This is a genomic window from Pontibacillus litoralis JSM 072002 (assembly GCF_000775615.1).
GTDB classification, from domain to species: Bacteria; Bacillota; Bacilli; order Bacillales; family BH030062; genus Pontibacillus; species Pontibacillus litoralis.
Map to the genome: position 1 here is coordinate 1 of NZ_AVPG01000005.1, position 57,671 is coordinate 57,671.

60 protein-coding genes, 1 pseudogene and 2 other annotated features (1 of these 63 running past the window's edge) are annotated in these 57,671 nt (G+C 38.3%); of the genes and pseudogenes, 17 read left to right on the plus strand and 44 right to left on the minus strand.

Features of this window, described 5'->3' with window-relative positions; all coding sequences use genetic code 11:
• Positions 1–365: PepSY domain-containing protein (locus N784_RS05075; RefSeq protein WP_198134399.1), on the plus strand; the 365-nt coding region annotated here is incomplete at its 5' end.
• Positions 366–561: 196 nt separating this feature from the next.
• Positions 562–812: a binding site (T-box leader), on the plus strand.
• Positions 813–862: 50 nt separating this feature from the next.
• Positions 863–3,955, plus strand: a complete 3,093-nt coding sequence (gene ileS / locus N784_RS05080; RefSeq protein ID WP_036833036.1) for an isoleucine--tRNA ligase — start codon at positions 863–865, stop codon at positions 3,953–3,955.
• Between the two features lie 134 nt (positions 3,956–4,089).
• Here ileS and N784_RS05085 read toward each other — a convergent pair whose 3' ends face one another.
• The 7 genes from N784_RS05085 to N784_RS05115 form a co-directional block, all read right to left on the minus strand.
• A complete protein-coding gene (locus N784_RS05085; protein ID WP_036833038.1) occupies positions 4,090–6,186 on the minus strand; it encodes a TRAP transporter permease in 2,097 nt (698 codons plus the stop codon).
• Positions 6,183–6,689 carry a DUF1850 domain-containing protein gene (locus N784_RS05090; protein WP_036833039.1) on the minus strand — a complete coding sequence of 169 codons (507 nt, stop codon included), beginning with the start codon at positions 6,687–6,689 and terminating at the stop codon, positions 6,183–6,185. Before N784_RS05090 ends, N784_RS05085 begins: the two co-directional genes overlap by 4 nt.
• Positions 6,690–6,760: 71 nt before the next feature.
• Positions 6,761–7,738, minus strand: coding sequence for a TAXI family TRAP transporter solute-binding subunit (locus N784_RS05095; protein WP_036833040.1), 978 nt, complete (start codon positions 7,736–7,738; stop codon positions 6,761–6,763).
• Between the two features lie 196 nt (positions 7,739–7,934).
• Complete coding sequence (locus N784_RS05100; protein ID WP_036833041.1) at positions 7,935–8,642, minus strand: nitroreductase family protein; 708 nt, start codon at positions 8,640–8,642, stop codon at positions 7,935–7,937.
• Between the two features lie 143 nt (positions 8,643–8,785).
• Entirely contained in the window at positions 8,786–9,196 is a 411-nt protein-coding gene (locus tag N784_RS05105) for an RrF2 family transcriptional regulator (RefSeq protein WP_036833043.1), read from the minus strand.
• Between the two features lie 60 nt (positions 9,197–9,256).
• A complete protein-coding gene (locus N784_RS05110; RefSeq protein WP_036833044.1) occupies positions 9,257–10,102 on the minus strand; it encodes a DMT family transporter in 846 nt (281 codons plus the stop codon).
• Between the two features lie 71 nt (positions 10,103–10,173).
• On the minus strand, positions 10,174–11,076 hold the full coding sequence (locus N784_RS05115) for an RluA family pseudouridine synthase (RefSeq protein WP_036833045.1): 903 nt from the start codon (positions 11,074–11,076) through the stop codon (positions 10,174–10,176).
• A 165-nt stretch (positions 11,077–11,241) separates the two neighbouring features.
• Between N784_RS05115 and guaC the strand changes: the two genes are divergently transcribed.
• Positions 11,242–12,225, plus strand: a complete 984-nt coding sequence (gene guaC / locus N784_RS05120; protein WP_036833047.1) for a GMP reductase — start codon at positions 11,242–11,244, stop codon at positions 12,223–12,225.
• 77 nt (positions 12,226–12,302) lie between these two features.
• Here guaC and N784_RS05125 read toward each other — a convergent pair whose 3' ends face one another.
• The 7 genes and pseudogenes from N784_RS05125 to N784_RS05150 all read right to left on the minus strand — a co-directional run bounded on the left by N784_RS05125 (position 12,303) and on the right by N784_RS05150 (position 16,880).
• On the minus strand, positions 12,303–12,905 hold the full coding sequence (locus N784_RS05125) for a hypothetical protein (protein WP_036833048.1): 603 nt from the start codon (positions 12,903–12,905) through the stop codon (positions 12,303–12,305).
• Entirely contained in the window at positions 12,895–13,527 is a 633-nt protein-coding gene (locus tag N784_RS05130; RefSeq protein WP_036833050.1) for an ATP-binding cassette domain-containing protein, read from the minus strand. Before N784_RS05130 ends, N784_RS05125 begins: the two co-directional genes overlap by 11 nt.
• Positions 13,528–13,542: 15 nt before the next feature.
• Positions 13,543–14,244, minus strand: a complete 702-nt coding sequence (locus N784_RS05135) for a DUF2705 family protein (protein ID WP_036833054.1) — start codon at positions 14,242–14,244, stop codon at positions 13,543–13,545.
• Entirely contained in the window at positions 14,245–14,979 is a 735-nt protein-coding gene (locus N784_RS05140) for a WxPxxD family membrane protein (protein ID WP_036833055.1), read from the minus strand.
• Positions 14,966–15,739, minus strand: coding sequence for a hypothetical protein (locus tag N784_RS05145; protein WP_036833056.1), 774 nt, complete (start codon positions 15,737–15,739; stop codon positions 14,966–14,968). Before N784_RS05145 ends, N784_RS05140 begins: the two co-directional genes overlap by 14 nt.
• Positions 15,740–15,815: 76 nt before the next feature.
• Positions 15,816–16,067: pseudogene (locus N784_RS16215) on the minus strand (DUF2712 domain-containing protein); the annotation flags it as partial.
• 288 nt (positions 16,068–16,355) lie between these two features.
• Positions 16,356–16,880, minus strand: a complete 525-nt coding sequence (locus tag N784_RS05150; protein ID WP_036833057.1) for a phosphatidylglycerophosphatase A family protein — start codon at positions 16,878–16,880, stop codon at positions 16,356–16,358.
• Positions 16,881–17,057: 177 nt separating this feature from the next.
• On the opposite strand from N784_RS05150, the gene N784_RS05155 reads away from it, so the two are divergent.
• From N784_RS05155 to N784_RS05170, 4 genes are all read left to right on the plus strand, one after another.
• The gene (locus N784_RS05155) at positions 17,058–17,795 is read left to right on the plus strand and encodes an alpha/beta hydrolase (protein ID WP_036833058.1); all 738 of its coding nucleotides are present in this window, start codon (positions 17,058–17,060) and stop codon (positions 17,793–17,795) included.
• A 96-nt stretch (positions 17,796–17,891) separates the two neighbouring features.
• Positions 17,892–18,407 carry a YjcG family protein gene (locus N784_RS05160; protein ID WP_036833060.1) on the plus strand — a complete coding sequence of 172 codons (516 nt, stop codon included), beginning with the start codon at positions 17,892–17,894 and terminating at the stop codon, positions 18,405–18,407.
• A 5-nt stretch (positions 18,408–18,412) separates the two neighbouring features.
• A complete protein-coding gene (locus tag N784_RS05165) occupies positions 18,413–18,841 on the plus strand; it encodes a GNAT family N-acetyltransferase (RefSeq protein WP_036833062.1) in 429 nt (142 codons plus the stop codon).
• A 100-nt stretch (positions 18,842–18,941) separates the two neighbouring features.
• Positions 18,942–19,616 carry a DUF421 domain-containing protein gene (locus tag N784_RS05170; RefSeq protein ID WP_036833064.1) on the plus strand — a complete coding sequence of 225 codons (675 nt, stop codon included), beginning with the start codon at positions 18,942–18,944 and terminating at the stop codon, positions 19,614–19,616.
• On the opposite strand, the gene N784_RS05175 is transcribed toward N784_RS05170, so the two are convergent.
• The 5 genes from N784_RS05175 to N784_RS05195 form a co-directional block, all read right to left on the minus strand.
• Positions 19,613–20,515 carry an MBL fold metallo-hydrolase gene (locus tag N784_RS05175; RefSeq protein ID WP_036833065.1) on the minus strand — a complete coding sequence of 301 codons (903 nt, stop codon included), beginning with the start codon at positions 20,513–20,515 and terminating at the stop codon, positions 19,613–19,615. The two genes, N784_RS05170 and N784_RS05175, sit on opposite strands and share 4 nt — an antisense overlap.
• A 24-nt stretch (positions 20,516–20,539) precedes the next feature.
• A complete protein-coding gene (locus N784_RS05180) occupies positions 20,540–20,851 on the minus strand; it encodes a hypothetical protein (protein WP_036833068.1) in 312 nt (103 codons plus the stop codon).
• 173 nt (positions 20,852–21,024) lie between these two features.
• A complete protein-coding gene (locus tag N784_RS05185; RefSeq protein ID WP_036833069.1) occupies positions 21,025–21,249 on the minus strand; it encodes a hypothetical protein in 225 nt (74 codons plus the stop codon).
• A 167-nt stretch (positions 21,250–21,416) separates the two neighbouring features.
• On the minus strand, positions 21,417–21,746 hold the full coding sequence (locus N784_RS05190; protein ID WP_052127142.1) for a DUF1360 domain-containing protein: 330 nt from the start codon (positions 21,744–21,746) through the stop codon (positions 21,417–21,419).
• Positions 21,747–21,826: 80 nt separating this feature from the next.
• Positions 21,827–22,063, minus strand: a complete 237-nt coding sequence (locus N784_RS05195) for a hypothetical protein (RefSeq protein WP_036833070.1) — start codon at positions 22,061–22,063, stop codon at positions 21,827–21,829.
• Positions 22,064–22,254: 191 nt separating this feature from the next.
• Here N784_RS05195 and N784_RS05200 point away from each other — a divergent pair, with 191 nt between their 5' ends.
• Positions 22,255–22,707 carry a CotY/CotZ family spore coat protein gene (locus N784_RS05200; RefSeq protein ID WP_036833071.1) on the plus strand — a complete coding sequence of 151 codons (453 nt, stop codon included), beginning with the start codon at positions 22,255–22,257 and terminating at the stop codon, positions 22,705–22,707.
• Positions 22,708–22,807: 100 nt separating this feature from the next.
• On the opposite strand, the gene N784_RS05205 is transcribed toward N784_RS05200, so the two are convergent.
• A complete protein-coding gene (locus N784_RS05205) occupies positions 22,808–23,449 on the minus strand; it encodes a CotO family spore coat protein (RefSeq protein WP_036833072.1) in 642 nt (213 codons plus the stop codon).
• Between the two features lie 280 nt (positions 23,450–23,729).
• Between N784_RS05205 and N784_RS05210 the strand changes: the two genes are divergently transcribed.
• Entirely contained in the window at positions 23,730–24,752 is a 1,023-nt protein-coding gene (locus N784_RS05210) for an EAL domain-containing protein (protein ID WP_052127143.1), read from the plus strand.
• Positions 24,753–24,796: 44 nt separating this feature from the next.
• Here N784_RS05210 and fabI read toward each other — a convergent pair whose 3' ends face one another.
• Both fabI and mgtE read right to left on the minus strand, forming a co-directional pair.
• Positions 24,797–25,573 carry an enoyl-ACP reductase FabI gene (gene fabI / locus N784_RS05215; protein ID WP_036833073.1) on the minus strand — a complete coding sequence of 259 codons (777 nt, stop codon included), beginning with the start codon at positions 25,571–25,573 and terminating at the stop codon, positions 24,797–24,799.
• 229 nt (positions 25,574–25,802) lie between these two features.
• Positions 25,803–27,173, minus strand: a complete 1,371-nt coding sequence (gene mgtE / locus N784_RS05220) for a magnesium transporter (protein ID WP_036833074.1) — start codon at positions 27,171–27,173, stop codon at positions 25,803–25,805.
• A gap of 342 nt (positions 27,174–27,515) precedes the next feature.
• Between mgtE and N784_RS05225 the strand changes: the two genes are divergently transcribed.
• Positions 27,516–28,694 carry an FtsW/RodA/SpoVE family cell cycle protein gene (locus tag N784_RS05225; RefSeq protein ID WP_036833076.1) on the plus strand — a complete coding sequence of 393 codons (1,179 nt, stop codon included), beginning with the start codon at positions 27,516–27,518 and terminating at the stop codon, positions 28,692–28,694.
• 94 nt (positions 28,695–28,788) lie between these two features.
• On the plus strand, positions 28,789–29,532 hold the full coding sequence (prpE, locus tag N784_RS05230; protein WP_036833078.1) for a bis(5'-nucleosyl)-tetraphosphatase PrpE: 744 nt from the start codon (positions 28,789–28,791) through the stop codon (positions 29,530–29,532).
• Between the two features lie 34 nt (positions 29,533–29,566).
• On the opposite strand, the gene N784_RS05235 is transcribed toward prpE, so the two are convergent.
• Genes N784_RS05235 through N784_RS05245 form a run of 3 tightly spaced genes read right to left on the minus strand, consistent with a single transcriptional unit; the run spans position 29,567 to position 31,930 of the window.
• The gene (locus N784_RS05235) at positions 29,567–30,457 is read right to left on the minus strand and encodes an RluA family pseudouridine synthase (RefSeq protein WP_052127144.1); all 891 of its coding nucleotides are present in this window, start codon (positions 30,455–30,457) and stop codon (positions 29,567–29,569) included.
• A gap of 18 nt (positions 30,458–30,475) precedes the next feature.
• Entirely contained in the window at positions 30,476–31,273 is a 798-nt protein-coding gene (locus tag N784_RS05240) for an NAD kinase (RefSeq protein WP_036833081.1), read from the minus strand.
• A gap of 21 nt (positions 31,274–31,294) precedes the next feature.
• The gene (locus tag N784_RS05245) at positions 31,295–31,930 is read right to left on the minus strand and encodes a GTP pyrophosphokinase (protein WP_198134400.1); all 636 of its coding nucleotides are present in this window, start codon (positions 31,928–31,930) and stop codon (positions 31,295–31,297) included.
• A 231-nt stretch (positions 31,931–32,161) separates the two neighbouring features.
• On the opposite strand from N784_RS05245, the gene N784_RS05250 reads away from it, so the two are divergent.
• The 4 genes from N784_RS05250 to N784_RS16800 all read left to right on the plus strand — a co-directional run bounded on the left by N784_RS05250 (position 32,162) and on the right by N784_RS16800 (position 34,681).
• Complete coding sequence (locus N784_RS05250; protein WP_036833083.1) at positions 32,162–32,734, plus strand: CYTH domain-containing protein; 573 nt, start codon at positions 32,162–32,164, stop codon at positions 32,732–32,734.
• A gap of 147 nt (positions 32,735–32,881) precedes the next feature.
• Positions 32,882–33,286: a globin domain-containing protein gene (locus N784_RS05255; RefSeq protein WP_036833084.1), complete on the plus strand. Its 405-nt coding sequence runs from the start codon at positions 32,882–32,884 to the stop codon at positions 33,284–33,286.
• Positions 33,283–34,179 (plus strand): ClpXP adapter SpxH family protein, encoded by an 897-nt coding sequence (locus tag N784_RS05260; RefSeq protein ID WP_232305975.1) that lies wholly within the window; start codon positions 33,283–33,285, stop codon positions 34,177–34,179. Before N784_RS05255 ends, N784_RS05260 begins: the two co-directional genes overlap by 4 nt.
• A gap of 328 nt (positions 34,180–34,507) precedes the next feature.
• Positions 34,508–34,681 (plus strand): hypothetical protein, encoded by a 174-nt coding sequence (locus N784_RS16800; RefSeq protein ID WP_036833085.1) that lies wholly within the window; start codon positions 34,508–34,510, stop codon positions 34,679–34,681.
• Positions 34,682–34,820: 139 nt separating this feature from the next.
• Here the strand turns inward: N784_RS16800 and pepF are convergent, their stop codons facing one another.
• The 7 genes from pepF to N784_RS05300 form a co-directional block, all read right to left on the minus strand.
• On the minus strand, positions 34,821–36,629 hold the full coding sequence (gene pepF / locus N784_RS05270) for an oligoendopeptidase F (RefSeq protein ID WP_036833086.1): 1,809 nt from the start codon (positions 36,627–36,629) through the stop codon (positions 34,821–34,823).
• Between the two features lie 88 nt (positions 36,630–36,717).
• A complete protein-coding gene (locus N784_RS05275; RefSeq protein ID WP_036833087.1) occupies positions 36,718–37,872 on the minus strand; it encodes a competence protein CoiA in 1,155 nt (384 codons plus the stop codon).
• A gap of 106 nt (positions 37,873–37,978) precedes the next feature.
• Positions 37,979–39,490 (minus strand): cardiolipin synthase, encoded by a 1,512-nt coding sequence (cls, locus tag N784_RS05280; RefSeq protein WP_036833088.1) that lies wholly within the window; start codon positions 39,488–39,490, stop codon positions 37,979–37,981.
• Positions 39,491–39,636: 146 nt separating this feature from the next.
• The gene (gene mecA, locus N784_RS05285; RefSeq protein ID WP_036833089.1) at positions 39,637–40,335 is read right to left on the minus strand and encodes an adaptor protein MecA; all 699 of its coding nucleotides are present in this window, start codon (positions 40,333–40,335) and stop codon (positions 39,637–39,639) included.
• Between the two features lie 393 nt (positions 40,336–40,728).
• On the minus strand, positions 40,729–41,124 hold the full coding sequence (gene spxA, locus N784_RS05290; protein WP_036833091.1) for a transcriptional regulator SpxA: 396 nt from the start codon (positions 41,122–41,124) through the stop codon (positions 40,729–40,731).
• A gap of 377 nt (positions 41,125–41,501) precedes the next feature.
• Entirely contained in the window at positions 41,502–42,095 is a 594-nt protein-coding gene (locus N784_RS05295; protein ID WP_036833093.1) for a GNAT family N-acetyltransferase, read from the minus strand.
• 161 nt (positions 42,096–42,256) lie between these two features.
• Positions 42,257–43,462 (minus strand): putative glycoside hydrolase, encoded by a 1,206-nt coding sequence (locus tag N784_RS05300; RefSeq protein WP_232305976.1) that lies wholly within the window; start codon positions 43,460–43,462, stop codon positions 42,257–42,259.
• A 207-nt stretch (positions 43,463–43,669) separates the two neighbouring features.
• On the opposite strand from N784_RS05300, the gene N784_RS05305 reads away from it, so the two are divergent.
• Positions 43,670–44,035, plus strand: coding sequence for a DUF3899 domain-containing protein (locus N784_RS05305; protein WP_036833096.1), 366 nt, complete (start codon positions 43,670–43,672; stop codon positions 44,033–44,035).
• A gap of 303 nt (positions 44,036–44,338) precedes the next feature.
• Here the strand turns inward: N784_RS05305 and N784_RS05310 are convergent, their stop codons facing one another.
• From N784_RS05310 to N784_RS05330, 5 genes are all read right to left on the minus strand, one after another.
• Positions 44,339–45,268 (minus strand): ABC transporter ATP-binding protein, encoded by a 930-nt coding sequence (locus N784_RS05310; RefSeq protein WP_036833098.1) that lies wholly within the window; start codon positions 45,266–45,268, stop codon positions 44,339–44,341.
• Positions 45,268–46,320 (minus strand): ABC transporter ATP-binding protein, encoded by a 1,053-nt coding sequence (locus N784_RS05315; protein WP_036833100.1) that lies wholly within the window; start codon positions 46,318–46,320, stop codon positions 45,268–45,270. Before N784_RS05315 ends, N784_RS05310 begins: the two co-directional genes overlap by 1 nt.
• A gap of 19 nt (positions 46,321–46,339) precedes the next feature.
• Positions 46,340–47,503 carry an oligopeptide ABC transporter permease gene (opp3C, locus tag N784_RS05320; protein ID WP_036833102.1) on the minus strand — a complete coding sequence of 388 codons (1,164 nt, stop codon included), beginning with the start codon at positions 47,501–47,503 and terminating at the stop codon, positions 46,340–46,342.
• Positions 47,503–48,432 (minus strand): oligopeptide ABC transporter permease, encoded by a 930-nt coding sequence (gene opp3b, locus N784_RS05325; protein ID WP_036833103.1) that lies wholly within the window; start codon positions 48,430–48,432, stop codon positions 47,503–47,505. Before opp3b ends, opp3C begins: the two co-directional genes overlap by 1 nt.
• A gap of 151 nt (positions 48,433–48,583) precedes the next feature.
• A complete protein-coding gene (locus tag N784_RS05330; protein ID WP_036833105.1) occupies positions 48,584–50,278 on the minus strand; it encodes a peptide ABC transporter substrate-binding protein in 1,695 nt (564 codons plus the stop codon).
• 247 nt (positions 50,279–50,525) lie between these two features.
• Positions 50,526–50,742, plus strand: a binding site (T-box leader).
• Between the two features lie 58 nt (positions 50,743–50,800).
• On the opposite strand from N784_RS05330, the gene trpS reads away from it, so the two are divergent.
• Positions 50,801–51,796, plus strand: coding sequence for a tryptophan--tRNA ligase (trpS, locus tag N784_RS05335; protein ID WP_036833107.1), 996 nt, complete (start codon positions 50,801–50,803; stop codon positions 51,794–51,796).
• Positions 51,797–51,833: 37 nt separating this feature from the next.
• On the opposite strand, the gene N784_RS05340 is transcribed toward trpS, so the two are convergent.
• The 7 genes from N784_RS05340 to N784_RS05370 all read right to left on the minus strand — a co-directional run.
• A complete protein-coding gene (locus tag N784_RS05340; RefSeq protein WP_036833109.1) occupies positions 51,834–52,583 on the minus strand; it encodes a YjbA family protein in 750 nt (249 codons plus the stop codon).
• A gap of 85 nt (positions 52,584–52,668) precedes the next feature.
• Positions 52,669–52,881 (minus strand): hypothetical protein, encoded by a 213-nt coding sequence (locus N784_RS05345; RefSeq protein ID WP_036833111.1) that lies wholly within the window; start codon positions 52,879–52,881, stop codon positions 52,669–52,671.
• A gap of 132 nt (positions 52,882–53,013) precedes the next feature.
• Positions 53,014–54,252: a beta-ketoacyl-ACP synthase II gene (gene fabF / locus N784_RS05350; RefSeq protein WP_036833113.1), complete on the minus strand. Its 1,239-nt coding sequence runs from the start codon at positions 54,250–54,252 to the stop codon at positions 53,014–53,016.
• Between the two features lie 20 nt (positions 54,253–54,272).
• Entirely contained in the window at positions 54,273–55,217 is a 945-nt protein-coding gene (locus N784_RS05355; protein ID WP_036833114.1) for a beta-ketoacyl-ACP synthase III, read from the minus strand.
• Positions 55,218–55,385: 168 nt separating this feature from the next.
• Complete coding sequence (locus N784_RS05360; protein WP_232305977.1) at positions 55,386–56,357, minus strand: BMP family ABC transporter substrate-binding protein; 972 nt, start codon at positions 56,355–56,357, stop codon at positions 55,386–55,388.
• A gap of 86 nt (positions 56,358–56,443) precedes the next feature.
• The gene (locus N784_RS05365) at positions 56,444–57,010 is read right to left on the minus strand and encodes a hypothetical protein (protein ID WP_036833115.1); all 567 of its coding nucleotides are present in this window, start codon (positions 57,008–57,010) and stop codon (positions 56,444–56,446) included.
• Positions 57,011–57,080: 70 nt separating this feature from the next.
• Positions 57,081–57,671, minus strand: partial view of a hypothetical protein gene (locus N784_RS05370; protein ID WP_052127145.1) — the 3' portion only. It continues 165 nt past the right edge of the window; the window shows 591 of its 756 coding nt (coding positions 166–756); its start codon lies beyond the right edge, outside the window — the gene reads right to left on this strand; it ends in the stop codon at positions 57,081–57,083.

A 57,671-nucleotide genomic window follows, 5' to 3' on the forward strand; every position in this document is an offset into this window, starting at 1 on the left:
GAGTTCAAGCGAAAGGCGAGCGCGATGACGACGATGACGAGCGAGAAGAACGTACAACGCATCAACCATCTACTTCTAATGACAAACAGCAAGCTCCAAAACAAGAAACAAAGTCTGTCATTTCTCAAAGTAAAGCAACTTCTATCGCTTTAGCTAAATTTGGTGGAAAAGTGGTTGAAGTTGAATTAGATAATGATGACGGTAAAAAGCATTATGAAATAGAAATCATCACAGATAAAGAAGAAATTGATGTAGATGTTGATGCTTATACTGGTGCCATCACTTCTGTAGAGAGAGAAACGCTCGACCAAGACGACGACCGTGATGATGACGATGATGACGATGATGAGCGTGACGACGATTAATATATGTAACCGCTATTGGTGCGCAATAGACGGATTGCTATATAAAGTTCAGTCTTAATGAAAGATAATCCACTCAACGGGTGGGTTATCTTTTTGGTACAAACTATACTTGATAACACACGTTTTTTGCCCTCATTCCCTCATCACCATTGACATCAAGGGGAGATTGCTATATGTTAATATTAATCATAACCATTTAAATTCATTGATGAGAACGAGTAGGCGTGCCCCTGATCTAACAGAGAGTTGGTTGTTGCTGTGAGCCAATGTTCAGATCACGTTGAATATCCTCTCTGAGAAGGAAAACTGAACTTGTCAATAAGTTTTCCCGGTCGTTCCACCGTTACATGGATTGCGTATGAATATACGGCTAATGAGTGCCAGCAAATTGCTACATAAGTGAGTGCTGGAATCAGGGTGGTAACACGGGTTCAACTCGTCCCTTTTTATAGGGACGAGTTTTTTTGTTTTTTAATAGGAATAAAGGAGTGAAGCACGTGAAAAAGGTTGATGTGAATGAGAATGCGGTTCAACGGGAAAACCGTGTGAAAGATGTATGGAAAGAGCAAGCTGTTTTCCAGAAATCCATTGAGAATCGTGAAGGAAAAGAAACGTTTGTTTTTTATGAAGGACCTCCTACCGCAAATGGTCTTCCCCACGCTGGACACGTTCTAGGTCGCGTAATTAAAGATTTCGTTGCTCGTTATAAAACGATGAATGGCTATCAAGTGTATCGTAAGGCAGGTTGGGATACGCACGGTCTTCCCGTTGAGCTAGGCGTTGAGAAGAAAATCGGCATCTCTGGCAAACAAGATATCGAGAATTATGGTGTGGAGAATTTCATTAAAGAATGTAAAGAAAGTGTATTTGATTACGAGCGCCAGTGGAGCCGTTTTACAGACGCTATCGGCTACTGGGTGGACATGGATGATCCCTATGTGACGTTGGATAACAAATACATCGAAAGCGTTTGGCACATTCTTTCTAAAATTCATGAAAAAGGCTTATTGTACCAAGGACACCGAGTAGTACCATATTGCCCAAGCTGTCAAACATCATTAAGTTCTCATGAAGTGGCACAAGGCTATAAAGATGTTAAAGATTTATCTGTAACAGCGAAGTTCAAAATTGCCGATAAAGCGAATGAATTTTTCCTCGGTTGGACAACTACACCGTGGACATTGCCTGGAAACATCGCGCTATCAGTGAATGAAAACATTGATTACGTCAAAGCAGAAAAAGACGGTGAAGTGTACATCGTAGCTAAAAATTTAGTTACAAAAGTGCTTGGCGAAGAGCACACTATTGTTAGTGAACATAAAGGAAAAGAGTTCATCGGCTTAAAGTACGAGCCACCATTTAACTTCTTAACACCTAACCGCGGTCATGAAGTTATTCGAGGCGATTACGTAACAGATGATAGCGGTACTGGTGTCGTTCACATTGCTCCTGCTCATGGGGAAGATGACTACAATGCCGTAATGGATAGCGGTTTAGATTTTGTCAGTGTTGTGGACACAACTGGTTGCTATACAGCAGAAGTGACACCTCTTGTCGGGGAGTTTGCTAAGGACTGTGACGTAACAATTATTAAAATGCTTGCCGAACAAGGTCTCCTTTTCCATAAAGAGAAATATGAGCACAGTTATCCACATTGCTGGCGTTGTGATTCAGCGTTAATTTACTACGCAATGGAAGGCTGGTTCATTAAAACAACTGCAATCAAGGATCAGATTATTGAGAACAACCAAAGTGTGACATGGCACCCTGATCATATGCGTGATGGCCGCTTCGGAAAATTCCTTGAGAACATGGTCGACTGGAACTTAGGACGTAATCGTTTCTGGGGTACACCATTAAACGTCTGGATTTGTCAAAGTTGTGATCATCAATACGTTCCAAGTAGCATTCAAGACATGATCGACCATGCTAAAGGAGACGTTTCAGAAGATATCGAGTTGCACAAGCCGTATGTAGATGACGTAACACTTGAATGTCCTTGTTGTTCTGCAGATATGAAGCGTACGAGTGAAGTAATTGACGTATGGTTCGACAGTGGCTCTATGCCGTTTGCACAATACCATTATCCATTTGAGAATAAGGAAATGTTTGAGAAGCAATTCCCTGCTGATATTATTGCCGAAGGTGTGGACCAAACACGTGGATGGTTCTACAGCTTACTAACGGTATCTTCCTTATTTACAGGGAAAGCTCCGTATAAACGTGTCCTTTCTCTTGGTCATATTTTGGATGCTGATGGTCGTAAAATGTCGAAAAGTAAAGGAAATGTCCTTGACCCAATGGAACTTGTCGAACAGTTTGGTGCAGACGCATTGCGCTGGGCATTACTCGCTGACAGTGCGCCATGGAACAATAAACGCTTCTCCGCTAACATTGTAGGTCAAGCGAAGTCGAAGCTTGTAGATACGTTGCATAACGTACACTCATTCTATACACTATACGCTGACATTGACGGTTTTGATCCAGCAAAGCATGAAAAAGGAACACCATCCTTGATGGACAAATGGATGTTATCTCGCCTTCATACAGTAACGAAAAACGTAACCAAACATTTAGATGCATATGATTTCACAGCTGGTGCTCGTGAGTTAGGCGACTTTGTAGAGCAAGTAAGTAACTGGTACATCCGACGCTCCCGTGACCGATTCTGGAGTGAAGGGATGAATGATGATAAGTTAGCCGCTTACCATACGTTACATGGAGTATTAGTAGAAACAAGCAAACTATTAGCGCCATACACACCATTTATCGCAGAAGATATTCACATGAATTTAACCGGGGAAAGCGTGCATTTAGCAGACTTCCCACAAGCTGACGAAGCTGTAATTGATGCTACGTTAGAAAACGATATGGATCGCGTGCTTCAAGTAGTAGAGCTTGCCCGTCATAGCCGTAACGCAACAAGTATTAAAACGAAACAACCACTTGCTGAGTTAACCGTTGTAGGTACAGCGGAAAATACGAAATCTCTTGAAGCATATAAGCCAATTATTCAAGACGAAATTAACGTGAAAAACGTCGTATTAACCGAAACTGCTGGCGATGCCGTGCAATACGAAGTGAAACTGAACTTCCCTACAGCTGGCCCGAAACTCGGAAAACTTGTCGGCGTTGTACAAAAAGCTCTACAAGCCTTAACGACAGAGGAAGCAAAACAAGTCGTTGACCAAGGCTATTTCGAAACATCCACTCCAGATGGAGAAACCGTACGTGTAGAGCAAGATGACCTACTCGTAAAACAAACGACACAACAAGGATTCGAAATGGCTTCCAACCAAGATTACATGGTATTCTTGGATACAGACATTACCGAGGACTTACGCAAAGAAGGACTTGCCCGTGAACTAATCCGTGCCGTTCAACAGTATCGTAAAGAATGCGACCTCCCTGTTGAACAACGCGTTCACCTTTCCTTCGACGCATCCGATCGCATGAAAGAAGTAATCGAACAATTTGAAGCACTATTACAAAGCAATCTACTCGTACACAACTTGACGTTCCAAGCACACGATGGAATGAAATATGTCGAAATCGAAGAAGAAAAAATCGGATTGCACATTGAAGCATAATCGAAAAATCCCCAAGAAACCGCTAGTCGCGGTGCTTGGGGATTTCTTAATTTTGAACTTGGCAACAACATAGGATCGGCTACGTGAATCTGTTATCCGCATTAAATCTTGAATTCCACTCCATTTTCTATCTTCTACTTTGCTTCTTTGCTCATTTTTACGACAGGTTCGCCTATCCATTCTCGCTTCACGATGAACTGTACCGTTAATAGAGAGGCGAATAATACAAGCCCTATGATATCACTTAACGCATGAGGATAAAGGAGCGCTAAACCTCCAGCAACGGCAAGGACGCGTTCAATCCAGAACATTTTCCTGTACCAGTAGCCAATCATGCCAGCCCCGATTGCGAGCATGCCAGACACAGCGGTAAATAGCACCCACGCTAAGCTCGGTATTGTCGTGTCAATCATTAAGAGTTCAGGACTTAACACAAACATGTACGGAATGATAAAGGCTGCAATCGCTAGTTTTGCGGCGTTCGCTCCAGTTCGTATCGGTTCACCCCCAGATACTCCGGCAGCAGCAAAGGCAGCAAGAGCAACCGGTGGCGTAATGTCTGCTACAATACCGAAGTAAAATACGAACAAGTGAGCAGGTAAATCTGCTACACCTAGCAAAATAATCGCAGGTGCTGCAATCGTTGATGTGATGACATAGTTCGCTGTTGTTGGCGAGCCCATACCTAGGATGATAGCGGCAATCATCGTGAAGAATAAAGTTAATAAAAGCTGACCATTTGCTAGCTCTACTAAACTATTGGCAAGCTTTAAACCTAAGCCTGTTTTCGTTACTACCCCGACGATAATACCTGCTGCAGCTGTGGCAGCAACAACGCCAAGTGCTGTGCGTGCGCCATCCACAAGTGCTTCAACGGAATCCTTCCAGTTTTCATCAAATAAATAGCTGACAAGAATCGTAGCCATTGCTCCCCAGACTAAGCTATTTTGTATGATGTCGTTCGGGATACTTGCTGAAGCTAAGGCATGATACACTGGATACGCTACAGCTCCTGCTACAAAAACGTAAATATAAAGTTTACGAAACTTCTCCGGTCGCAATAATCCTACGATAATCGTCGTTAAAATTCCATAAAAAGCCGCTGTGATGACACTTAATCCAGATGCTAAAAAGAAAATAATAGCGATGATTGGTGCAAGTAAATATAATCGTTTGAATACTTCTTTACGATCCGGCAATTCTTCTTCTGCCATTCCTCTTAATCCTAATCGTTTCGCTTCAAAATGGGTCATCATCCAAATCCCTGTAAAATACAACACAGCCGGAATCGCCGCTGCTTTAGCAATAGTCCAATAGTCGATACCGATAAACTCAATCATTAGAAAAGCCGCTGCTCCCATAATTGGTGGCATTAGCTGACCACCTGTTGAGGCTGCTGCTTCGACCGCTCCGGCAAACTCTTTTCGATAACCGAGCTTTTTCATCATCGGTATAGTAAACGAGCCTGAGGTTACCACGTTCGCAACCGAGCTTCCACTAATCGTTCCTTGCAATGCACTAGAGAAGATAGCTACCTTTGCTGGGCCACCTGTTCTTTTTCCAGCTAATGTTACTGCCAAATCATTGAAATATTGTCCAACACCCGTTTTGACAAGAAAAGCTCCAAATAACAAAAATAAGAAAATAAACGTGGAAGACACAGCTAACGGAGTACCAAGAATACCTTCTGTTGTGAAATACATCGACTGTACAAGCGTGTCTAAATCAACCCCGCGATGCGCAAGAAAGCCAGGCATTTGCCTTCCCCAGTAAGCATAGACTAAGAACAACGTGGCAATAATCGTGATAGGCAAGCCTACCGCACGTCTCGTCGCTTCTAAAACGAGTAGAACGGCTAAAATGCCTACATAAAAGTCCATTTGTGAAATTTCCGCTGATTGAATCAATTGATTATACTGCAGTGGCCAATAAGCTCCCACTCCAATTCCGAGTATAGATAGAGCATAATCATACCAGCTTAATTTACCCTGTTTTCTCTTCGTCGCAGGATATAATAAAAAGATTAACCCTAATCCAAAACCGAGGTGAATTGGCCGATGCATTTGTACAGGAAGCTGGGCAAAAACGGTAAACCATACTTGATAAAGAGAGAAAGCTAATAAGCCAAAGAAGACAACTTTTGCTACCCACCCTGTTACATTGCGTGAAGCGGATTCACGATCATATTGATGCATTAACTGCTGTTGCTCCTCATGTGATAAACTGCTCATTTCATCTTCACTCCTTTTCTAAGCTGCCATCGATTGTAATGTTCTACTTCAATTGTGACGTCTGTTCCCGCTCCAACAAACCGCTTTAATACGAAAGTTTCGTCCCTATATTTTAACGTATGCTCCGCTCTAACTTGGCCTATTGATAAATGGAGTTCAGAAAACGGCTCCGTATGTTCGCTTTTTTCAATTACGTATTTTCCATCTTGCATATGGAACGTATCCTCACCCGTAGCATTGGCTGGCATTCCAATCGCTGTATCTTCATAGACAAGTTTCATCGGCATTATTGCCCCACTCTTTATTTGGTAATGCTCCTCTACCTCAGATAAGTGAACGGAATGGACAAATTGAATTACAAACGTGTCATACGCTTTGATAGGAAGATAAGCTAACAATTGGTCTGTGCCTTGTTTCTCCATCGAGAGTACATACTGATTCGGAACAAAAAAGTACCAAGCTATTATTAAACATAATACGCATATCCCTACAACTCGTTTCATGTCAAATCTCCCATCCTAGAGGAAAAAAAGATAGACCCAACTTTCGGCCTATCTTCTTCACGACAAAACCTTTACTTACTCATTCCCTTTTCATCAAAGTATTTCTTCGCTCCTGGATGAAGTTCAATGCCGACTCCCTCTAAAGCACTTTCCGCAGAAATGAACTCACCTTTCGTATGAGAAATAGCATCTGTATGATCAAAAATTGCTTTCGTCATTTCATAAACACGGTCTTCGCTTACATCAGAGCTTGTAATAAGCATCGCCTGTACGGCAACAGTAGGAACATCACTTTCTAGTCCATACGTGCCTTCCTTAATCGTATCTGTTGCATAGTACGGATATTTCTCAATCAAGGCATCAGCTTTATCCGCTTCTACAGGTACGATAATGACATCCGTAGTAGCAGCCAATCCTTCCACTGCACCTGTTGGCGTACCTGATGTGATGAAAGCAGCGTCAATTTTGCCATCTTGAATACCAGAAGTCGATTCACCAAAATCTAGATTCTGCGCATTCATATCATCTACAGTCATATCATGAACTTCCAAAATATTTTCCGCATTCGCCCTTGTACCAGATCCAGGCGCACCAATGGACACGGTTTTCCCTTTTAAATCCTCAACTGATTCAATCCCCGAGTCCTTCGTCGTAACAATTTGAATCGTTTCAGGATAAAGGGAACCCATTGCTTGAATAGTTTCTACCGCTCCATCCTCCTCAAACATAATCGTCCCTTCAGTTGCATAGGCCGCAATGTCTGTTTGAACGAAAGCAATTTCCCCTTCACCATCAGAAAGCTTCTGCACGTTCTCAACCGAAGCCCCCGTTGATGTAGCAGTCGCTTCTACATTCTCTACATTATCGTTAATCACCTTAGCAAACGTACCACCTAATGGATAATACGTCCCCTGGTTACCCCCAGTTAAAATACTAATATAATTCTTCTCACCTTCATCACTACCAGTAGTACCACCACCACCACAAGCAACCAACACTAAAGAAAGCGCTAACAATACAATAAATGAAAATAACCCTTTTCTACCCATGGAATAACCCCCAATTATTTACTTTATTCTTTATATAATATCAGTGTTTTCTGAATAATTCAACTATATTTAGGTTTAAAATGCATAGATCACTATGCATGAACCTTAATCCCATATTTCGAACATAAACCTTCCCTTTCCAATCCAGTTTAATTAAAAAAAGTTCACTCCCGCATGGTGAGTGAACCTTTTCTGTTTATTCGTATTTATTCCATGCTAGTATATCATCTAGTGGAAGACGGTTCTTTGGAAATCCTGCTACTTCTCCTTTTCCAAGAGCGATAAGCATCACAGGTTCGTAATTTTCAGGTACATTGAATGCTTCTACAAATGCTTTTTCATCGAATCCTCCCATTGGAACCGTATCAAGTCCTTTGGCTTTTGCAGCTAACATCAATTGCATGGAAATAAGCCCACCATCAATCATCGCGATTCTTGTTCGTTTATCTCTTGAAGCGCTACTGTACATATCTACAATGTTATTCACATATCCTTCTTTTGCTTCTTCTGGCAATGAACCATTTTCAACTAATTGTCCGTAAATTTTATTAGCATCCTTGTACGCATCCTCTTTACCTAAAACTGCAATGACCGCTGATGCTTCTACTACTTGTTGTTGGTTGAAAGCCATTGGTAATAATTTTTCTTTCGCTTCTTGATCTTCAATAACAAGAAATCTCCATGATTGCAAGTTAGAAGAAGAAGGGGCTAAAATAGCTGCTTCTAAAATGTCTCTAATTTCTTTCTCATCCATTTTATAATTTGTATCGTATTTACGAACAGATCGACGCTCTTCCGCTACAGTGAAAAAATCTGTAGTAGTTAGTACTTTTGGCTTCTCTCCTGTCGAAAACTCATTCCCTTTATTTAACATATCCTCTTTACTAGCTGTTTTATCTTGCATAACGATTTCTCCTTTTAAACTGTATTTAATACAAGAACAGTATATACTCCTAACTGTACGATTGTCAAGAACAGTTACTCACAAAAAAAACGAAACGAATGTCTCGTTTTTTGCTAGTTAAATGCATTTCAACTAATAGGCTATTATTCCATCAAATCAGCTAATGTTTTTTCCTTCAATCCTGTAACAATCCATTCTTCCATCTCTTCGCGAAGGTTGCAAAGGCTTGCTTGTGTATTTGGTAAAAAGCATTCTTTACTTTCTACATCAAGGAAACCTTTCGGAAACGTTTCGGCCTTCATGGCATCATACACTTCTGCTAAAGTGATTGTTTCTGGGCGTTTCTTTAAAGCATAGCCTCCATCTCTTCCTTCTTTTGCTTGAATTAATTCCGCCTTTACTAAATGGGTTAATATTTTTCTTAAAAAAGTTGATTTCGAATTTAATTTCTCTGCTAATTTTCCACTTGGACATAGGGTATCCTCGTTCGCTAACACTAGTAAGGCTTCCAATGCCAATCCAAACCATTTCATACTGGATACTTTTTCCGCCATCTTACCACCTCTTTTTCCAAAATCTATTGTCCTATATTGATTTAGAAAAGTCAAAGTGTGTTATCGCCTTAAGGCATAGGCCATACCGCAAAAGATTAACCCGATGCCTAACCATTGATACATATCAGGATAATAACTAATGAGCACGACATCTAAGAGAATTGCTACAGCAGGATCTAGAAAAACAAGTACCGCTATCGTTGCTGCTTTCAACTCTCTTATACTACTAAAGAATAAATAGAATACAAATCCTGTATGGACAAAACCGGTTATGAGTATGTACGTCCAATTTTCTACCGTTAATCCGTTAAAATAGGAGATATCTATAAACGGAATTAACAAAAAGATCCCGAGGGTTGTCTGGATAAAGGTTGTCGATACAGGATCTATCTCTTTTATAGCTTTGCCTGTTAAACTCGTAAGTGCATAAAATAAGGCTGCTCCAAACGCCCATAGCACTCCACTTGAGAAAAAATCGTGTAATGACGCTTGTTGATGAATACCGCCAACGAATAACGTGCCGATAAAACATAAAGTGATAGCAACAGTAGCCGTAAAAGGGATTCTTTCTCGATAGATGACTCCACCAAGCAGCAACACAAGTACAGGCGCTAAATGATAAATCGAAATAGCAACCGTAATCGGTATTCGTTCAAAGGACCGAAATAAAAATACCCAGTTAATCACCAAGAAAAAACCACATAACAACGCAAAGACGTATTCTTTCTTTGCTACCGCATTGCCTTGCTTCCCTCTTTTAATAAGCAATACCACTCCTAATAATAAGCTGGCACTAACGCAACGGACAAATACTAGCTCAATAGACGGTAGGTTCGTATGAATAGAAAAAAAACCAATAGAACCAAATATAATCATCGCCAAAGAAAACTTCACTTGTACATTCATTCCGAATCTCCTAACGAAGTGTAACCAGGAATAGTTTACCACCTTTTACAATTACGCTCCATATAAACAGACTATTTTCCCTTCACTTCCTTGCCAAATTGGGAAGGTACAGACGATTCAAACTGGAGTACCTTGCCTGTACGTGGATGTTTAAACGTCAGTTCCTTCGCATGGAGACCTAGTCGTTTCAAAGGATTAGTGCTTGCTCCATATTTTTTGTCCCCGGCGATTGGATGACCGATTTGTTGCATATGCACGCGAATTTGATTTTTACGACCTGTTTCTAATTCAAGCTCTATTAAGGAATAGGGACCATTTGACTGTAACACTTGATAATGAGTAATCGCCTTTTTTCCACCATTAGGCTTATCGCTTGCATACATTAGGTGGGTCTTCGTCTCTTTTAACCACGATGTTATGGTGCCAGTCGGCTGTTTTAACACCCCTTCTACAAGTGCTACATACGTTCGCTTCTTCACAATGTCTTTCCACCGATCTTGTAGCTTCTTTTTCACCTGTTCTGATTTGGCAAACATCATAACCCCTGATGTATCTCGGTCTAATCGATGGACGATAAAAATTCGATTACGTGGATGCTTCCCCTTTACATAGTTCGATAATTGTCGATACGCTGTATTATTTGCTTCCTTTCCTGATGCAATGGACAAGAGCCCAGATGCTTTAACTACTACAATGACATCATCGTCTTCATATAAGATGGTCAAACCACGCAACAATGACGTAGAAGCTTTTCCTTCTTTTCTTATTGTAACGATTTGACCTTTATACAAAGGTTGATTATGTTGAGTAATTATCTCTCCATCCACTTCTACTTTCCCTTTTGTAAGAATGGACTTTACTGCATTTCGACTTAAATGGGATAAAGCTTGTTGTAAATAAGGAAGTAACGTTGTCTTCTCTACAACCGTATATCGTTTCCACTGTTCTTCTTGGTTGGTTTTCTTTTTCTTCATCTCTATTCCTCACTTTCCGCTCTACTATCTTATCATTGTTAATCGCCTTTTTTTGAAAAACACAACAAAAACTTTGACATCTAACTAAAAATACGTTAAATTACTCTAAGGACGAACATTTATAATTTAAAATAATAATATTATTCGTTTTTAGGAGTGTAATTCATGGAAAATGTATTTGATTATGAAGATATTCAGCTAATTCCAGCAAAGTGTGTTGTAAATAGCCGTTCACAATGTGATACAACTGTTACGTTAGGTACCCATTCATTTAAGTTACCAGTTGTACCTGCGAACATGCAGACGATCATTGATGAGAAGCTCGCTATCTATTTAGCGGAAAATGGTTACTTTTATGTGATGCATCGTTTCGAGCCTGAAAAGCGCGTAGCATTCATTAAAGACATGCAATCTCGTGGTCACATTGCATCCATTAGCGTTGGTGTGAAAGAAGAAGAATATACGTTTGTTGAGCAATTAGCTCAAGAAAATCTAGTACCAGATTACATCACCATTGATATTGCTCACGGTCATTCCAATGCCGTTATTAAAATGATTGAACATATTAAATCTCATATTCCTAGCACGTTTGTTATTGCTGGTAATGTCGGTACGCCTGAAGCAGTACGTGAATTAGAAAATGCTGGTGCCGACGCGACTAAAGTTGGTATTGGTCCAGGAAAAGTATGTATTACGAAAATCAAAACAGGGTTCGGTACTGGTGGCTGGCAACTAGCTGCTCTTCGCTGGTGCGCAAAAGCGGCAAGTAAGCCAATTATTGCGGACGGTGGTATTCGTACACATGGTGATATTGCAAAGTCCATTCGTTTCGGTGCTACAATGGTCATGATTGGTTCCTTATTTGCTGGTCATGAAGAATCTCCTGGTGAAACAATGGAGATCGAAGGCAAGCTTTGCAAAGAATACTTCGGTTCCGCTTCAGAATTCCAAAAAGGCGAGAAGAAAAACGTTGAAGGTAAGAAAATGTATGTTGAACACAAAGGTTCCTTACAAGATACATTAATTGAGATGGAACAAGATCTTCAGTCCTCCATTTCCTATGCAGGAGGAACGAAACTAGACGCCATTCGCAACGTCGATTACGTTGTCGTGAAGAATTCCATCTTTAATGGTGATAAAGTATATTAATAAAAAAGAAGAGCAAGGTGCTATCAGATGCACTTGCTCTTTCTTCTTTAAGAGTTCTGACTACGGTATATACGTAGTTATTGCTTCTGCAAAACCACCTTTAATTCTGGCACTTCCTCCATCATTGTTTTTTCAACTTGTAATACTGTATTTTCTTCAAGTTCAATGTCTATTTGTTTCTTCTGTTCATCTAAATAATACGTTTCCAAAACATTACTATCATTATCAATTGTTTGCACAAACGGAATATGTTCGTGATTGCCATTGCTTTCATAAGTTAAGAAGTATTGACCAGGAGAAATCTGCTTCCCTACTTGATAATATCCTGAGTCATCTATAACATACTGTTGATTATTGCAAAGTTGTAATATTTCATTTTGAGCAGGTTCAATATGTAAAGTTCCTTCCCCCTCAATATATATCACTTCCCCTTTTGTCAATGGCATTGCTTTAAAGTGACTACCATTATAAAATGACTTACTTTGTATAATTAAATTGCCACTCACCTCAAAATCATATACTCCTTGTGGAATGTCTTTCCCAACCTCATATTCTCCTTCTTGTAAAGTGTGTTTTCTTCCCATTTCTTTTTCGGTAAATACCCCCCTTATAATAGAAGAAAAAAACAATGCAAAAGTTAGCATAGTAAGAATAATAAATACAGCTCTTTTAACAGTCATAAAGTAGTTCACCATTTTGCATTGTCAGTATTTGATCACAAAAAGGAGCTATTTCTTCTTTTTGATGGGAGGCAACGATAACAGCAGCTCCCCGATTTCTTTCCGTTTGTAGAATATCATAAATTAACTCTACACCTGAATCGTCAATAGCATTCGTTGGTTCATCTAGCAATATCATATCTGGCTTTTCAAAAATGGCTTGAGCAATATTTAATCTTTGTCTCATTCCTAAAGAGTATTTACCTACTTTTAAATTGGATGTAGGATCTAATCCAACTCGTTCAATTGTATTAATAATTTCTTCTTTACTTGCTATTTTCTTTATTTTGGCCAATATTTCTAAGTTCTTAACACCTGTACACTGGGGAAGCAATGACATATTCTCAATAATTACTCCACAACTTGGTGGGAAAGAAATATCTTGATGTAATTGTTTCCCATTTATATGCACTTCACCTTGCGTTGGTATAATCAAACCTGATATTGCTCTTAATAGCATCGTTTTACCAGATCCATTTTTACCGAACAGCCCATATATCTTTCCACCTTCAAAGTTATAATTTACATTGTGTAAAACTTTATTCTTCTTTATATTTTTAGTTAAGTTTACTACTTTAATCACAAGCGTCCCCTCTCCTTAAACAATATCAATTTTTTTTATACGTTTAAAACAAATGAAAGAACAAGCAATGATTTGGATAAGCATAATAATAATAATACTTGAATTATAGCTTCCTTGTGTTAATTCTGAATTGGTCAATCCGTTTCTAAGACCCATGGTACCCGGTACTATAAACAGGTACTCCATATTATTTACATATTTATAGACCATGTTATGAATCAATACACTTGCAATAACATAGATATTCACTAGAATAAAAGCTATATTAGGCGCAACATATAGTTCTAGCATGGCTTGTACATTAACCAACAAAACCAGCAATAAATAATACAAAAATAGTAAAATAACATAATTATTATTTATTATTTCAAACGAACCGAATGTATAAAGAAGCATTTGAAATAGCACAAACGAAAACGTTATTATCCACAATAATATGAGTTTCTTAATCAGCCAATATGTTTTGTTTCTATATCTTGTAATAAAAGCAATACCACTTGTAGAAAGCTCATTTTTTATCATCCCTGAAAAAAAAAGTAATATAAAAAAGATAGGAAAGTACCATTGTAATAAAAATTTTGACTCCAAGGAAGTTGAAGAGGTATTAGGTACTCCATCTAAATAAGGGATTTTATCCATTTTTATATCACTGCTTTTGTAAAAAAAACATTGTATAATAATTGATACAAAAATTAAAAACACCATTTTTTTATTCACTTACAGATAGTCCTTTCTTGAATAGGAAAGTGATCCTATTAAATACAGCACGGCAACGCAAACACATTGTTTCAAGTAAATCCAACTAATACTTTGTATCGTATATTGCTTTTCAATTAGCTTCATTAACAGGTCCAAATCAAGGAGTGGCGTCCAGACGGAAGGCAATAATATTTTTGATATAAAAAACGTTCCTGCTACAATAAGGAGTGTACCTATCATTGCAATACTATTGGAAAACGAAACTATTTTGATTAGACTGAAAATCAAACCTATTTGCATGTAAAATAACATTAAAACAAATGAATGAATAAAAGAATAGTAAATAATATTCGAATCAAATACAAGATTATTATTAAAATAAATAAAGCTGCCCAAAACGTTTACTACGGAATGAGTTATAGCAATTGTTATAGAGGTCAACAATATATTCTTAAACTCCATGTTATATAGTTTATTTCTATTCGCATGTCGTATAACGAGAAACTCTTCATCATTCCCCATAAACTGTTGTAATAATAATAAAAATGGTATCAAGTACACTAAGGAATAATTTTGAATGGAACTATAGCCAAAAGCACTTCCGTTCATATAAAAAAGTAACTCATTAAATTTGTCTAAAGACACCTTGTACTTATCTGCGTATACATCAATGTAAGAGCTGTTTTGGAAATACCAAACAACCCCCATGAATACAAAGGTTACAATAGAAACTTTTAACTTATATCGGCTCATTGTTCTTTACCTCATAAATATACACAATAATACTCATTGCTAAATAAGCTACAAGTATAACCCAAAATATCGGTAAAGTATCTGTTAGACTATATTCCGTAAATGGTTGTATTAAATGCATACTTGATTGATCTATCGTTACAAATATATACCAAAGAAAGAATGTGGCTGCATATGTATATTTTCGATCTTTAAAAAAAAGGCTGCATGTTGCCCCTAACAATCCCGCTAATCCTGCAAGAATCATTGCTATCAATGAATAAATTAAAACACCTATATACGGATTTTGAATTGTAAAACTGGTAAAAGAACTTTCAAATATATCTTCTGTAAGCCATTTTGTATAATCCCCACCGAAAAACAACAAAAAAGTTAAGCAAAGATTGATTGATAAGGTAATTCCCATTGCTACAAACCCCAACATAAAGGAAAAGAACATTTTTTCCTTTATATATCTTTTAATGCCTATTTTACTCACCAAAATGTTGTAATACCCTGTTCGAAAATCCTGAATAGAATCTTCAGTCCCTAGAACAAGTAAAAATAACGGCAAAAACCATAGCAACACATATTGTGGAACATGGCCCATACTAGCACCAGATAAAAAGAAGGCATGAGCAGGATGAAGTTTCTCTCCTCCTACTTGTAGAAACTCGATATAGACTTGCATCGCATCCCATACTGGAATAAGGATGATGACGATAAAGACACATAATGAAACTTTATTTTTTGTTAGTCGATTCATATGACTTCGAACCATTGTTCATCAACTCGCTTACAAATATTTTAGTGAAACGGACAAGCACGATTTATGTACTTGTCCGTTCATCAGTAAATTACTTGGTTTCTTCATCCCAATAGCCACTTGCAGTATAACCTTTAGAACTATAATTATTATTTTCAGCACCTAACCGTACATAACTTTTACTAGCACTTCGATATGCTTCTCTATCATATGAACCAACACCCTGCTTGACATTTACTGTATTAGAAACCCTTCCAGTTCCATTTTTATGTAGCCAAAAAGTAGTAATGGTTCCTTTCCCTTCTCCAGATTTCCTTAAATTTACTTTCCACTTATTGTTTGTATTCTTCGTTTTATGTTACAAATATTACTACAATGACATAATAACAACATGTATAAAATTTGTAAATACTTAATATATTTGTCACGAAAGATATTAATGTTAAAAATCCTATCAACATTAACTGTTAATCTCGTAATCCCTTTGTTGTTGTGGAGGCAAAAACACCGAAAATATGGAATTAGGTTGCGATCAAGGTAATATCAAAATCCTTTGAAAATAATTCATGTGCAGATCCTTAACACAAAATAGAGCTAGTAAACCCCATTCGGTTCACTAGCTCTTCTATGTTTACACCATTTCGGCTTCTTCCTTATCTCGTAATCGGTGCGCCAAACGGCTTGATGCGTTAGCGGCAATACTTGCGATTATATCATCTAAAAATGTATGCACGCCTTCTGCATGTTTCGTATCCAATTGCTTAATTATCCCTATCTTCTCTTTATCAAGATGGCCATATGTCGTAACAGCAATGCTTCCGTATCCAAATACAGCGCCGAGTGCCAGCGTTTCATCAATGCCAAATAATCCTTCATCGAATTCTACGATATCCTGAAGTGGTTGCGAAAGCTCTCTCTTTTCTGCTAATTTATCTAGTTCAACCCCTACAAGAATAGCGTGCTGGATTTCTCTTTTTTGCAATACTCTCTCAACACTAATTGCACAATCTTCAACAGTTAAATATTCGTTGTACCCACCTTGCATTTCATAAACAATCTCTGCTATTGCCTGTATGGATACGCCTCTTTCTTCTAACAAACTACGTGCTGCTACCTCTACTTCTTTACTATGTACTTGTTTTCTTTGTTTCTCCATAATGCTATTCTCCCATCTTTTTTACTCTATATGTATTGTATCATACTACGTCGGTTAACACGTATTTCCTCACCTCTCTTTAAGCATAGTTTATGATACACTTAATGACGTACGTTTCATTTATATTGATTAAGGGAAAAGGGCTAGTAACCTTTCCTGTAATGAAGGAGGAAAAGTATGGGTAGAGACGGAAAGATGGAAGAACACGTAATTAATAGCGTGTATTTAGAGGAAGCATTGACAGTAAAGGTATATAAACCTGCCTCTTTCTCCCCATTGTATAAATATAACATTTGTATTATGCAAGATGGGGATGACTATATGAGAATGGGCCGGATCGCGACATTAAGTGATCGCTTCCATCAAAATCAATCGATTGAAAACACTATATTTGCTGGTATTCATTATAAGGATAAGTACGACAGACGAGAGAAATACCACCCTAATGGTAAGAAATACACTGCTTATATGCAATTTCTCGCGAAAGAAGTTGTTCCACTCTTGGATAAAGAACTGCCGACTTATCATATGGGTGCATCAAGAGCGCTCATGGGCGACTCTTTAGGTGGAACGATGGCTTTAATGACAGCCATTCAATATCCGCACACGTTTGGCAAAATTATTATGCAATCTCCTTATGTTGATGAACACGTTCTAACACAAGTAGAACAAAGTGATTCAATTGCTTTAATGGAGATTTATCATACGATTGGAACAGAAGAAACCATCGTCGATACAACCGATGGGAAACAACAAGACTTTCTAGCACCAAATCGCCAATTACACGCACTTCTACAACGGAAATGTTCTCAATATACGTACTATGAATTAGATGGCAATCACACATGGAAATACTGGCAACAAGATTTAAAACGTGTCTTACCGACAATGTTCGGAACAGAAATACAACAATAAAGAAGATTACTATCTGAAAATTTGTTATAATAGAGAATATCCCTTTACTTTTATTGTGCAAAAAGGTAATAAATGAATTATTAGGAGGTCGTTCAAATGAAATATGGTATCGCAATTTTTCCATCAAAGAAAATTCAAGACTTCGCAAACTCGTATAGAAAGCGTTATGATCCGCATTACGCATTGATTACACCCCATGTTACGTTGAAAGAAGGTTTCGAAATCGCAGACGATCAAGTCGATGACGTTGCGAAAGATTTAGTGCAGGTTGCTAAACAAACCAAGCCATTCTCCATTAACATTAGCAAAGTAAGCACATTCTCTCCTGTAACGAACACCATCTATTTAAAGATTGATCCAAATGAGTCGTTAACGAGCTTACACAATCAATTAAATAAAGTAGAAGCAACACCTGAGAAAGACACGTTCCAATTCGTCCCTCACATCACAATTGCTCAAAAGCTTTCAGATGACGAATACTCAGATGTATACGGTAGTCTTCGTATGATGGACGTTTCTTTCGAAGATTTAGTCGACCGTTTCCAGCTTCTATATCAGCTAGATAACGGCTCGTGGACCGTATATGAAACGTTCCGCTTAGGTGAGGAATAAAGTTAGTGGACATTAAAAACGTAACGAACACAGCATGGATGAATGATGCATACACTGTCCGCAAAACGGTTTTCGTAGAGGAACAAAACGTTTCGCTAGAAGAGGAAATCGATGAGAATGATCCAGTTGCAACTCATTTCGTTGGATACGTTCAAGGAGAACCAGTTGCAGCAAGTCGCCTAAGATTTACTGGTGATTATGGGAAACTAGAACGAATTTGTGTATTGCAGGCTTATCGCGGTTCATCATTCGGCAAACAGATCATTCTTCATATGGAGGAATTTGTAAAAAGGCAAGGATATACTAAAACAAAATTACATGCTCAAACACATGCATTACAATTTTATGAAGCTCTCGGGTATAAAGTTGTATCCGAAGAGTTTATGGATGCTGGAATACCTCATAAAACGATGGTTAAAGCATTCCTTTCTTAACCTGTTGTCTGTCCTTTATTGGGCAGGCTTTTTTTGTGTATGAAAGAAACGTTTCTTGCACAAACTGAAGATGATGTGACATAGAAAGGATGGGGATAGATTGGTATACGGCCAAATTTTTTTAGAATCAATTATTGGCTTTCTGTGTTTATTCTTTCTAACTAAAATTTTAGGAAAGTCACAAATTACACAAATAACTGCCTTTGATTTTATCGCTGCTCTCGTTCTAGGAGAATTAGTGGGAAATGCATTATATGATAAAGAAGTAGGTATTATGCAAATATTGTTTGCTGTACTATTATGGGGAGTGCTTATTTTTATCACGGAAATGATTACGCAGAAGTTCAAAGGATCTCGCGGGCTACTAGAAGGTCGACCAAGTATGGTGATTTATCAAGGGAAACTACAAAAAGAGGAAATGAAGAAAAGCAAATTAGATATAAATCAACTTCAGCACTTATTACGGTCAAAGAACATATTCTCCGTTCAAGATGTAGAGTATGCTGTGTTAGAAACAGATGGAACGGTTTCTGTATTACCAAAGTGGCTCAAGCAAAATACAACAAGAGAAGACTTAAATTTAGTTCCTCAATCCGTTTACTTACCTCGCACAATTATTTCCGATGGAGAAGTTATTTGGGATAACCTTTATGAGGCGGATTTATCAAAAGAATGGCTATTTGAGCAAATTCACCAACAACAGCTCGCCTCGCCAAAGGATGTGCTCTATGCTGAATACAAAGAAGGAGAAGCCTTATTCATCGTTCCATACTAAGCTTCTCCTTTCACTTTAAACATTAAATGATAACGCTCAATAGAATATTCAATTCGGTCTTGTTTAAGTAAAGTAAGCAAATACGCTGTCACCGCAGTACGGAACAGCAACCATTGCGATAGTCCCTTCACTGTCACTTGAAATGTTTCGCACATATACGCAATAACGGATTCATGACTTACGCACCCATTATCTTCTATATATTGTTTCAACATATGTAAAAGTTCGTGATGGTAAGCAATGTTGGCATCGACAGTAGAATGGAAATCCACCTCGTACTCACCATGACCTGGTACAGCTCCAACACACGGAACTTCCTTTACTTTATATAAGCTTTGAATCGCATGATATGCATCCGTTAAAAAGGGAATCTTATGCTTATGAATCGTATCTTCACCAAAGTAAGCATCACCAGCATAAAAGCATTGATGAATTAAAATGCCAAGCTGATAATAACTATGACCTGGTAATAAATACGTCGTAAACTGAAATCCATCACGCTCATACACTCCTTCTTGCAGCACCTCGTCCACAAAAATCGGTTTTCCTTCTAGAAATTTGTTCCGTAGCTCCGGTAATGGGTCATTTCCACCAAACAAATACAGAGGCTCTAAAGAAGGATAGCGCAAAATAGCCTCTTCGTAGTAAGGGGCAAACGTGTAAACGGAGCGATCTTGCTGTAAGTATGACCCGCCACCATAATGATCGGAATGCGCATGTGTAATAAATAAATGGGTGACAGGTAACGATGCTTGATCGAGTATGTTTAATACCTTTTTCATCGTTTGTGCATCTAGACCAGCATCAATTAGCATACCCGCAGACGCTTTTTTTACATAGCCTATGTTAACGGTCCCTTTTATATAGTAACAAGAATCATTGATTTGAATTAATTGCATGTTCGCCTTCTCCTTTTGTCTTTTTTACACACTTTCGTTAAAATGACGGCCAATTCCTGTTAAGCTAGCGTAAAGTTTGTTATTTTTAACGACGTGGGTTGTATAGGTTGTGTAAATGGACGGACGATTCGGGCTTTTTCGCTTTTGTTCCTCCAAATAGGCACGATTGTCTAAATACAACTGCCTGTCCTCTTCGCGGTGGTAAGTATCACGTAATGTTTGCTCTAAAGCTAGCCGGAAAGTTGGTTCAATAGGTATTCGATCTTGCTTGTTACGAACATTCCGATTACGGTAATTCTTATATTGATGATTCGTAATTGGTAATATATAACCCATAGTCCCTCTCCTCCTATCGCTTCCTTATTCTTTCTATACCCTTTTTCTCCTATATTTATTCCATTACTTCGTGAGAATAGACTGATTATCCTTCTAAATCAATATTATTTTCAGAAAAGAAACACTTTTTTCAGATTCCTAAAAAAGCTCCTTAACAAGTTCATTAAGAAGCTTCATTCATCTAGTTCTCGCTCTAATTGTTTCTTCATGTTTTCTAAGTCATTTATCTTCTTCCGAAATGACGGGTGCCATTGGTCATGCCATAGCGTCATTTCTCGTTCAAATGCTTGCCGCTTTTCTTCGGGGAATTGCAGCCATTTTTCATTTTCCTCTAAATGTTTATGCACATCATGAACCGGTTTCATCCACTTCGGTTCAAATAATCGCATGTTCCTCATTTATTTCTTCTTCTTCTTTCCACAGCCACAACCTTTACGTTTATACTTCACTGCTTTTTTTACGGATCGTTTGTACTTTGGTGCATCGCTTCCTACCATTGATCCCATCCTTCCTACCATTTTCCATAGTTTATGCTAGTAAGGAAACATTTGTATAGGTTGTTTCCTTACTCTCTCGGAAAAACATGCATAAATAAGGAAGTCGCACCACTAATCGCAAATAATATCCATAATAAATAAATAGAAGGAAAAATTAAATAAGACAGCAAAACACCGGCCGATACCCAAAATCCTGTACACCAATGGCATAATAATAATTCCCCAATAAATGCTTGGATTCCCTTCCCCTTTGGTACCAATACTACTTCGTGCTCCTCCTCAATTTCTTGATGAAACGGACGCCGCATCCATTCCATAATGCTGTCATAAATAAATAAATTCGTTAGACGATAGCTTGCTAAAATGAAGACAATTAACTCCAACCACGTTATATCCATAGAGTTCCTCTTTTCTTTATTCAATCATAAGAAAAAAATCCTGCACCTTTTTCGCGATAACAGGATTTCATTCTATCGTGTTACACCCAAGAAAAAGGTGGTCGATCATCATCGGTATGGTCGTGTCCATGTTCTTCCTTTACTTCCTTGTCTGTATGTGATTGACGTCCAAATAAATCGTCAAATGGTCTTTTTCGATGCTCGCGATGTTCGTCATAATCATGTTGGTGATGATGGCCATGACGATGTTCTACAACAACATTGTCTGCATAAATAATTAAGTCATCTACTTTAATTATTTTCTTCTTCTCTGACATGAGCTAGTTCCCCCCTTTGTTATATCGTAATCGTTACCATAGTATGTAACACCCCCAAAGGAAGTATAGGCATTGGCCCTGATTTCATCAAAAAACCCCAAAAAAAACAAGGTGAAAGCCCACACACAACAGGGGGATATACATACCCTATTAAAGACAATAAGTCAATTATCTAGGAAAGGGGAATAAATATGGGTTGTGGCAAAAAACATGATGCTGAGGGCTGTGTTTGCGACATTTTAAAAGAAATTGTTGACGCGCAAAACGATGTAACCGATGATTGTAACTCCAGCTGTGAGCAATCAATAAATGATTTATTAGGAGAAGAAGTTTCAACGAACAAAGATACCGTTCCCGTTATTTTGTATTGTAAAGATTGTAAACCGTTTAAAGGATATGGTGCTCGCCGAAACCGTATCGATTGTATTCTTCAAAGTTTCATCTTCCGTGTGAAGGAAGTAGATGAAGATTGTAACTGCGCCCTGTTAGAGCTTCTTATCGATCCTGATCATAAGGATGACTGCCCGAAAAGTCCAAGTGACCAACATACTGATAAGCTTCGTGCAACAGGCATTTGTATCACAGTTGACCTTGATTGCTTCTGCCATATCACATGCCTACCTGCGATTAACGCAAGAGCATAAACAGGAAAGAACAGACATCCCTTTCTCAGAAGAGGTGTCTGTTTTGTTTTGCACACAGGAATGCCAGCTTCCCTTTGAGGAAAACTGGCTTATATACGCCTTAAAAACCACGCAAATAAATATTTTGAATACTACTTATTGGAAAGTCAGCTCGAAAAGGACGCTTTACTAATTTCATTTGCACGACACCATCTTGACAATTCTCTATCCAGCCTCGATACGTATCTTCTTCTGTCACGACTTCACATTTCATTCTGGGTACTTGAGGAGGAAGGTCCAAAAAGTAATTCACTTTATCTTCGACGTTCATGTCTTTAAAACTTTTACGCCGTTTGCGATTATTTAATGTTGTATTCGTTTTATCTTCTTTTGATACGGATGTAGCCTCTTCCTTTGTCACTATTTCATCGGTATGTTCCTCTTCTTCATAATCAACACTACTATCTACATCTGGCTGTAAAACTTCAACATCATGTTGCACATCATCTGCATCTTCAAATGGGTCATTTTCCTTCTCCATGGGCTGAGCAATTTCTAAATCAAAGGATAAACGACGTTTTTTTCTTCTTTCTAATGTAGGTCTTTTTTTCTCAGCGGTATTCACCGTATCAATTGCAGACTTTTTTTGTTTTTGGTTCGTAGATGATCGATAAGTGGATTGCATGTTTGGTTGGGCACTTTGAAATTCAGGTTGCGTAATGTAAAGCATTGGTTCCTTTGCTTTATCTCTTCTTCTCGCCATCTTACACACACTCCCCTATACAATATGCTTCGTTTTATTATATGCACGTTGAAGCAAGTATGTGCCTATTTTTTTATAATATGAACCCCTTTTAAATGCAAGTAACCTTATAGAATATGATCGATTTTACATAATTTTAACTATTTGAATCAATTAAATTAACATAAATGCGATATAATAGCACATATGGAAATTTACCCTCTTGGAGGTATTTCTTAATAAAAGGTTAGTGAAACATTAATCATAAAGGGTTAGAGAGGAGTACGGAAGTGATAACATCATGATACACACGCAGCAATCCTATCAATTATTTCATTCTCTATTAGAACAACAGCATATACATATTCACTATCAACCAGTGGTAGCCTTGCAAACGGGAGACATTTTCGGTTATGAAGCATTGACTCGTTTTCCAGACAATCCATATTTCCGTCACCCTGGTGAACTATTCACTTTCGCGAGTGAGCATGGAAAATTGTTTGAACTAGAAAAAGTAACAAGAGAATTAGCTATTCAATCCGTTTTTCACAAGCTTACCAATAATGAAAAGCTATGGCTTAATTTAAGTCCTGATGTCATGTATGATCGTTCTTTTACAACAGGTTATACCCACTCTTTATTAGAGAAATCCGGTATAAAACAGAATCAAATCGTATTTGAAATTACAGAGCGAAGTGCCATTCAAGACTTTGATTCCTTTAAGCGGGTGCTTAAACATTATCGGCAGCAAGGATTTCTCATTGCTATTGACGATGCTGGTGCAGGTTATTCTTCTTTAGAGGCAATCACAGAATTACAACCAGATTATATTAAGATTGATCGTTCTCTTATTCGTAACATTGATCAATCCTCCACACGGCAATATATGTTAGAGGCGCTCATGCAGCTTTCCAGCAAAATGGGAGCAGGGGTAATCGCAGAAGGAATTGAAACAAAGGAAGAGTTACAATGCGTGATTCAGAACGGCGTCCCATACGCGCAAGGATATTTCATAGCTAGGCCTGACTATCCTATACCATCCATTCGTGATGAAGGGCTGAAGACGATTCAACAGTTTGACCGTTCCAATGATACTAGAATGATCATAACAAGTTCTACAACGTTTTATGATGTGATTTCTCAAGTTGAAGCTTTCGTCGGACAAGTTGACAATACGGTTATACTACTTGAAAATGGCTCCTATATTCCGTTCAAAACAATCATTCAATTTGTTTGTTATACGCAATTACATGAAACGTTTACACTGCAAGATAAAGTGTTGGATAAGCTTCAACGCTATTGCGCAATTCATCAAACGAAGTGAAAAAAACCCGCACCTGTTACAGGGCGGGTTATTTACTACTAGTATTAACGTCCGATAATATGGAAGCCAGAGTCTACATGAATCATTTCTCCTGTGACGCCACGGGAAAAGTCACTTAATAGGAAATAAGCTGTGTCACCAACCTCTTCTTGTGTAGTTGGACGGCGTAATGGCGCACGCTCTTCAATATCTTTAAGAATGGTGTTGAAATCGCCAACACCTTTAGCAGATAACGTACGGATTGGCCCAGCAGAAATAGCGTTTACGCGAATTCCGCTTGAACCCAGACTTTCAGCCAGGTACTTTACGCTCGCATCAAGGCTAGCCTTTGCCACACCCATGACATTGTAGTTAGGCACCACACGCTCTCCACCTAAATACGTTAACGTAACAATGCCTCCCCCTTCAGTCATTAAAGGCTTTACAGCACGTGCTACAGCTGTTAATGAATAAGAACTAATGTTATGAGCAGTCAAGAATCCATCACGGCTTGTATTTAAGTAATCCCCTTTTAGTTCTTCCTTATTTGCAAAGGCTATACAATGAGCTAGTCCATGAATCGTTCCTACATCCTCTTGAATTTGTTCAAATGTGTTCTCAATGCTTTCGTCATCTGTTACATCACATTCATAAAATAAAGCATCTTGACCTTCTAAAGTAGCTACTAAATCACGAACAGACTTCTCAAATCGCTCAGCAGCGTAAGTGAAAATAAGACGAGCTCCAGCTTCATGTAGAGAGCGGGCAATTCCCCAAGCAATACTACGCTTGTTCGCAACCCCCATCACGACATATGTACGACCTTCTAAAGATACATTCATTTCGCAACCTCCTTCAATTAAGTAGCATTGTAATATTTGTAAGACTTCATATCAGTTTTAGTATTTGTTATTAGTACCTGATACTATTTTATATGAATCGTTTCAGAAATACAAGAGGGAACAGATTATTCTGTCCCCTTTCCCAATTTACACAAACAGACGCTTCGTGAATACTCGTCTGATTAGTAATGCTTATATTTAATTTACCCTAAAGCCGTGCTTCTCTACTTCACTTTAATAACTGTAAGCTTAAAAATGTAGTTGCCATACCTAAATAAATTAAAATGGAAATAAGATCGTTAATCGTTGTAATAAATGGTCCTGATGCCACAGCAGGGTCAACTTTTAACTTATGCATAATTAACGGAACAATCGCACCAGCTAACGTGGCGACAATGAGTGTGGCCATAATCGAAATACCTACCAATATACCAAGGAATACGTCCCCTTGCCACAAATAAACAATGCCTGTTATCAGAAAACCGCAAGTGGTCCCTGTAATAAGCCCTGTCCCAGCTTCTCTCATAACAAGCTTCGCCATACCATCCTTTTCATACTCCCCAGTTGCCAATCCACGAACAGCTACGGCTAAAGCTTGTGTTCCTGTATTACCAGCCATGCCCGCAATCAATGGAATAAAAACAGCCAGAATAGCTACTTGGTTTAACGTTGCTTCAAACTTGCCCATTAATGTTGCCGTCATCATACCGAGAAATAGCAATATAACTAGCCATGGCAAACGTTTTCTAGCCGCTTCGAACGCATTCTCATCTGGACGATCCATGTCAGACACACCAGCAAGCTTCGAATAATCATCGCTGGCCTCCTCTTCCATAACATCCATAATATCATCGACTGTAATAATTCCAAGTAAGTGGTTTTGAAAGTCAACTACCGGAATCGCAAGGAAATCGTAATCACGCATAATTCGAGCAACTTCTTCTTGATCCTCGCCCACTTTCACATAAACAACCCGATCACTCATCACTTCCGAAATGAACCAATCTTCTTCGGCAATAATAAGGTCTCGCAATGAAATAACGCCTACTAAATGTTTTGCTTCATCTATTACAAAAATATAATAGATCGTTTCCGCTCCAGGTGCTTCTTTCTTTAAATGAAGCATAGCCTCTTTAACGGTATGCTTTGCATGAATAACAACGAATTCCGTTGTCATAATACTTCCGGCTGTCTTCTCCTCATAATAAAGCAATTCTTTAATATCAGAAGCAGCCTCATGGTCCATAATTGTTAAATAACTAGCAACCATGTTTCGATCTAATTCCTTTAACATATCGGCAGCATCATCAGCCGATATGTGAGATAGTATATCCGCAGCAAACTTAGGTTCCATTTCTGTGAAATAATCCCCAACCATTTCAAAATCAAGGTGCTCCATCATTTCAGCCATCTCTTCAGGGGATAAATACGTGTAAATTTGCATACGTACATCTGTATCTAACTCTTCAAAGATTTTCGCTTGATCATATGGATGCATCTCCAGAAATTCTGCTCGAAATTGGTCAATCTTATCTTCAAATAAAGCATTCTGTATTTTACTCCACAATTCTCTTCTTTCATACTCTTCTAGGTGTTCCATTGGTCTCCCTCCTTATCGCCATATTATCAACTATAAGGTACTTTCTGTATTTAGACCGTTTAATCTTAAGTCTCACACAATTATTTGTCAACGGAAGGGGATAGAACTTCACAAAAACATCATGTCGAATTTATAAAAAATTAGGAAGGAATAATCTTAGAAAAAAACGTCGTAATAGTGTACACTTTTCATTGTACTTTATTTTAACGGTACACTAAACCGATTTAATGAATTACAATAGTAATAGAGTGGCATTTGCATCCATTTACGTTAAATACCACATCGTAATATAAAAGTGCGGATTATTTTAACGCACCTTATACAAGTAGAAAGGGATACTACATGAAAGATATTAAACAAGGCTTTAACATAGATTATACAATTATTTTTATTTTGCTCTGTCTCGGGGGAATTAGTATTTTTTCCCTTTATACCATCGAGCCTACACTTCCAGCTAAGTATGATGGGTTTAACTTTCCTCTCAAGCAAATCGTCTGGTATGTACTTGGCTTTATCATTATTACCGCTGTAATGATTATTGATTATGATCGGTTCCGTCAATTTGCTTGGTGGTTGTATGGATTTGGTGTCCTTATGCTTCTAATGTTGGAGTTAAATATCCCTCCCAACCTCGTTCATTCTAATAACGGGGCAACAAGTTGGTTTAAAATCGGTTCTAACACGATTCAACCAGGGGAATTTATGAAAATATTTCTCGTCATTATTCAAAGTCACATCATCGTTCGTCATTATGAAAAAAGACCGAACTCCAAAACGATGCAAGACGATTTAATGTTACTAGGTAAAATTGTAGGAGTAGCACTACCTCCAATGCTTTTAATTGCGATGCAACCCGATTTAGGTACGTTTCTAGTACTTGCTTCCATTACCGCTGCTTTAATATTAGTATCTGGCATAAGATGGCGTATACTACTGTCTATTGTCGGAGCTATTCTAGTAGCAACTGGGGCTTTCGTTCTCATTTATATCTTGTTTCCATCAGCTACAGGCGACTTTTTATCTGATTCCGCGTTTGGTCACGTTACGTCCCGATTTGAAGGGTGGTTATTTCCTGAGCAGAATGCAGACTCTTCTTATCAGTTACTCCAAGCTATGATGGCGATAGGTTCAGGACAACTATTAGGAAAAGGCGCCATGCAAATGGATGAATTGAACATACCTGAGCGCCATACCGATATGATATTCACTGCCATTTCAGAGCAATTTGGGTTTGTTGGTGCTAGTATAGTCGTTACGTTATTCTTCTTACTCATTTATCGTATGATTCACACTTCTTTAGAAAGTAATGATCAATTCGGCAGCTATTTATGTGTTGGCATGGTAGGTTTATTCACCTTCCAAGTATTCCAAAATATTGGTATGTCCCTACAATTATTGCCGATTACAGGAATCCCCCTTCCGTTCCTAAGCTACGGAGGGAGTTCTACCCTTGCATATATGCTTGCGATTGGCGTTGTGCTAAACGTTCGCTCTCGAACAAAGACGTATATGTTTGATTGATACTCATAAACGTTGCCAAAGGTGGATACGCTATTAAGTAGTTTCCACCTTTCACTGTTTAATAAGTAACCATTTGAATAAGGAGGATTCATCCGTGAGAATAGATGTTATCGGAGATGTGCATGGCTGTTATGAAGAACTGCTACAATTATTTGAACGACTTGGCTACACGTTGCACGATGGCGTTCCTATTCACCCTGAGGACCGCAAACCAGCATTCGTAGGTGATTTGACAGATCGGGGACCTAACTCGTTACAAGTCATTCATTTCGTTCATGAACTTGTTGTAATCAAGCAACAAGGATATTACGTACCAGGCAATCATTGCAACAAGCTCTATCGTTTCTTTAAAGGTAGCAACGTCCAACAGAAGCACGGACTTGAAACGACAGTGGCTGAATATGAAGCATTACCTACCGATGAACGTGCTATGGTTAAAGCGAAATTTATTCAATTATACGAACAATCACCTCTATACTTAGAGTTACCTGCTGTCCAGGCAGTTATTGCCCATGCCGGTATTCGTGAAGAGATGATTGGCAAGCAAGGAAAAAAAGTGAAAACGTTTGTCCTCTACGGAGATATCACTGGTGAGTTTCACGAAAACGGCATGCCCGTCCGGCGAGATTGGGCCGCCCATTACTATGGGGAACCTTGGATTGTATATGGCCACACACCAGTTCGAACTCCTCGTATTAAAAATAGAACCATTAACATTGATACAGGTTGTGTGTTCGGCGGTGCGTTAACAGCGTTTCGCTTACCTGAAGAAACGACAGTATCTGTCCCTTCTGAACAACCCGAATTACCAGAGAAATTTCGTTCCTATGATGATTAAAAGGGCTGTGTTTAACGTCTATTTACTTGAGACGTTAGCACAGCCCTTTCGCATGTTGCATCATCTTCCTTATATCTTGTGGTAATTCAGACTTAACTTGCATCACTTGTCTCGTAATTGGATGAGGGAATTGAATATGAGAACAATGAAGCGCTTGACGTTGAATGAGCGTTTTATTCCCGCCATACAAATCATCCCCAATGAGCGGTGAACCAATTGATGAAAAGTGAACTCTAATTTGGTGTGTTCTCCCTGTCTCTAACTTTACTCGAACAGCACAAAAATTAAGATATTGCTCCAACACTTCATAATGAGTAATCGCCCTTTTACCATCCTCGCGCACTTCTCTTTGAATGATGGATCCTTCTTTCCTCCCAATTGGTGCCTGAATCGTCCCTTGATGCTCCTTTAATGTACCTTCTACGAAAGCAATGTAAGTACGATTCACCTCCCCCCTTAATTGATCATTCGCCATGATAGAATGAGCAAAACGGTGCTTGGCAATTAACACAATCCCTGATGTATCTACATCTAATCTTGTTACGACATGGTACGTAAACGGAATACCCTTCTTATCATAATAGGCAATCACTCGATTCGCTAGCGTATCCTCAAGATGATGAATCGAAGGAATGGTCGCTAACCCTGCTGGTTTATGCACAACAAGTAGCTCATCATCTTCATATAAAATCGTAAGTGGCTTTGCGACAGGACGAAGATGTGAGCCTCTTTCTTCTTTGGCAAATACAATCCGTAAACAGTCCCCTTGATGCACACAAGCACGAACCGTAACAGACTCCTCATTTAAAAGAATATCCCCATCTTTTTTGACAGACACTAACGTACTTCGTGAAAACCTCTTTACGGTACGGAGATACTCACGGACCAGCATACCATCATGCGACTTTTCAATAATCCACTCCACTGAACCCCCCACTTTCTACTAATCATTTGCAATAAAGGAGTCATGAACTCGTTTCCAAAACGGGAATGGTCGGAACCGGGCAAAGCGCACTTTTTCCTTGGCTACACGGCACTGTATCGACTTTACTTCTGAATAACGCTTCGTAATATGGTCAAGCGTTATAAGAAAACTTTTCTCATGCTTTGGCTTTAACATACACGTATGATGCTTTGGCAAAATAAGCGGTGAACCAATTGTTCGGAAAACGCGATTATTAATGGATGCCATTTCTGCAATTTGGATCGCCTCTAACGAAGGATGAATAATTGCTCCACCTAACGCTTTATTATAAGCCGTACTACCAGATGGCGTAGAAATACAAAGACCATCTCCTCGGAACGTTTCGAAATGCTCTCCCTTTATTTCTACGTCTAGTACAACGGACCCTTCCGCTGTCTTTACGGAGCATTCATTCAATGCTAAGAAACGATCCTCTTTCCCTTCACCTTTAGGGCGAATCGTAATTTCCAACAATGGATATTCCACTACCTGAAATGGGGTACGAGCAACCTCGATAATTAGCTTCTCTAATTCTTGAGGCATCCAATCGGCATAAAACCCCAAATGTCCTGTATGCACCCCTATAAATGCTGTTTTGTCCAATCGGTGTACATATGTATGAAAGGCTTGAAGAAGTGTTCCATCCCCACCAATAGATATAACGAGGTCTGGCTCCTCTTCATCTAATGTTAATCGAAACTCTGTTAAATAATTTTTAATTTTCGCTACTATTTCATCTGAAACTGAATCGCCTCTCGAAGTAATCGCAAATTTCATTATCGTCGTCCTCCTCTGGCGTTACGGTTTATCCGTCGTCTCACTATCGTTTTTATTACGGAACACTGCTTGCGCTTCTTGTATTTCATTTCGTATTTTAGACATTTCCTCATCCAATAAGAACGCCGCCTCTGCGGCCTTTTTCAATCTCGTTTGAATTTCTTCAGGAATCTGTCCACTATATTTATAATTCAAGGAATGTTCATTCGTAGCCCAGAAATTCATCGCCAATGTTCGAATTTGAATCTCCGCTAACAAATGTTTCACTCCTTTAATCGTTTCCACTGGATATTCAATTATGACATGATAAGAACGATACCCGCTCTCCTTATTCTTCGTTATGTAATCCTTTTCTTCAATAATATTAAAATCTTCCCGTTGCCTAAGCAATCCAACAACTGTATAAATATCATCGACAAAAGGACACATAACGCGTAATCCCGCTATGTCTTGTAATTGTTCTTCAAGCGCATAATACGCTATGTTACGGTTTCTCGCCTTAGCTAGAATACTCTTTATCGGTTTCACTCTCCCCGTCACAAATTCGATAGGGGAATGCATCGAGCTATTTTCATATTGTCCTCTTATTCCTTTTAATTTCACCTTTAATTCATCAACCACTTGGCTGTAAGGTGCTAGAAACGTTTCCCAATTCATCATAATAAGCACCACCTTTAATCGAAACAGACACCTTTATTAAACCACAAGTAACATGCCTCTATACGATTTTTATTGTATCATAATTACAGAATAGATGGTGATACGCAACAGACGAGATCATACATCTTTAGAGAAAAATAACGAACATAATGTATTTTCGTTGCATTCTTCCTTTATCTCATCAATAATAAGATACAGTCCAAGCGATGAACGAATGGAGGAATCACCATGACACAAGAAATTGAAATTGAATTCAAAAACTTGTTAACAGAACAAGAATACGAACAATTATTACAGGCGCTACCATTTGACATAGAAAAACGCTTCACCCAAACGAATTACTACTTTGAAACAACGGGCTTTGATTTACGAGCACACGGTTCTGCCCTACGCATAAGAAAGAAAAACGGTACATGGACCGCAACGTTAAAAGAACCACATGTGGAAGGCTTGCTAGAGACCCATGATGCCATTACCGAGGAACAGGCGTACCAATGGATGAGTGACGAACACATTACACTCCCAAACATTCAGCAGCGCTTATCCTCAATGGGCATCCAGCTAACTGATGTTCTTTTTAGAGGCTCACTCCTAACAGAACGAGTAGAAGAAGAATATGAAGGCACACTAATTGTATTAGATCGCAGTCATTACAATAACAAAACCGACTATGAACTAGAGCTTGAAGCACAAACAAAACAGCACGGTGAACACATATTTAATCAACTTTTAACAAACTACAATATACCAAAAAAAGACACACCAAATAAAATACAACGGTTCTTCCAATCCTTTTCCTAAACAGATATGTTGAGTTTTGGAAGCATAGGTTGCTACAATATAGAAAAGTTATAAGTTAGTATGTACCTACATCTAGGGATACACACGAACAATTTCGTCACTTTGAACGATAAATCACGATTAGTACAATATGAAAGAGTGTTTTAAATGAATGAAATTAAAGGAACAATGTATGAAGCTATTGGAGGTCCAAAAACGGTCAACTGTTTAGTAGAAGCTTTTTACAAACGTGTCGCCAAGCATCCAGATCTTATTCCAATATTCCCTACTGATCTTACGGAGACAATACGTAAACAAGAACAGTTTCTCACTCAATTTTTTGGTGGACCGACTTATTACACGGAAGAACATGGACACCCAATGCTTAGAGCAAGGCACTTACCTTTTGAAATTACACCGACAAGAAAAGATGCCTGGTTAGCCTGCATGAAAGAAGCGTTAGAGGAAACCTGTATAGAAGAACCTTATCGAAGTGCCATTTATCAACGCCTATCTCAAACTGCCCATCATATGATGAACACACCTGAAGACGGGAAAGGAGAATCCTTTTGAGCTGGTACAAGACAGGGGAAATGAACAACATTAGAGAAACAATACCTACTACCCAGCACAGCTTTTCTGACCTGTTAAACAAACCAATCGAGATTTATGTATTTATCGATCCATTATGTCCTGAATGCTGGTCATTAGAACCAATTATAAAAAAATTAATGATAGAGTATGGACAATACTTTACTATACGCCCTATCATTAGCGGGAACTTAACATCCATCAATGCACATTCTAATCAAAAAACAGCAGAATTAGCCAAAGGGTGGAACTTAACCTTACAAAATAGCCAAAGTTGTAAAGAAATCAAATGGCCAGAAGATTCCATATGTGCACCTTGGATGACAGCATTAGCAATCAAAGCAGCAGAGCTACAAGGCCGTAAAGCTGGCATGAAGTTTCTACGGAAAGTACAGGAAGCATTATTTATAGGGAAACAGAATATATCTTCTGAAGAAGTATTCTTTTCCTGTGCAAGTAAAGTTCACTTAGACATGGGAGAATTCAAACAAGACATCCACTCAGATACAGCTAAACGAGCATTACAATGCGACTTAACTTTAACTCACGAAATGGATATTGACCAAACTCCAGCCATCGTACTATTTAACCAACGTCAAGACGAAGAAGGTATTAAAATCACTGGATCTTATCCCTATTCCATTTACGTCGAAGTATTACACGCTATGCTTCAGAAAAAACCAACTGCAGCCCAAAAACCTTCACTCGTGGACTTTTTGCAGCATCATGAGTTTGTTGGAACTAAAGAAATTGCCGAAATATACGACTGGACTGAAACAAAGGCAATTTGCGAAATGAAGAAATTACTACTCAAACAACAAGTAGAACAACACGCAGCTAAACATGATACATTTTGGCGCTATACCGGCTGTTAAATAGAAGAAGGACTGTTTCAAAAGATCTTGACATTTTTGAAACAGTCCTTCTTAACAAAAAAAAAGAACCAGGGGGAAACCTGGTTCAAAAAATTTTGTCTATATACATATCATTTAGACAAAGGGGGGATGGGAGAAAGTCTCACTATTAAACAAAGAGGCATTTTGTTTTACGTGATTCTTTTCACAATCTAAATATACCACGCACCTTCTATTTAATCAACAACTTGTGAAATGAGTCACAAAATGTTCAAAAACAATCTATTGGAAAATCAACTAAACCAACACATATATATTACTAAACACAATCAAGCGAGGAGGAATAAACATGCGAATCTCACCACTCATTTGGCTCCTCATCACTACTTTAGCACTCGTCTTTAACTTTCTCGGCTTATTACGGTTAGTCCCTATCTTCATCACAATGCCGATACTATTTATCGCTATCTACTTCACCATTTTTTCTTTCACACACCAAAAAACATTCAAAGGATTACGTTGACATGATCGATATTGGGAGTTCAGACCGTAACCACCAATTCTCACTCCAAACGAAGCTATTTCGGTCTACAATCCTCATCCTAAACGTGCGCATTCTACGAGAAAAGGCGGCTTCCTTTCATGGAGCCGCCCTGTTTTTGCTATGCTTTTATTAAGTTTTCAAATTCGACTAATTTTTCTTCAAACACATCAAGGGCTTCTTCGATTACTTGTTTCGAAGTCATATCGACCCCAGCTTGTTTAAGCACTTCGATTGGGTAATCACTGCTTCCTGCTTTTAAGAACCCTTTATATCGTTCTACCGCCTGATCTCCTTCTTTTAGAATTTGTGATGCAAGGGCGGTTGCAGCGGAGAATCCTGTTGCGTATTGGTACACGTAATAGTTGTAATAGAAGTGTGGAATTCGTGCCCATTCTAGACCGATTTCATCATCTACCACCATGTTATCTCCGAAATATTTTCGGTTAAGTGCGTGGTACAGTTCTGTCATTTTATCCGCGGTTAGGGATTCGCCGTTTTGAGCTCGCTGGTGTATATCATGCTCGAATTCAGCAAACATAGTCTGACGGAAAACAGTACCTCGAAAGCCTTCTAAATACTCGTTCAATAAGTACATTTTTTTCTTCTTGTCGTCTGTTTCTCTTAACAAATAGTCATTTAGCAACGCCTCATTACACGTAGAAGCTACTTCGGCAACGAAAATCGAATAATTCCCATATCGATACGATTGATTTTCATGCGTATAATAGCTGTGTAAGGAATGGCCTAGTTCATGAGCAAGTGTAAACATATTATTCACGTTATTTTGCCAATTCATCAAAATATATGGGTTTGTGCCATATGTCCCAGATGAATACGCTCCACTACGTTTCCCTTTATTTTCTTCGACGTCAATCCAGCGGTTTTCGTAACCTTCTTTTACAATATTGATATATTCCTCGCCAAGAGGTGCCAAGCCTTTCAATACTAGTTGCTGGGCTTCGTCATAAGAAACCTCCATGTTAGCATCAGGAACGAGATCCGCGTATAAATCATACATGTGTAATTCATCTACGCCTAACAGTTCTTTACGTAGCTCAATATAACGTTGTAAAGCTGGCAATCGGTCATTTACGGCTTCCACTAAGTTATCATAGACAGACTCTGGAATTTTATTACGATCTAGAGCGGCATGGCGTGCTGATTGATAATTTCTTACGGAAGCCGAGAAATTATGTTGTTTTACTGCTCCGCTTAATGTGGACGCAAATGTATTTTTAAATTGACCGAATGTATCATACATTGCTTCGAAAGCTTTCTTACGCACATTGCGGTCTTTCGATTTCAAGAAACGAATAAACCTTCCATGTGTTAGATCCACTTCATTGCCTTCTTCATCTTTAATGGTTGGAAAAGGTAAGTCAGCATTGTTTAGTACGCCAAACGTTTGGGCTGGATTCGACATCACTTCTGATGCTTTCACTAAGAGCGCTTCTTCTTTCTCACTTAACGTGTGAGGTCGCTGACGGGTAATGTCTGTCAATGCCTTCTTATATAATTTCAGTTCTTCTTTCTCCTCCAAGAACTTCTCGACAGTTCCCTCTTCCATTGCCAATATTTCTGGATCAATAAAGCTCATTGCGCTGCCTACTTTCGTAATTAGCGACTCCGCTCGGTTGTTCATATCTTGGTATTGGGAATTCGTCGTGTCTTGATCGTAGCGCAGATGCGCATATGTATATAGCTTCCCAACACGGTTAGATAACTCATCTTGTAGCTTCAATAAATCATAAAGCGTATCCGCTGACTCATGGAGCTTTCCTTGGAACGCCTCTATTTGCGGTATGCTCTCCTTCACCGCTTCCCATTCTTGATTCCACTCTTCTTCTGTCGCAAAAATATCCTCTAATCGCCAAGTCATTTCTACAGGCACTTCTTCTCGTTTCGGTAAAGCCTTTGCCACAATCATTCCTCCTTCATTCTTTGCTATAGTGTACTTTCGTGATAGCGTGATAAATTCCTTCTTTTTTCAGAAAAATGCTCCAGCATCCACTTATTTAGAGCAGATGCTTTGTTACATACCTTATCATTTCTTCATCTTGTCGCAAAGCCTCATGCACCGTTTGGGGTACAATAATTTCTTGTTCTTTCCGATAGTGAGAAGGCCCAACCTTCGTTAACATACCTAATTTGCATAATAGATTTGCATAGGACGTTAATAAGGGTGGTGCATTTTGTATTAATGGATAAAGGAAGGATTCATTTTCGTCTTCCACCTTTACTATCCCCATTTTCTTTAAAGGTATCACATCCTCAATCAACCATTTAGCTTGCCACATATACGGGGTTACTCCATTTTTCCACACCCCCTCAAGAGGCAAGTGAACGCATGTTGGTAGCAAACTAGCATGATATCCTCGTACATAAAGGTATTGATAAAAAGAGTACGTTCCATTGTTTTTTATAACAGCATGGGGGTTGGCACGAAATCGTTGTTTGTGATGAATCCAAAATGTTTGTAGAAACGTTGGGGACAGTGGTTTATTCAGTTGAAATAACTTCGGAAATGTAAGTTGTTGTAGTGGAACAAATGTGAGCTGACCGACCATTTGTGTAGCCGACAGTTGATAAGGAGTATGAAAAATAGCGAACTGCCTTGATTGGGGACAATAAAAATATAATGTGGGTGGAAATGTATTGTGGAACTGATGAAAGAACAGTTGTTCAAATGAAGTAAGTGAAAGTACTTTTGGCTGTCGTTGTTTGAACCGATTTCCTCCCATAATCCATAACGGAACGATGCCATGAGCCTTATAACCTTTCGTTCTATCCATCATTATTTCCTGGGAAATTCGACAACACTGATACTCAATCGCTATTTGACGATTCCCTATTGTAAGTAACAGATCAGGCCGCTGTCTTAATGCAGGTAAATATGCTTCCAATTGCACTTGATAGCCTTGACGTGTGAACCATTCATACAACTGAACTTTTCCTTGTTCGTGGTAAGAGCCTTCTCCAGAAGCGTTGGTACATGTGGATTTAGGAAGGTGAGCAAAGTGGGGAACCGTTCTTGAACCGGCTTTCATTTGGACTTGTTCTTTACATGTCGGGCAATAAAACGTGGCGTTTTTTCTTAGGTGAGAAATGTGTTTTCGCGAATGTTGCATTAATATACACGACTTACCAGCTTGGTCTATCGCTCTAAGCATATCGTAAATGACCTCCTTCTCTAACACCTATACGACAAAAAAGTATACATTCCTGCAAAGAATTAAAAAAACTAGCATCAATTCGCTCCTTGATGCTAGCTTAAGTTTATAATAGCGGCGATAACAAACGGCAAGTCGATTCAAAAAAGCGCCGATACAACGGGCGTTTACGAAATTCTTCTAACATAATTTCTTCCGAATGCTGCAGATCATTCAAAAAGTCATTCACAAGCGTAAAAGTACTTTCTGTGCGATACAGAAAGGCATTCACTTCAAAATTCAAGTGAAAACTTCGCATATCCATATTCGAAGTACCGATAGAAGCTAGTTCATTATCTACTATAATAAATTTACTATGCATAAATCCTTTTTGGTACGCATACACCTTCACACCTGCTTCTAATAACTCCGGAAAGTAGGAATGCGAGGCGTAGAAGACGATTTTCTTATCTGGGCGACTTGGTACTAACAAGCGCACGTCCACTCCACTTAAAGCGGCATTTTTTAATGCTGTACGAATATCATCATCAGGAATAAAGTACGGAGAGGCAATCCAAATGGTTTTCTTTGCCGACACGATCATGGAGAAGAAGACATGTTTAATGACTTCCCACTCGTTATCAGGCCCACTAGCAATCATTTGCACACCACCAAGATTATTTGCCTCAATAAGCTTAGGAGAAAAATATTCATTCATTAATAGTGCTTCACCTGTCATGTAATACCAGTCCCTAAGGAAGATTAATTGCAAACTACGTACCGATTCCCCCTTCACATACAAATGTGTATCACGCCAGTAGCCAAAGTAGGCATCACGCCCTAAGTACTCATCACCAATATTTAAACCTCCTACTAAGGCGACATCACCGTCAACGACGACAATTTTACGGTGATTACGAAAATTAATTTTGTTATTTAGAAATGGTAAACGCACAGGTGAAAACGGAACAATATGTACACCGGCTTCAATCATTTCTTGTTTATATGTGCTCGACAACTGCCAACTTCCTACAGCATCATATAAAAATCGAACCTCGACGCCGTTCCGAGCTTTCTCCTTTAGAATCTCTTTAATTTCTTGACCAATTTCATCATGGCGAACAATATAATATTCCATATGAATATGATGAGTGGCCTTTTTCAATTCATCTAATAGAACAGTAAACTTTACATCCCCATCCGTTAATACTTTCGTCTCTGTATTAAATGTAATCGGAGAATTCCCTAACCGCTGAGCTAAAGAAAATAACAACCGTTGATGATCGCCCATTTGCTTTAATTGATTCTGATCAATGAATCGACTACCTTCAATTTGTTGAAATGCTTGATCATCTAATTCACCTTTTTGAGCAAACATTTTTCGTTTTCGATAATTTTGGCCAAACATAATATAGAAGAAGAAACCGATATATGGAACAGCTGCTAATACGAGTAGCCATGTAAGCGTTTGAGAAGGATGTCGATTTTCAAAAAAGATTACAATACTAATAAAGATGGCTGAAATAGTAAAAAATACTGGCATACTTCCTAACAGCCAGCCTTCCCAATACTCTTTTGTCATAAATAATAGAAAAGCAATTATGCCTAAAAATAATAAAATCTGAATTCGCTTAAACATTTATTTTGTTCCTTTCTTATGTACCCATTATTCCATCTTAATGAATCTTCCCTTCCTTTTTACGGAATATGATTAAAAATGTTTCATTCCATTTTAAAAGTGTAAAAAAAGCGGCAACTTTAAATCGTTGCCGCTTCCTTCCTTAATTATGATGGAAAATAATTCGCAATGTTACACAATGCATCTTGAGTTATAATACTCTTCCCGTATTCTTGTAGACGATATACAGACACTGGGGATTCATGACCAAATTCAAGTAATTGGCTTAAAATGTTTTCTTTTTCTTCATCACTTAATAGCTCTGACGTAAAATCAATATACACATAATAAGCATCGTTAAAATGGTACAATTGATCTTCTACACCATTCGGCTTTCGGAAATAATGACTTAATTGAATGACATCTTCTAAATCTTGAAAACGAATAACAAAGGATAACGTTTGATTCTGTTCTCCATCATCTTCATCCACTTTCTGTTCCCTTTCATCCGATTCATTATTTATATTCAAATCATTTTCAAGCATGGACTCTAGTTTTTCATCGACAGGCATATCAATCGTTTTACCATCCTCTGTTGGCAATTCCAGCTTCTGTCCATCTTTAGATAGTTGAGCTTTTGTCACTACTATTTCTAAACCTTTATCCATTGCTTGCACTTGAATCCATAAAGGCCCTTCAATATTAAATTCCTCTTCACCATTCACTTCATCCATCATCTGCCAGAAAAGTTGTTCACTTCTTTCACGATTGTACCAAATCTCTTCTCTGTCAAACCCTCGATCTTCAATATCCATATAGGTAACATAAAATTTTACGGTATTTTCATTAATGCGTTCTATTTCCATTTCCATCGCTCCCTTCTAATGATTGTTTTAGGTGGAAGGGATACCTTTACCCTTGTCAAGAGTTCTTGTTTACAACGTACCTTATGTTGTAATAGTTCAACCATAACATACAATTTGCAAATCTTCATGTAGTACTATTATTTTATGACAATCAAGGTTCGTTTGAAAATATAATTGCTCAAAAAGTTAAAAACAAATGAATGACTAGATGTTTTTAACTATTGGTTAGTTTCTAATTGTAGCCGATTACGTTATCATTGTCACGAAAAATTCGGAGTTTTCTAAGCAAAAAAACATTGCGCCAAAAGGGAACTTTGATCAGAACCCATTTCAAAAAACGACAATCCTATCTCATTAAGGATTGTCGCTTCCATTCGAATGTATGCCTTGTGATTAATTAACCATACGCTGAGCTTCCATTAATTGAAATGTACGTACTTTCCTAGGTAAGAAGCGGCGAATTTCATCTTCATTATAACCGACCTGTAATCGTTTTTCGTCTAATATAATTGGACGACGAAGTAAACCAGGGTTGTTCTTAATCATTTGTAGTAAATCTTTCATTGGAAGCTGGTCTAATTCAACCTCCATGTTCTGAAATACTTTTGATCGGGTGGAAATAATCTCATCTGTACCATCTTCAGTCATTCGAAGTACCTCTTTAATTTCGTCAATAGACAGCGGTTCTGAGAAAATGTTCCTCTCTTCAAACGGTATGTCATGTGCCTCTAACCAAGCTCGTGCTTTACGACATGATGTACAACTTGGAGAAGTATAAAGTGTAACCATTCAATCTTCACTCCTCAATCGAAATTTATAACTAAATGAATCCTTTTATTCACTCTTAAATTAAAATTAATGTAATGTAAAAACTATATGTTAAGTATACTACAATACACATTAAAAAAGTAGGGAATATCATAAATTCCTAACTAATTACACATTTATTACACATTTCATTTACATACATATTCATTACATACGTATCATTCCACCTAATCAAAAAAACAAAACATCTTTCTGTACATTTTTTTAAAAAATGTCATGAAACCGTTATCTCACAAACTGAGCGATTATCATTCTCAATATACTAAATGATTGAATTTATAAACCCCAAACAGTACGTAGTTACATTAACCGAGGTACGTTTGGGGTAATGCTTGTTGCTAAGCTTCTTCTTTCGAGTCTAACGTTTCTAATATGTTCTCGTTTGAGGCGTCCTCATCCATTGTCAGTACTTCTTCAACAGGTTGATAGGACTTACCATATAACTCTTCATCTTTGTACGTATGAATCTTAACGTACATTTGTTTCATCTTCTCATAAATGGTTTCTTCGGATTCGTGTTCAGGGGACCAATAGAGGATTTCCATTTGGTTTAATTCATTTGTAGCAAGAGACCTTCTTGTATAACCAATGGAGGTAGCATGTTCGAATCCTTCTTTCTGGTAGAATCTGAGGCGCTTCTCGGTATCCGTATCATCATAATCAACGGGCTCTACTTCTAAAATAATTGGCTTTTCTTTCTTTTTCAACTTTTCAATTAGCTTGTGCCCAATTCCTTGTCCACGAGCTTGTCCAGACACCCACACATAGTCGATAAAAATGAAGGAATCAAACTCCGCGTACATCAAAACGTGTGACGAACTTTCATCTTTATGGTACACATCACTCTTTTCATTCAAGAGCAGTTCCATATGCTCTTTCGATTTCATTTCCTCAATCGGAAAATACTGATTTAATTTCTCATACCAATTCATTAATCTACTCCTTTTAGTGTAGTCTTTTTTATTATACCGAAAATTCTCTCATTTGTGAAATTTCTACTTGATACGTTAGTCGTTTTAGTTTAAACAACCGTTCATGAATATATGAGCAAAATAAAGAACCTTAGCTTTTTTTATGCTAAGGTTCTTATACCCTAATCTAAAGGTGTGTAATCGACATTTTTCGTATACGTATTTCCTGCATTCCACAACAGAAACTCCTGAATCCCTTGTTCGTTTAACGCTTTAATTTGCGCTTCTACTTCTGCTTTACCGTATTGTTTTGGCGCTCCTGAATACAACCAAGGTGCTTCAAAGTCTTGAATCCACGGTCTTGACGTTGGTGGATCTTCTAATTCGCCTAAACGTTCATTTTCTACCTTCGCATACTCTAAAATGGTACGATACGGTTCTTCATCGGGATTATTAATTCCAAAATAAGAAGTCCAATGGGAAGGATAAATCATCGATGAAATCACATCTACTTCATTGGCAATCTTACTGAAATTCTGCCCAATGCCTGGCGCTTCTGGTATCGTTGCTGCATAACCAAAAATATCAACTGACACGTCAATATCATAATCTTCTAATTGTTGATACGCATAATCGACAAAATCAGTCACGGCTGTTACACGTTTTTGTACATTGTCCCCTTCCGTATCCGCGTACTCTCCTTCACTGTAAGTTAACTCTTTATCTCGCGTTTCAAATCCTTCTGGAAAACGAACGTAATCAAATTGAATCTCTTTAAAGCCCATTTCTGCTGCTTTCTTTGCGATACTGATATTATAGTCCCATACTTCTTTCTGAAATGGATTTACGAATGCCTCTCCTCTACTATTGGTCCATACTTCACCATTTTTCTGAAAAGATAAATCTGGACGTTTCTCAGCTAATTTATTATCCTTAAACACAACGATTCTAGCAATTGGATATATCTCTTTTTCTTCTAGAGTCTCTAAAATAGCACGCGGATCTTCTATATAGTCTTTTCCAATATCATGGTAAGGAGACCCTTTGTCAGGTTGATACGTTAATATCCCCGCATCCTCTTTAATATCAATGACCATACTATTCAGCTCCGAATCATCAACAAGCTGAACTAACTCATCAAATCGACTCCCACCTGCACTGGGACCTGTCACATAAATCCCTTTAACACCATCTTTTGGATATTCGAATTCAAGTCCTGTGTCATAGACGAATCTTGGCATCGCATCAGGTAGTGTCCTTTCTGTTAATGCCGCTTCATACCCAATATGCATCGTCACTTGCTTGGCATCTGCCTCGGCAAATACAGTATTATGTACAGGTAAACAAACCCCTGTTAATAATACACCCATAGCTATTACATTCTTCATTTGAAATCTCCCCATTGTTACACCTCTTCTATATATATGTATGTATCTATTATAAAAGAGTTATATACTATTTTAAAAACATTTTTCACAACGAACTATCAAAATAAGTAATATCTTCCTATAGAAGCGTTGTTCGACTTCCCTTAATAGTAGAATAAACTTTAGTGTGATATACTATTCATAACTGCCTAAAAAGTAGGTGATAACATGCATCAAGTTAAAAATTGGGTTACTTTGTTCATTATACTTTTAACTACAACATTTATTTTCCTAACTTTCTCTCCCTATCAACAACTTGTGCATTATATTAATGTACTATTCTATGTCTTTTTGCTATTGCTTATCGTATGTCTGTTTACATATACGAAGAAAAATGGTTTCTTTGATGGTGTGACATTTGGATTCAGGCGATTTTACCATATCATGAAGCAAGATGATTTATTAGATGAATGGAAAGAAAAGCGACTACCTTCAGAAAAAGTAAATATATCTTTATACAAAGTAATGCAATTTCAAACTATTGCAACCGGCTTATTGTTAGTCCTTCTCATGTGTCTTTATTACTTAATCTAAGAAATGTATGACAACAGCTAGAAGAAACCTAAGGAATTTGAATTCTATTCTTTCTTAGGTTTTTTTGATATGGATAAACTTCTAATGCTTTCTTCATGCATAGAGGATGCATCGAATACAAGCAACGAAGCTTTCTCTTTTCCTAGTTCCCAAAGCCCAAACATCAAATAATAGTTCCTTTCCCCTTTTCATACCATAAAAAAATCATACTCATGCACCTTCTTAAATAAGGTGCACCGGAGTATGATTGGATAGTTATTTTTTCTTTATCTTCATTTAGCTAAATGATCCATTTAATTTGGACTATATTCCTAATTCTTTTTTATATTGCTCTAATTCTTTCCTCGTACACCTTACCCAGTGACCCGGCTTTACTTCACGAAATTCCGGCTCTTCACTCGTATCATGAATGCTAGGGTCGTATGCAGTACGTTGACGCGCTCTTTCATAATTAGGGTCGGGTAATGGAATCGCGGATAAAAGTGATTTTGTATATGGGTGAATCGGATTTTTATACAGTTCCTCACTATCTGCTAATTCTACCATGTTGCCAAAATACATAACCCCAATACGGTCACTAATGTATTTCACCATAGACAAATCATGGGCTATAAACAAATAAGTTAATCCTTGTTCTTTTTGCAATTTCTTTAATAAATTGACAACTTGTGCTTGAATCGATACGTCTAATGCAGAAATAGGTTCATCAGCGATGATTAACTCAGGTTGTACCGCTAATGCACGTGCGATTCCGATTCGTTGGCGTTGTCCTCCACTAAATTCATGAGGGAAGCGAGTTGCGTGCTCTTTATTTAATCCTACCGTTTGTAGCAACTCCTCTACACGTCCTCTTCTTTCTGCTTCATTGCTAACTAGTTTATGAACATCTAGACCTTCCGCAATAATATCCATCACAGTCATTCTTGGATTCAAAGAAGAAGAAGGATCTTGGAAAATCATTTGCATTTTTCGATTAAATTTAAGTAAATCTTTTTTTGACTTTTTACCGTGCACATCTTCATTATCGAATAAAACTTGTCCACTAGTCGCCTCATATAATCGAATAATCGTTCTACCAGTAGTAGACTTTCCACAACCAGATTCGCCTACTAACCCGAACGTTTCTCCTTTATATATATCAAAGGTGAGACCATTAACAGCTGTAATCACCTTGTTACGACCTACGCTAAATTGTTTCGTTAAATTTTTTACTTCTAATAGTTTTTCAGCCATTATTGATCACCCACTTTATTTCCAGTATTCGCAAAGCCTTGCATTCTTAATTGTACAGAAGCTGGTGGCTCTATTTTTGGTGCATCTTCATGTAATAACCAAGTTGCTGCATAATGTGTATCTGATACTTTAAACATTGGAGGTTCCATAACTTTATCAATTTCCAATGCAAATTTGTTTCTCGCAGCAAAGGCATCCCCTTGTGGTGGATTCGTCATATCTGGCGGGCTACCAGGAATAGCAAATAATTCTTCCTCAGCGCTATCTAACGTTGGCATTGAGCCTAATAATCCCCACGTATATGGATGTTTCGGATTATAAAAAATATCATCCGTTGTTCCAATTTCCACAACTTTTCCTGCATACATAACTGCCACGCGATCTGCCACGTTCGCTACTACACCTAAATCGTGCGTAATGAAAATAATAGCACTTTCTGTTTTCTTTTGAATATCTTTCATTAGCTCTAAAATTTGCGCTTGTATCGTAACGTCTAATGCTGTAGTTGGTTCATCGGCTATTAATATTTTCGGATTACATGCAAGAGATATCGCAACAACAACACGTTGACGCATTCCACCAGAAAATTGGTGTGGATACTGTTTCATACGAACTTCTGGTTGCGGAATTCCTACTAAATCTAATAATTCGATTGCTCGTTTCTTTGCATGTTCCTTGCTCATTTTTTGGTGTTTGATTAAGCCTTCCATAATTTGCGTACCAATTTTCATGGTAGGATTTAAAGACGTCATGGGATCTTGGAACACCATAGAAATATCTTTTCCGCGAATTTTCCGCATTTCACTAGTTGATTTCTTTACTAAATCTTCTCCTTCAAACAGTATTTCACCGCCCTTTACATAGCCGTGTGGTTTAGGCAAAAGTTGCATAATAGCATTGGATGTAACTGATTTACCCGAACCAGATTCACCAACAATGGCTATCGTTTCTCCTTTATTTAAATCGAAGCTTACACCTCGAACTGCTTGCACTTCTCCATTAAATGTATTAAATGAAACTTTTAAATCCTTCACTTCTAATAGTTTACTCATTTAGAAGCCACCTACCTTTTTATTTATGCATCTTCGGATCGAATGCGTCTCTTAATCCATCAGCTATTAAGTTAAATCCAATCATAATGACTGATATTAATATTGCAGGGTATACTAATAAATATGGGTACAGTCTTAAGTTCTCAAATCCAGTATTAATTAATGTACCTAGTGAAGCATCAGGCGGTACAATTCCAATTCCGATAAAGCTCAAGAAAGCTTCAAAGAAAATGGCCCCAGGTATTGTAAACATTGTTGTTATGATAATAATCCCACTAATGTTTGGAACTAAGTGTTTAAGAATAATTTTGCCATTGGATGTTCCGAGTGTCCTTGCTGCCAAAACGAATTCTTGGTTTTTCAACTTCAATACTTCACCGCGGACAATCCTCGCCATACCTATCCATCCGGTGATCGTTAAAGCGATAATAATCGAAAGCATGCCAGGCTGTAGAACGAGAATCATTAAAATAATAATGACCAAGTTCGGAATTCCTATTAACACTTCAATAATACGTTGCATCACACTATCTACTCGTCCACCGTAAAAAGCAGAAATTCCACCGTAAGCCACACCAATAACTAAGTCAATTAATGCTGCAATTACACCGATAGCTAATGATACCCGTGTACCTAGCCATATTCTAGTCCATTGATCTCGGCCAAGCGTATCTGTTCCTAACCAGAAATACTCATCTTGCATATCTTTCGCTTCATAAATATGATAAGTCGCTTTCACTTCTGCAGAATTTCTTGACCCATCTCCTTCAGTTAATACTTCTACGTCCACAAAGTCTTCATTATTATCATATCGTTGAACCGCTTTTTGTGTTGCTTGCTCCACGTCATTACCTTCAAATTCATCTGATAACGTTCCATCAAAGCCAAGCCAGGAAATATTCTCCAAAGCTGCAACACGTGGTGGCATCTTAGCACGAGTTAAATCTTGATCATCTAAACCATGTTCATTCATACCCGGCCCAATAATACTAAATAGAACGATGACTAAAAGAACAAACACACTTAACATGGCAATTTTGTTCTTTAAGAAAGTTCTTCTAGCATCCTGTAAAAATGTTCGGCTTGGACCTGAAATCCTCTCACTATCTTTTTCTGATTCTTTCACAGGTACTAGTAAGTCTTTAGGTACATCTTGGGAGTTGTACTTTTCTTTCTCTGCCATTAGCTCTCCCCTCCTGTAAGTCGAATTCTAGGATCAATAACAACATATAATAGGTCAATAATTAGAATAATTACGACAAACATGATGGAAAACAGTAGCGTCGTACCCATTATAGTAGGATAGTCATTTATCATTATGGATGTAACAAATTGCTCCCCAATTCCAGGCACTGCAAAGATTTGTTCAATAACGAGCGTACCTGTCATTAGACCAACTGCCATCGGCCCCATTACTGTAATTAATGGGATAAGGGAGTTTCTTAAACCATGCTTAAACACAATTTCAGATTCCTTTAAGCCTTTTGCACGTGCAGTTGTAATATAGTTCGAGCCCATTACTTCAATCATTTCCGTTCTCGTGAAACGGGCTGCTGTTGCCATTGGATAAATCATAAGAGCAATCGTCGGCAATACCGTATGTTCAAATGATCCCCATAAAGCAACCGGGAACCAACCAAGTTCAACTGCAAATACCCATTGCAACAAACCAGCAAATACGAATGAAGGGATAGACGTCCCAAGTACGGCTACTATTGTCGACGTATAATCTAGTGCCCCATTGTGGAATACCGCTGCGACTAAACCTAGTAATATACCTAATAAAGAACCAAAGATGAGCGATTGTGCACCAAGTTGCAACGAAGGTCCTAATCGATCCATTAATATTTTACTTACAGGTGTATTATCAAAGTGAAATGAGATACCTAAGTCTCCTTGCACAAGACCTCCTAAATATTTAATATATTGAACAGGTACAGGTTCATCCAATCCATACTTTTCTAAAACAATTTGCTTTTGTTCTTCACTTAATTTATCTTCTGCACTTAACGGACTTCCTGGCATTAATTTCATGAGGAAGAACGAAAAAGTGGCAATAATGAAAAGCGTAATTAACATGTAGAAAACACGCCGCATAATATATCTGACCATTTCTTAACCCCCTAGTTGTACAGATGTTTTAGTAGAATATTAAAATGCATCTAGTAGCAGGATAATTAGTTTTGTAAAGAGGAAAGAGAGTATATGCCATAATCCCATATACCCCCTTCACCCCCTAATCATTTAACTGTAAAAATCACTATTATTGTTCAGATCCAGCACTAGCCCACTTGTATTCATACGTTGCTCCAAATGGGTTCACAAACACCCCTTGAACTTTAGGTGATACTAGTTGAGCCTTAGCACGTTGATAAATTGGTGCGATAGCTGCATCTTCAAATAGTATTTTCTCAGCTTCTAGGAAGTTCTCATAACGAGCTTCGTTATCTTGCGCTAAATCAACTGATGCTTCGTCTAGCAAGGCATCATAATCAGGATTTGAATAGCCCATCTTGTTATTTCCACCATCTGTAATCCATAAAGTTAAGAACGTGTATGGATCAAGATAGTCTGGACCCCATCCAGCAAATTGAATGTCATAATCCATATTCGTATCTAAATCAAGACGTTGCTCAAATGGTACCTGCTTTAGCGTAATATCTAGGCCAGGAAGGTTACTTTCTAATTGGTTTACTAAATATTCGTTCATCGTTTTTGCTGTTTCGGTATCTCCAGCCAAGAATTCTATTTCAACCTTGTCTGTACCTAACTCTTCAAGACCTTTTTCCCAATATTCATTTGCCTTGTCTACATCATAAGTAACAAGGTCGCCACTTACTTCACGGAAATCTTCTCCAGAACCAGGCATCGGAGCGAAGTCTTTCGGTATTAAACCATTTGCTACAATAGAGCCGTTATTCAAGATTTCATCTACAAGTGCTTGTTTATTGTATGCGCGGCTAATAGCTGCACGGATATTCGTATTTGCAAGTGCATCATTTCTTGTTTGGTTCATCTTCAAATAGAAAACGGAAGTTTCTGGTGTTACAACATAATCTTCATGAGTTGAATATTGATCTACTAGGTCAGAAGATAAACCTGCGCGATCTATAGTTCCTGCTTCATAAAGGTCAACAGATGTTTGTGGATCTTTAACTACTTCATACGTCATTTTATCTAACTGAACCGTTTCTGCATCCCAATAATCTTCGTTCTTCTCTAATTCCCAGGAAGTACTAGTGCTTTCCCAATCAACAAATTTGTATGGGCCATTGGATAGTAATGTATCAGAGCTTGTTGCAAATTTATCGCCCTGCTCTTCTACAAACTTCTTATTTAAAGGCATAAAAGTACCAAATGTTGTTAATGACTCAAAGTATGGTACTGGGTTTGCTAGTTCTACAACAAACGTGTAATCATCTTCTGCTTTGACTCCAAGCTCTTCTACTGGCTTGTCGCCTTTACTTACTTCTTCAGCATTTTTAATAACGCCACTCATCATATATGGTCCGTACTCTGAACCTGTATCTGGATTCACTGCACGTTGCCAACCGTAAACGAAATCGTGAGCTGTTACAGCATCACCATTGGACCATTTTGCATCCTCACGTAATTCAAATGTCCAAATAAGACCGTCCTTACTTACACTATGGTCTTTAGCAATACCTTCCACAGGTTTCGCATTTTCATCTAAGCGATATAACCCTTCCATCGTCGCTCCAATAAATTGGAAACCATATTCATCTGTTGCAAGTGAAGGATCCATGGAAGGAATCGTATCACCGTTAATAAAGTTAAGTACTTGTTCCCCAGAATCTCCTTCATCTGTTGTTTCTTCAGATTGCGTATCATCTGAGCCTGTTTCTTCTGTTGTCTCGCCTTCATCACCTGAGCATGCCACTAAAAACACGCTAAGCAATAGACTAAGCATTAACAACAATGTCCATTTTAACTTCATAGTCAAAAAGACCCCCTTAAGTAATAGATTTTTTTATTTCTTTTTAGTAGACTTAAGCTACTATTAAAAATTGTACAACAATTCTACTTAATTCGCAAAACTTTTTTTATTATCTGACATTCTTTAGCAAATAAAAGGATTCGAGATTATTCCTCCCCTCCCTTAAAAATAAAGGGTTACATAGATTTTTACTCTTGAATATTTCGTCATATTTCTTTATAATTTTAATAATAAAAATTTTTTATAGCATAAAGCGATGAGAAAGAGAGTACAGCTTTGTCAGCGTCTCAAGAGAGTCTGTGGTTGGTGGAAACAGATGACGCGCTTAGGTGGAAGTGGACTTTCGAGCAGCATTTCTGAACGTTTTAGTAGGTTATGCCGCGCCCCAGGCGATATTGGGTAAAGTGATTTCTTCTTTGTTGAAGGAATAACGAGGGTGGCACCACGGTTCATTCGTCCCTACAAGTAATTGTAGAGCTGAATGGGCCTTTTTTGATGAAAAAAATACATGAGGTGATGAAGATGAAAACAATTTTTTCTGGTATTCAACCTAGCGGAACTATGACATTAGGAAATTATTTAGGAGCAATGAAGCATTTCCCTAAGCTACAAGATGAAAACAATGCATACTTTTGTATTGTCGATGCCCATGCCATTACCGTTCCACAAGATCGACTAGAGCTCAGAAAGAACATTCGTTCGTTGGCAGCTTTATATATTGCATCGGGAATTGATCCGACGAAAGCCACATTATTTATTCAGTCTGAAGTTCAGGCACACACACAGCTTGGATGGATGTTACAGTGTGTAGCTTACATTGGAGAATTGGAGCGAATGACGCAGTTTAAAGATAAGTCAGCTAAGCAAGGTAATGAAGGTGTTTCTGCTGGTTTATTGACGTATCCACCATTAATGGCAGCAGATATTCTGTTGTATGGTACAGATGTTGTTCCTGTTGGCGATGATCAAAAACAGCACCTTGAATTAACACGTAATTTAGCGCAACGATTTAACAATAAGTACAACGACATCTTTACAATTCCAGAAATTCACGTAACTGAAGTTGGCGCTCGTATTATGTCGTTACAAGAACCGACCAAAAAGATGAGTAAATCCGATGAAAATCAAAAAGCTTTTATTTCTATGCTAGATGATGAGAAAAAGATTGAGAAGAAAATTAAAAGTGCCGTCACCGATTCTGAAGGCATCGTGAAATTTGATAAGGAAAACAAGCCTGGTATTTCAAATTTACTAACGATTTACTCTAGTATTACAGAGGAAAGCATCGAGACAATTGAAGCGCGTTATGATGGCAAAGGATATGGCGTGTTTAAACAAGATGTTGCCAATATCGTCATTGAAGCCTTGCGTCCGATTCAGCAGCGTTACTATGAGCTTGTTGACTCTGAAGAATTAGACGACATTCTCGACCACGGAGCAGATAAAGCGAACAAGGAAGCCATGAAGATGTTACGTAAAGCAAAGAAAGCAATGGGTCTTGGTCGCATCCGAAAATAATAATAAGTAAAAGGGGTCTAACGAATGAATGTGTTCGCTAGACCCTTTTATTCACTTCATTATTCTGTTCTAACTCCCAAAGCTTCTCGAAAAACGGCTGTCCTTTCACCAATTTATGACACAATTCCTCGTGGGCTGGTGACCAACCATTCGTTACACCGTTATATAAAGTTTGCCACGCTTGTTCAAAGTTATATTCGTCTATCGTTGCATAATAAGTAGGGTCCCATTCTGTTAACCAGTATCTCACTTCAGGTGAATTCTCAGAGGAGCGTAACTGATCTAACGCCATTAACATGAGCTGTTTTAGTTGACGTTCTTTTCTCGTTAAGCCAATCATTGTTATAGGATGGGGGGATAATATATGATATTCCTTCTCCTCTTGTTCAAATTCATAGCTTTCTGGCGAATGTTCTGCAATCATGTCATACACTAACCTTTCCTGCCTTGGGATTAAGCGACTCTTTCGCACAGGTAGGTTATACCCCATTGTATCGACCGCCAAGATGGCATCACCATCTGTTACAACAAACGCATATTCAAGGGAAATCCGTTCTTGATTTTTCCTTAAATAAGCTCGTTTATAGACAGCTTCTAATATGGACTGAGGTAAATCTTGCAAGTCATTCTCTATATAATGAAATAGAGCTGCTTGTACGTACAATAACGGCGCTTGATCAAGCAACTCAATTCCATCCTCTTTCCTCCACTCATGAAAGGAGCATACGTTATATCCATTTTCCTCCCCTTCAAACCAATTCACCCATACATCGTGTAAATATAGCATTGATTACCCTCGCTTTCCCAAACGTTTTCTCTTGTAAAAATAAGTATGACCAACATAGGAAATTTTATTCGAATGTAGCCAACTTTTAACATGAATCATTTGGGTAAAGGAACATCGCTACGAGCATAACAATCACGCCAAGGGGGAAGAAATAGCATTCAGGTCTGGTCTGAATAAACAAGAAATAATCCGTCCAGCTAAAACCAGCAGGTAAGAGATTTAAATAAGCAATCAACGTCACACCACCAGATATTGCAAATCCAAACCCAATTAAGAATAAAAAAATTACACCAAGCATTTCATCCCCCCTCTCTGCTTGTCCATTTATACGATGTATATGTACAAGCCTACTTATTCATGACAAGCTGCGTCGTTAAACATCCATAAAAAAAAGAAGCGCATGCAGGAATCATGTGCTTCTCGTTCATCTTTATGCTTCAAATTGTTTAAATACTAACGACACATTGTGCCCGCCAAAACCTAACGAGTTACTTACAACAGTTTGCACTGCACGGTCTCTCGCTTCATTTGGTACGATATCTAAATCGCAATCAGCGTCTTTATTCTCGTAATTAATCGTTGGTGGAACTTTGTTCGTTAATATCGTTTTTACCGCAACGACGGATTCTACTGCACCTGCCGCTCCTAATAAATGTCCGGTCATCGATTTCGTAGAACTCATAGCAAGATTGTAGGCGTGATCACCAAAAACAGCTTTCACAGCTTCTGTTTCGAATTTATCATTTAATGCTGTACCAGTACCATGCGCGTTAATGTAATCCACATCCTCAGGCTGCACACTTGCATCTTCTAACGCTTGCTTCATCGCACGTGTTGCGCCTTCTCCATTCGGGGCAGGTGCCGTTATATGATGAGCGTCACCGGTTGAACCGTAACCAACGAGTTCTGCTAAAATCGTTGCACCACGCTTCTCGGCAGACTGTAAGCTTTCTAATACAAGGATGCCAGCGCCTTCACCCATCACAAAACCTCCACGTTCTGCATCAAATGGACGACTTGCTTTGTTTGGATCCTCCTCAAAAGAAAGTGCCTTCATTGAGGAGAAGCCTGCAAATGCCATGTTCGTTAGCGGCGCTTCCGTACCACCAGCAATCATTACATCCGCATCGCCTCGCTCGATTACTTTAAAAGCATCACCAATGGAATTCGCTCCAGAAGCGCACGCTGTTACACTACATGAATTAATTCCTTTTGCACCTAAAGCAATGGATACTTGACCAGCTGCCATATCTGGAATCATCATTGGGATGAAAAACGGACTTACACGACGAGCACCTTTTTCTTTAAATTTATCAATTTGCTCTTCCAGTGTGGACATGCCACCAATACCAGACCCAATCCATACGCCTGTACGCTCTGCATTTTCCTCGTTAATGTCTAAACCAGCATTTTCAACAGCCATAACTGCAGCAGCTAACGCATATTGAGTAAATAAATCCATGCGGCGTGCTTCTTTTTTATCAAAATAATCACCAGGATGAAAATCTTTTACTTCTCCACACACATGAACAGGAAATTGTTCCGGGTCCACTCTTGTAATTGGACCTATTCCAGATTTCCCTACCATCATGTTGTTCCACATCGTCTCTACATTATTACCTATAGGAGATACAGCCCCCATTCCAGTAACAACTACTCTATTTTTCATAAAACAACTTCCTCCTTCAATTATCTCCCGTAACGTAATGCAACGGCTCCCCACGTTAAGCCGCCACCAAACCCAACTAGCACTACGACGTCGTTATCTTTTATGTTGCCATTTTCAATATTCTCCGATAATGCAATTGGAATGGAAGAGGAAGAGGTATTTCCATATCGATTAACCGATACCGCCATCTTCTCTTCTGGTATTTCCAAACGTTGGCGTGCTGCTTCCATAATTCGAATGTTCGCTTGATGAGGGACGAGAAAATCGACATCCTCTTTAGTAAGCCCTGCCTTCTCCAATACTTTAATTGATGATTCTGGCATTTGGCGAACTGCGAATTTAAACACTTCTCTGCCATTCATTTTTATAAAGCGATCTTCTTTTCCTTGATAGAGGTACTTACTTCCACTTCCATCAGATCCAAGTTCAAACGACAGAATACCTTTTCCTTCACTAACAGGGCCTAACACAGTTGCTCCAGCACCATCACCGAATAATACACACGTATTCCGGTCCGTCCAGTCAGTGATTTTCGATAGCTTCTCAGAGCCAACTAATAAAATATTATCATACACACCGTTTTGAATAAATTGTTGTGCTGTAATCATCCCATACATATAGCCTGCACATGCGGCCCCTAAATCCATTGATGCCGCTTTCGTCGCTCCTAATCGCTCTTGCAGCATGTTCCCAACAGAAGGAAAAGGCATATCTGGTGTAACCGTGGCAACAATAATTAAATCAATATCTTCTGCAGACATATTCGCCTGTTCTAATGCTCGTAAGGAAGCTTCATACCCCATATCCGATGTATCCATGTCTTCATCTGCAAACCGGCGCTCTTCAATACCTGTTCGTGTACGAATCCACTCATCACTCGTATCTACAATTTTCTCCATGTCTGCATTGGTAAATACTCGCTCTGGCACATAGTGACCAGCACCTAATATACCTACATTTCTCATATATACATCCCCTTAAAGGTAGTTTCTATTATCAATTATTATGACTTGGTACTAATCATAAAGTATTTTTTACAATTATTCAAGTATGTTTCCTTTTCCATGCTATTGTTAGTGTTCAATTCTCCCACACAAAAAAATCCCAGCTTAGGCTAGGATTTTTTAAAAATATTATTTTGATTGCTCATTCGGTAAAACACCGGTTTCTTTATACTTTTCCAGTGCAGTATCTAGGTCGTGTTGTAATTCTGCTGGAACACTTGAACTAAATTCACCTAATGATATTGCCCCGTCTTGAAACCCGAATGTAAGAAAACCATCAGGAAGATCTCCTTCATCAAAAAGCTTCGCCGCAATGACATACAACTGATCGACATGTTGAATGGTACTCGTTAACACCGTCGATTCTCCAATGTGAGACTGATCCGATACGTACCCAATAGAATGTAAGTGATCATCCTTTACTGCTTCCATAATTGGTACATTAAAACCATCACCAGCAGGGTAAAACACATCCACCCCTTCTTCCTTTAACTCGTCATACAATTGGATAGCCTTATCTTTATCCTCCCAGCTGTTCACGTATTCAATCGTAACTTCCGTGTTTGGATTTTGAAACTTGGCTCCTTCATAAAATCCTTCCACTTCTGGCTGCCATTCAAAAGCAGCAATGACTCCAACATGCTCGATATCGGTCATCCCACTAGCAACCATGCCTCCAAAGAAGCCCATGGAATAACCATCAAAGTTAAGACTCGTCATATTATCCCCTTGTATATTCCCGTTAAAATAAACGAAATGCATGTCAGGAAACTCTTGATGAAGTTCATTGAAATAATCACCAAATTTTTTACCATGACCAAACACTAAATTAATCCCTTCATCAGAAAATTCCTTTAAAGCAATGCGAGCTGCTTGTTTAGATTGGATATGCTGTTTAAAATAAACATCTACGTTCATTTCTTCTTTTATATCTAGAAGCCCTTCATATCCTTTCTTTCCCCAAGCTTGATCATGGACAGAATGATCAACAAGCATGCCTACCTTTTGAAGGTTTCCCTGTCCCATTGCGGTCGTGCAACCAATCAAACCGAATAGTAAAAATAAAATAATTGCAGTTGGCAATACCTTTTTCCACTTCACAATTGGACACCTCATTTCCAAGTAGATCTAATCTATTGTAACTTTTTCAGCATCGTTAGTAAATGTAAGGAAAGCCATATAAGACTTTATTTGTAAAATGAGGAGAATTTTCTTCGATGGATTGCTAATTGCTCTTTTCGATTTTCAATAGGTTTACTCGTTATAATCGAGACATCATTTGGCAAGGAAACAACATCAGGCGCTTGATAATCCTCACTTAATGTAAAGATGGAATGTATCAGATCTTCTATTGCATAATCCTTACTCGTAATTTCATATGGTTTCTTCGATAGCCAAGGACCGAAATAGTGTTCCATGTGGACAGTTAACCACCCTTCTTTTGGCTCCTTTTTTGACGAAGAAGTTATTCTAACGCGTTGAGTTGCTGGTATTTCTTCAAGTTGATGCCACGGTACGTCAGCCTCTATGTCATATACCGTAATAAGGCAATCAAGTCCATCATGGTTGCTTTGTTTAAATGTGTTCACCTCTGGAAAATGCGTAAAATGAGCATTACGCCCAATAAACATCGCCATCATTTCTTTTCTTTCGGAAAGACCATCAACACCGTATACAAAATGCCCTTTTTCCAAACATGCTTGCACGAAATGAAAGCCAATCCCTGAGTAACAACCCCATATTAAATAGCGCATACAAGTCCCCCCCTATGCCATCGTATGATTTTGGAAGAATAATGATTCCACGTTTCGTTAGTACAGCATGTTAAAATGGTTGCTCAAGTGATGTTTCATACCTTTTCATAAAAGTGAGCAATTGCTTTGTCACCCGTGGAATAACAGGCTGAACGGTTAACTTCAGCTGTACAGATGCATGCCGCTGCTGGTTTTGCTCTAACTTCCTTCCATGTTCTTGCACATTTAAGTAAGGATCAGCTAAATCGTGGTAAATAAGCATTGGTGCTCGACATTCAGGGATACGGGCATTTGTAATTACTTGGCTTTCCACATCACTTTCCGCTACACTATAAGCCATAGCTAACTGTTTCGTAAATCGCTTAAAGAAGAGTTGATTGCTCCGTTCTTGCTCATACAAAGCTTGTAAATCTACACAAGGAGTAAATAAAATAAAGGAGCGTATAGGCAGTTGTTCTTGTTCATGCCACTTTAATGCTGTAAGCGCCCCCATTCCTTCTGCAATCACATGTATATGCGGATTGACAATTTCTTGGCGTTTCACTAGTTGATACACATGGTGGAGAAGGTCGATAGATTGACTACTTCCCCATCCGTTCCCATATAAATGACTAGTAAATAACGTGTATCCTTCCTCTAATAACGCTTGTAACAATGTTGC

Excerpts from the sequence above, each read along its gene's own strand:
- N784_RS05085 (WP_036833038.1), bottom strand. The coding sequence starts at position 6,186 with ATGAGCAGTTTATCACATGAGGAGCAACAGCAGTTAATGCATCAATAT.
- N784_RS05090 (WP_036833039.1), bottom strand. The coding sequence starts at position 6,689 with ATGAAACGAGTTGTAGGGATATGCGTATTATGTTTAATAATAGCTTGG.
- N784_RS05095 (WP_036833040.1), bottom strand. The coding sequence starts at position 7,738 with ATGGGTAGAAAAGGGTTATTTTCATTTATTGTATTGTTAGCGCTTTCT.
- N784_RS05100 (WP_036833041.1), bottom strand. The coding sequence starts at position 8,642 with ATGCAAGATAAAACAGCTAGTAAAGAGGATATGTTAAATAAAGGGAAT.
- N784_RS05105 (WP_036833043.1), bottom strand. The coding sequence starts at position 9,196 with ATGGCGGAAAAAGTATCCAGTATGAAATGGTTTGGATTGGCATTGGAA.
- N784_RS05110 (WP_036833044.1), bottom strand. The coding sequence starts at position 10,102 with ATGAATGTACAAGTGAAGTTTTCTTTGGCGATGATTATATTTGGTTCT.
- N784_RS05115 (WP_036833045.1), bottom strand. The coding sequence starts at position 11,076 with ATGAAGAAAAAGAAAACCAACCAAGAAGAACAGTGGAAACGATATACG.
- guaC (WP_036833047.1), top strand. The coding sequence starts at position 11,242 with ATGGAAAATGTATTTGATTATGAAGATATTCAGCTAATTCCAGCAAAG.
- N784_RS05125 (WP_036833048.1), bottom strand. The coding sequence starts at position 12,905 with ATGACTGTTAAAAGAGCTGTATTTATTATTCTTACTATGCTAACTTTT.
- N784_RS05140 (WP_036833055.1), bottom strand. The coding sequence starts at position 14,979 with ATGAGCCGATATAAGTTAAAAGTTTCTATTGTAACCTTTGTATTCATG.
- N784_RS05145 (WP_036833056.1), bottom strand. The coding sequence starts at position 15,739 with ATGGTTCGAAGTCATATGAATCGACTAACAAAAAATAAAGTTTCATTA.
- N784_RS05150 (WP_036833057.1), bottom strand. The coding sequence starts at position 16,880 with ATGGAGAAACAAAGAAAACAAGTACATAGTAAAGAAGTAGAGGTAGCA.
- N784_RS05155 (WP_036833058.1), top strand. The coding sequence starts at position 17,058 with ATGGGTAGAGACGGAAAGATGGAAGAACACGTAATTAATAGCGTGTAT.
- N784_RS05160 (WP_036833060.1), top strand. The coding sequence starts at position 17,892 with ATGAAATATGGTATCGCAATTTTTCCATCAAAGAAAATTCAAGACTTC.
- N784_RS05175 (WP_036833065.1), bottom strand. The coding sequence starts at position 20,515 with ATGCAATTAATTCAAATCAATGATTCTTGTTACTATATAAAAGGGACC.
- N784_RS05180 (WP_036833068.1), bottom strand. The coding sequence starts at position 20,851 with ATGGGTTATATATTACCAATTACGAATCATCAATATAAGAATTACCGT.
- N784_RS05185 (WP_036833069.1), bottom strand. The coding sequence starts at position 21,249 with ATGAGGAACATGCGATTATTTGAACCGAAGTGGATGAAACCGGTTCAT.
- N784_RS05190 (WP_052127142.1), bottom strand. The coding sequence starts at position 21,746 with ATGGATATAACGTGGTTGGAGTTAATTGTCTTCATTTTAGCAAGCTAT.
- N784_RS05195 (WP_036833070.1), bottom strand. The coding sequence starts at position 22,063 with ATGTCAGAGAAGAAGAAAATAATTAAAGTAGATGACTTAATTATTTAT.
- N784_RS05200 (WP_036833071.1), top strand. The coding sequence starts at position 22,255 with ATGGGTTGTGGCAAAAAACATGATGCTGAGGGCTGTGTTTGCGACATT.
- N784_RS05205 (WP_036833072.1), bottom strand. The coding sequence starts at position 23,449 with ATGGCGAGAAGAAGAGATAAAGCAAAGGAACCAATGCTTTACATTACG.
- N784_RS05210 (WP_052127143.1), top strand. The coding sequence starts at position 23,730 with ATGATACACACGCAGCAATCCTATCAATTATTTCATTCTCTATTAGAA.
- fabI (WP_036833073.1), bottom strand. The coding sequence starts at position 25,573 with ATGAATGTATCTTTAGAAGGTCGTACATATGTCGTGATGGGGGTTGCG.
- mgtE (WP_036833074.1), bottom strand. The coding sequence starts at position 27,173 with ATGGAACACCTAGAAGAGTATGAAAGAAGAGAATTGTGGAGTAAAATA.
- N784_RS05225 (WP_036833076.1), top strand. The coding sequence starts at position 27,516 with ATGAAAGATATTAAACAAGGCTTTAACATAGATTATACAATTATTTTT.
- N784_RS05240 (WP_036833081.1), bottom strand. The coding sequence starts at position 31,273 with ATGAAATTTGCGATTACTTCGAGAGGCGATTCAGTTTCAGATGAAATA.
- N784_RS05245 (WP_198134400.1), bottom strand. The coding sequence starts at position 31,930 with ATGAATTGGGAAACGTTTCTAGCACCTTACAGCCAAGTGGTTGATGAA.
- N784_RS05250 (WP_036833083.1), top strand. The coding sequence starts at position 32,162 with ATGACACAAGAAATTGAAATTGAATTCAAAAACTTGTTAACAGAACAA.
- N784_RS05255 (WP_036833084.1), top strand. The coding sequence starts at position 32,882 with ATGAATGAAATTAAAGGAACAATGTATGAAGCTATTGGAGGTCCAAAA.
- N784_RS16800 (WP_036833085.1), top strand. The coding sequence starts at position 34,508 with ATGCGAATCTCACCACTCATTTGGCTCCTCATCACTACTTTAGCACTC.
- pepF (WP_036833086.1), bottom strand. The coding sequence starts at position 36,629 with ATGATTGTGGCAAAGGCTTTACCGAAACGAGAAGAAGTGCCTGTAGAA.
- N784_RS05275 (WP_036833087.1), bottom strand. The coding sequence starts at position 37,872 with ATGCTTAGAGCGATAGACCAAGCTGGTAAGTCGTGTATATTAATGCAA.
- cls (WP_036833088.1), bottom strand. The coding sequence starts at position 39,490 with ATGTTTAAGCGAATTCAGATTTTATTATTTTTAGGCATAATTGCTTTT.
- mecA (WP_036833089.1), bottom strand. The coding sequence starts at position 40,335 with ATGGAAATAGAACGCATTAATGAAAATACCGTAAAATTTTATGTTACC.
- spxA (WP_036833091.1), bottom strand. The coding sequence starts at position 41,124 with ATGGTTACACTTTATACTTCTCCAAGTTGTACATCATGTCGTAAAGCA.
- N784_RS05295 (WP_036833093.1), bottom strand. The coding sequence starts at position 42,095 with ATGAATTGGTATGAGAAATTAAATCAGTATTTTCCGATTGAGGAAATG.
- N784_RS05300 (WP_232305976.1), bottom strand. The coding sequence starts at position 43,462 with ATGAAGAATGTAATAGCTATGGGTGTATTATTAACAGGGGTTTGTTTA.
- N784_RS05305 (WP_036833096.1), top strand. The coding sequence starts at position 43,670 with ATGCATCAAGTTAAAAATTGGGTTACTTTGTTCATTATACTTTTAACT.
- N784_RS05310 (WP_036833098.1), bottom strand. The coding sequence starts at position 45,268 with ATGGCTGAAAAACTATTAGAAGTAAAAAATTTAACGAAACAATTTAGC.
- N784_RS05315 (WP_036833100.1), bottom strand. The coding sequence starts at position 46,320 with ATGAGTAAACTATTAGAAGTGAAGGATTTAAAAGTTTCATTTAATACA.
- opp3C (WP_036833102.1), bottom strand. The coding sequence starts at position 47,503 with ATGGCAGAGAAAGAAAAGTACAACTCCCAAGATGTACCTAAAGACTTA.
- opp3b (WP_036833103.1), bottom strand. The coding sequence starts at position 48,432 with ATGGTCAGATATATTATGCGGCGTGTTTTCTACATGTTAATTACGCTT.
- N784_RS05330 (WP_036833105.1), bottom strand. The coding sequence starts at position 50,278 with ATGAAGTTAAAATGGACATTGTTGTTAATGCTTAGTCTATTGCTTAGC.
- trpS (WP_036833107.1), top strand. The coding sequence starts at position 50,801 with ATGAAAACAATTTTTTCTGGTATTCAACCTAGCGGAACTATGACATTA.
- N784_RS05340 (WP_036833109.1), bottom strand. The coding sequence starts at position 52,583 with ATGCTATATTTACACGATGTATGGGTGAATTGGTTTGAAGGGGAGGAA.
- N784_RS05345 (WP_036833111.1), bottom strand. The coding sequence starts at position 52,881 with ATGCTTGGTGTAATTTTTTTATTCTTAATTGGGTTTGGATTTGCAATA.
- fabF (WP_036833113.1), bottom strand. The coding sequence starts at position 54,252 with ATGAAAAATAGAGTAGTTGTTACTGGAATGGGGGCTGTATCTCCTATA.
- N784_RS05355 (WP_036833114.1), bottom strand. The coding sequence starts at position 55,217 with ATGAGAAATGTAGGTATATTAGGTGCTGGTCACTATGTGCCAGAGCGA.
- N784_RS05365 (WP_036833115.1), bottom strand. The coding sequence starts at position 57,010 with ATGCGCTATTTAATATGGGGTTGTTACTCAGGGATTGGCTTTCATTTC.